Below are 52199 nucleotides of genomic sequence, written 5' to 3'. Positions count from 1 at the left end.
CCCCCATGCGGCCAACTAGCTGCCCGCCTCGAATGTCGTGTCCCTGGGGCCGCGAGGCCCCAAAAAACTTTGAATGAACTTCATGAGCGTGCACATCTGTTGTCGGCTGGAGTCGTTCGGTTGTTCGGAAGAGCAGGCGAAACCGAAAAGCACACGGAGTCCTCGCATAACGTCCTTGGCTCGCAGCACTATTACGGAGACCGAAGCGTTCCCGGCCAATCAGGGCTGCTGAGAGGGCCTACATCACCGACACTCCCGGCCTTCTCCGCACCCTGGAGCGCCAAGGTACTTTCGGCCGGCCAGGCGCTCGGGCAGCCAGATGAGCAAGGGTGCCGCCCCCAGTGCCAGCAATAGCCACAGTCTGGAGAACTGCTCGCCATGCGGGTCGAAGCCATAAGCCAGCAGCCCGCCGAGCGCGAGCAACAGGAAGTACGGCGCCGTGAGGTAGCAGTGAAGTCGGCGGCAGCGTGCGGCATTGACCAGGCAGGCGCCACCCATCACCGCCAGCGCGGCGCTTGCGGCCAGGAATAGCGTGGGGTGTCGATCTGCCAGAAGAATGGTTAGCGTCGCGACAACGGCAGGCAGCCCCCAGAAGCTGATCACCTGCCATGTCTGGCGCAGGCTGTCACCCCTGCCGAGTTCATTAGTCTTAATGTTCATGTTTGCACCTCGCATTCTTTACCCGGCGCAGCAGGACAATTGCTTCACGTCCTTACTGAAGGTTTGCGCCGCGAGCTTCAGGCCCTCGACCATGGTCAGGTAGGGGAACAATTGGTCGGCTAGTTCCTGCACCGTCATCCGGGCGCGGATGGCGAGGGCGGCCGTCTGAATCAGCTCGCCCGCTTCCGGGGTCACTGCCTGCACGCCCAGCAGTCGGCCCGAGCCCGTTTCGGCGACCAGCTTGATGAACCCCCGTGTGTCAAAGTTCGCCAGAGCGCGCGGCACGTTGTCCAGGGTCAAGGTGCGGCTGTCGGTTTCGAGGCCGGCTTGGTGCGCTTCCGCTTCGCTGAAGCCGACGGTGGCCACCTGCGGATCGGTGAACACCACGGCCGGCATGGTGTCGAGATTGAGCATTGCCTCGCCGCCGGTCATGTTGATCGCCGCGCGATTGCCGGCCGCCGCCGCGACATAGACGAACTGCGGCTGGTTGGTGCAGTCGCCGGCCGCATAAATATCCGCTTTGCTGCTGCGCATGCCCTGGTCGATCTGGATGGCACCGCGTTCATCCAGCTGCACGCCGGCCGCTTCCAGGTTCAGGCCGTGGGTGTTGGGCGTGCGTCCGGTGGCGACGAGCAGTTGGTCGACCCGCACTTCACCGTGCTTGGTGGTCAGCACGAACTCGCCGTTGGCATGGGCCACCTGGCTGGCTTGCGTCTGTTCCAGCACTTCGATGCCCTCCAGGCGGAAGGCCGCCGTCAGCGCTGCGCCGATGGCCGGATCTTCACGGAAGAACAGCGAGTTGCGCGCCAGGATGGTGACGCGGCTACCCAGCCGGGCAAAGGCTTGCGCCAGCTCCAAGGCCACCACGGATGAGCCGATCACGGCGAGCCGTTGCGGAATACTGCTGCTTGCCAGCGCCTTTTCCGAGTTCCAAAAGGGGGTATCTTGCAGTCCGGGAATCGGCGGCACGGCCGCACTGGCGCCGGTGGCAATCAGGCAGCGGTCGAAGGTCACGATGCGCTCGCCCCCCTCGACCAGTTCCACACTGAGCGTGTGGCTGTCCTGGAAGCGGGCGGAGCCACGCAGCACGGTGATGGCTGGGGTGCTTTCCAGAATGCCTTCGTACTTGGCGTGGCGCAGTTCGTCGACACGACCCTGTTGCTGGGCGAGCAACCGTTCGCGCAAGACAAGCGGCGGCGTGGCGGGCAGTCCGCCATCAAACGGACTTTCGCGGCGCAGATGGGCCACGTGCGCGGCGCGAATCATGATCTTGGAGGGCACGCAGCCGACGTTGACGCAGGTGCCGCCGATGATGCCGCGCTCGATCAGGGTGACGCGGGCCCCCCTTTCTACCGCCTTGAGCGCGGCCGCCATGGCGGCGCCACCACTGCCGATAACCGCCACGTGAAGCCTGTCACCCTCTTTCCCGGCGTCAGTGCCACCGCTCAGCCAGCCCCGTGCCTTATCGAGCAGGCCGGGACGGGTAGGTAGCGTGATGTCTTCGAACGCCGCTCGATACCCCAGGGCCTCGACGGCGGCCTGCATTTGTTCACGGCTTACGGCCTCGTCGACCTTCAATTCGGCCCTCCCACTGGCGTAGGAAACATCCGCCCGATGCACGCCCGGAATCTTCTCCAAGGCCTCTTTCACATGCACGACACAGGATGCGCAGGTCATGCCAATGATTTTCAGTTCGGTCATAACGTTACTCATTGAATCGTCTCTTGTCAGGTTCACTGGTTTGGCGGCGTCGGACAGGACGCCGGGGAGCAACGGCGGTGCGCGGGCGACACGAAGTCCCAGATGGACACCCCAAACATGACGGCCAGGCCGATATAGAGCAGCCAGCCGCTCCGCCAGCCGTGAGCCAGCATCAAAAACACCGCTACCAGCACCAGGGCCGGGCCGATCAGGCCAGGCGCAGCGCGTCGCCACTGCCGGTGACTGAACCAGCCGAGGGCATTGACGAGCAGAGCCACGCCGGCAAACAACGGCAACAGCGTGGTGATGAACAGGCCTTCCCATTGGCTCAAAAAGCCCAGTCCGATCGTGGCGCCCAGGCTGGCAAGGGCGGGAAAGCACGAGGCGCAACCTATGGCGGAAACCAGCACGCCGACGGAACCGGCTTTGTCACCGATCCGTGTGAACAGATTGAAAGAATTTGCCATCGGAATGCCCGCCTATTGCTTGACGCTGGACGGGTAGCCGGCGTCCTCTGTCGCCTTGGTCAGCGCCTGCGCACTGGTCTTGGCATCGTCGAAGGTGACGATGGCTTCGCGCTTCTCATAACTCACCTCGGCCTTGGTCACGCCCTCGACCTTGGTCAGCGCTTTCTTCACCGTGATTGGGCAAGCGGCGCAGGTCATGCCCGGCACCGACAGGGTGATGATTTGGGAGGCGGCCCACACTGGGGAAACCACGGCAATGAGGGCGAGAGCGGCAAGCAGCTTTTTCATGACCAACTCCTGATTAGTAGAACAAGGGGAGGATGTAGGGGAAAGCGAGCGCGACCAGCACCAAGGCCGTCACGACCCAAAAAACGAGCTTGTAGATGGTGCTTACCTGGGGATCAGCGCAGACCTCACCGGGTATGCAGACTTGAGCCGGGCGGAAAATGCGCCGGTAAGCGAAGAACAGCGCAACCAGTGCCGCGCCAATGAAGAACGGGCGGTAAGGTTCCAGAACGGTGAGGCTGCCGATCCAGGCACCGCTGAAGCCCAAGGCGATCAGCACCAGCGGCCCCAGGCAGCACGTGGACGCGAGGATTGCCGCCAGACCTCCAGTGAGGAGTGCACCGCGCCCATTTCGCGATTCAGACATACGTTCATCCTTCCGAGTGGTTGATCGATGGGTTAAGGTTATTTCCGTAGTTAGGTACGGGGTCAAGCGGCATGCACAACGCGGTGGAAAGCCTGACCATCGGCGCCTTTGCCAAGGCAGCCGGGGTTAACGTGGAAACCATTCGGTTCTATCAACGCAAGGGGCTGTTACCCGAACCGGACAAGCCCTACGGCAGCATTCGCCGCTATGGCGAGGCGGATGTCGCACGGGTGAGATTCGTGAAGTCCGCGCAACGGCTGGGCTTTAGCCTTGATGAAGTGGCCGGACTGTTGCGACTGGACGACGGCGCGCACTGCGACGAAGCGCGTGTGCTCGCCGAGCAGAAGCTTGAGGATGTGCGTGAGAAACTCGCGGATCTTCAGCGGATCGAGTCGGTCTTGGCGCAGCTGGTTGATGACTGTTGCGCGAGCCAAGGGACAGTGAGCTGTCCGCTGATCGTTTCGCTGCAAGCGAGCAAGTGACCGCCCGCACTTCGCGCGTTAGCCCACGATTTCCCGTTTGTCAGGGCTCTCTGTTTGTCGGTCTGAAGGTGGAAAGAGCGGCGCTCATTGAGCGCCGCTGACTGGGCAAAGGAGCACTTGCAAAGGCCCTAGGTTGGTACTGCTATTTGCCCTTGTGCATCAGTGGGGCGGGCCCACGTTGCATCTGGTCGAGTAGCACATATCTACCTTGCAGGCGGACAGCCGGGCTGCGCTTCGCTTCGCCACGGCCTGCCGCCGTGGCGCCCAGTTGTTCAATCTTCTTGACGGTTTCCGCCACTAGGATTGCGTCAGCCTTGTCGCGCATGGAGACAATCTGCTCGGTCGCTCTCGTGACATCGTGATCGCCGCCGTACAGCCCGTCGCCTCTGAGAAGGTCATGCAGGTGATGGATCGGATCAATTCCAAGTGGGGTCGAGGCACGCTCCGCCTGGGCGGGGTGCCGGTGACTCCTGACTGGGGATGTGTCGGGAAATGCTCGGCCCAAGCTATACCACACGGTTAGATCAGCTCTGGACAGTGAGGTGAGGCACACCCCAGCGCTGCTAGGAAGCCGGCTTACTGCTCAGAAGAACCACCTTACCAGTGGCTACGCCCTTCAGTTGAGCTAGTTCGAGAATCAGGGTCTGATTCACTGAGGCCAGTCGAGCCAGATCCTGGCTTAGCTGTGCGTTCTCCGCGCGCAATGCTCTGTTCAGCTCCCTCTCCTTCAACAATGCTTGGTGCTTCGAATCGCGCTGTGCTCGGACTGATTTCCCCATCAGACCACGAATGCGTTCAGCCACGGCTGGGTAGGTGTTGTGGATGAGACCTGGAGTGACCCCTGCCGCTTTCGCTACGCCAGAAATGGACAGCTTTCCGTTTGTTGAAAGGATGCCGTCGATGACCTTATCGAGCATCTCCGAGGTCTTCTGTCTGGAGCGTCCGGAGGATCGTTGCGCAGTTGGCTTATTGGTCAAAGTCGGCACCTTCAAGTTCGCGTTGGGTCACTGTCGCGAGCGTCCAAAGGAGACAGGCCAAGGCTGCTGATTACGTCGAATGCGACCTGCATATCACGTTTTGCCCGTTGCCTTACAGCCGGCCCGGCATCGTCGATTTCCATCAGCTCCAGCTGATGCGAGTAGATCCCCTGCCACGTGGTGGCAAAGGTCTCGTCAATCACAGAGTGCTTGCAGCCAGGACAACGGGTTGCCTCATACAAACCAGCCCCACCACAGCCCCGTTCTGTCGCGATGCACCAGCCATGACCAGTCGCTCGAATGTTTGCATGGGGGGCTGTCTGGGCCAGCAAGGCACTCCGATCTTTGATCGGAATGGCACGTAGCTCCATGATCCTCTCACCCGCCCCTCCAGCAAGTGGCTGATCATCCAACCACGACTCGATGAGATCGATCTTGAATTCCGTCATCTGTTGGAGGATTTCATCGAACAGGGTGAGATCCTGTAGGGGGTTGGAGGCATAGAGCTGAGTCATGCTCATACTGCTGTGTTTGAACTGCCACTTGAGGAAGACGAGCGAGGTACGCCCCATGCGAGACTCAACGAAGCACCGGGCATAGGTGCGACGGCACTGGTGAGTCCGCAATGGCCAATCACTTCCAGCCGCTTTTGCGACGCGCTTGAAGGCTTCATTGGAACCTGCGGCGCTGAGCACTTCGATGTGTCCAACACGTTCGGCTTTGTTGCCGTACCCATTCAAGCAGAGGAACAGTCTCTTCGAGTCCTTTCTGGCTTTCTCCAATCGAAGCAAAAGATCAGCGGAGTCAACTGAATTGCATGACAGTTCAAGGTCACTCAACTCCGCCTCGAGCTCCCTTCTCATGGGGGTTGAGCACATGGCGAAGAGATTCAACGCATCCAGCGTAAGCTCAGGGACAAGATAGTCGACTCGTCCCTTTCCCGTTTTATGCTCGGTCGTGGTTACCCAGCAGTAAGTAACGCCATCCACTACCTCTTTTCGCCACGCACCGACTTCAATCCCGATGACCTCTTCGTTACGCATGCCACTGGTAATGGATGCAATGTACAAAACAGCATCGCGGCAACGAATCATTTTGGGGCTGCGGCGAGTGAAAGTGTCAATTCCGGTGGCTTTCAGATCTTCTTTCGTCTTATGAACGATCTGCTCGCAATAGTTGAAGATCTTCGCCTGATCATCTGGCGGAATTATATCCGTTCTACCCGTATTCTTATTGGCAGCCGAAGTACCCCTTGCTTCTCCAATTCCGCTGACTCGCCACAGGGACGAGTCCCCCCACGGAAAACACTGAAGAGGGGAAAGGGTTTCGGCAGAGAATATCCATAAAAAGTCAATTATCCGCAGCCTGGAATAAAGAGGCATTGGTCTTAACGACTCTGACTTGCAATGGTGAATATAATTACTAATGTGTATGGGCCGAACATCGGAAAATCGTTCAAGCTCTAAATCGCTAAGCCAACGAATAAATGGAATGACACTGGCACTGACGAGAGTTGTAATACCCCGTGCGACAGGTGGCTTTGACCCTGGAAGCCCTCTCTTGAACCATGCATACGCAACTGCTTTGCAGTCATCAATCATCTCAGGTGGGAGATTAAAATCCCAACTGACGTACTTGTGCCCCTCGTTTACGTTAGATTGATCAAAGAAAGGTCGAAGATCCCAGCGAGCATCGCCAAAGCGGCTTAATACAAGAGTTTCGCCACGATCATTAACAATGGCACTAATAACTATCGCATCACGCTCAGCCTTGCTGAGGCCCGAGGCAGTTACAGGTTGCGCGAATAGCACATCATAGGCCTTAAGGGCGGCCCTAGAGTTCCGATTAGCCGACAAGAGCGTCACCTCGAACTTTCCTCATAAACTCAATCTTGCATCCCCAGAACGGATGAGGGGACGCTTTCGCTTTGGCTTTAGCCGCTTCGATCAGTTCAATCTTGAATTTTCGAGACGTAAACTCGTCAATAAGCCTGATGAAATCGCCCTGGCGTTTCCGCCATGCCGCCCACTCATCTGTTAAAAAATACTCCATCTCAGCGTGCAAAAACTGCTGATAGCTGAACAGTCGATACAAGTCTCCGAGAGTCCCTACAATTGCGTAACTAGGACATGTCAAGCAATGAATGAACTCGGAACAATGGGTAACGCCATCTTTGGGTGCCAGGCTTCCATAGAGGCTATCTTTGCAACCTCCTGGGGGTGTCGGTGTGACGTTGATGCCACGCAGCTGATCGGTGAATGCTTCCCCTACGAAGGTGGCACCCTCAACCTTGATCTCGTCATTTATCTTCAAATAGTGGTTATCAGCAACGCTAGGGGAATGGCCCATCACAGCGGACACCTCCAGTAGGTCGCCGCCGCTGAGCTTCCAAAGCCTACTTTCCATAGTCTTTCGAAGACGACTGAGATTAACGATCAGCGGTTGGCCCTGATCGTCCTTCAAAGCATGCCGCGCACAGATACTCTTTGTTGATTGAAATAGCGTACTGGAAGCCAGCGCGACTACCCTATGACCATGCCCATTCTGTCCGGCGCGGTAAAGCCAAACATGCGACTTAAGCTTTTCAGGCGCAAACCCAACCAGTGGCTCAGAAATTGCCAAAGCCTTATTTACAACAGCCACCCCATCTAAAGGAATTGGGTTATATCCGTCATGCAGTTCAGTTTGTCGAATGGTTTTGCTCTGAGCACCCTTGCCGCGTCTTTTTACGGTGTTCAAGAGCCGAAGATTGGGGATGAATGGATGCGGCTGGAGTGCATCTCTAGACATTTCCAGAAGCGGCGTAGTGTTAATTCCAGATCTGGCCGCAGTAATCAGCAATAAGACCGTCATTGCTTCGGCGTCATTTCCAGAGAATAAGCCCTTATGAATGGCTACTAAATCTGACTTTAGCGCAGTGATGAGCCCCTGCATTTCCGAGAGACTGAGCGGCTTCGCGTCATTGGTCGATTTCGCGGTATGGGGGAAAGGAACGGCTGGAAGTAGATCATCTTTATCCGCCTCAACGAATCCGTATTCAATTAGGCTGATGATCAATGACTTCAGCGACGTGTAATAGTTCTTCGCAGTTGACCCGTTTGGATACTTGAGCTTAAGCCACGAAACATATCGCTCAAGATGCCGCTTGGTCAGGCTGTTCGGGGTTGACGGCGGAGAATCAATCGTTCCGCTTTTCAGGAAGGCCATGAAATATCGAAGGCCATTGCTGGAGTACCCTACAAGAGTGGCCAGGGAGAAATTCCCTCCATTGACCAGTGCTCTGATTACATGAATACTCTGAATAGCCCATGCGTCAAAGCCAAACCCAATGTACTGAGAGTGATCAATCTTAGTTACATTCCGGGGATTTTTCGGAAGATCGATTCTAAGCTCATTCTCTACGGTCTCGAATCCTTTAGTGACCGATTGCATTTCAGCTTTATAGTTTTTCTTTCGGGCCAACAGTAGTACCTCAGATGCTTGGAGTAGAGACGGCCATAAACATCATGTCTATCTCGTCTTCATGAGCAAGGACAGACTGAGCCTCTAGCTGATTAATGAGATGCAGGTACACCATCGTTGTTTGAACGTCGGAGTGTCCCATCCTGTCTCGGACATAGAGCAATGGCTCTCCTTTAAAGTCTCGGCTTTTCCTCAGGGCAAGAAGGGTATAAGTCCCATAGGTATGACGAAGCATGTGGGCCCTAACATAAAATCCGCACTTGCGCTCATACGCCTTCATCACGTCGACGATGGAGTCTTTCGTGTACTGCCGCCCCTCCCTTGTCAGCACCAAGGCCGTGGCGCGCCCGTTGCCGGCCGCTTTCCGTACTTCGCGCTCATGAAGCGTGTACGACCACATTTCCTCCATCAGCGACCAAGGCACGTCAATTGTTCGAGGGCGGCCGTACTTGAGATGCATGTCCGATGGCTCGAGAGCCACGCTGATCATTTGCCCAGGGCGGAGGCCCTTCTTCAGCCGAGGATTAAAGACGTACTTGAAAGGGAAAGTGCGCGCCTCGCAGGAGCGAAGACCAGTGCGAACCATCAGATGGAACAAGATCCGGTGACTTGGATCGGCATCGAGGGCGAGGCAAACCTTAGCCTGATCTTTGGTCAGGAATTTGGTCAATCGCTTACGCTCTCGCACCATCACTGAGGGCTTCGTACTCTCGGCGTTAGGACGAGCTACGTGACTGAGGAAGCCGGAATGCGGAGTCGCTCTGACCCTTCGCTCGCCAAAGGGCAGCGCTGCGATCAGATCACGCTGCTTGGCCCATTGGTAGAACCTCACAATTAGGTTCAGTCGCTTGTTCAGAGTGCTGGGATCTAGTTCCAACTCACCGCTCGACCAGTCTCTATACCGCGACAGGACGCTCAGGCCATCTGCCTGACTCTCCTCATTCCAGGCCAGACCATTGGCCTCGAGGAAGGCGAAGTAGTCGAACAGACGGCGTCCATAGGCCTCCCACGTCAGAGCACTGAGTGCCTCACCTGACTCGACTAGCGTGTGCCAAAGGAAAGATTGCGCCGGCTCCACTGGCCAACCGTCGGCGCCAACCAACAGAGGGAAACCTTCGAATGATCGACCCGCTACAGCAAGGTCTTTTGTTGCGAACACCAGCCTCATTTCACAGCCTTAAACACCATCCAGATGACTCCCCTTCAGAGGCTGGAATGTAATTTCTCAGGCTTCTATCAAGGTGGTGCGGACTGTAATTCATTTACTAACGGAAGCAATCCCTCAGATCGTTGTTGCTCAGCACCACCACCGGCCGGCCGCGCAGGTCGGGGCGGAACAGCCTCTCGCAAGAGACATAGAAATTGTTGCAGTCGACCAGAGCGAAGACCTGGCGCGTCATGCCGCAACCAGACCACGGCGAACTATGCTGGTTACCACCCCGAACACTTCGAGGTCTTCCTCCGGCTGGAAGCGGATATCGGGGTAGTCCGCGTTCGCGGCGCGCAGCACCGGTATGCCGCCTTCGAACATCAGCACCTTGGCGGTGAACTCACCGCGCACCACCGCGACGACCACCTGGCCCTGCCGGGCTTCAATCGAGCGATCGACTACGGCGATATCCCCATCCAGGATGCCCAGATCGCGCAGACTGTCACCTCGAATACGCACCAGGTACGTCGCTGCAGGATGGGTGATGCACAGCTCATCGAGCGACAGCGTCGCCTCGATGTGGTCCTCACAAGGGCTTGGGAAGCCGGCACGCACGCAGGACAGGTACAGCGGCAGCTCGTGGCGCGACTCCGAGAGCGCGCCCAGCAGAGTGGCGTTCATGGGGAATTCTCCGATACTGTATTAATATACAGTATCGGCTGTCAGGCTATTCTGACAACGAGCGCGCGACGGAGGGCTTCGGAATGTGTGGACGGTTCGCCCAGTACCGGGCGATTTCTGACTATTACGCTGAGCTGATGAGCGAGCAGCACGTCATCAGCGGCTGGGACGAAACCCCGCTCGGCCGCTACAACGTCATGCCTCAGTCCCGAGCGCAGCTGCTACATGCTGAACCAGGCGGCCTGGTCTTCCAAGCGGTGCGATGGTGGTGGGAGCCATCCTGGGCAGGTAGCGGCGGGCCGCGGAACAAATTCAACGCGCGTCTCGATAAGGTGGCCACCAGCCCGTTCTACAGGGCAATCTGGCCACACAGAGCGATCATCTGCGCAGACGGCTGGTACGAGTGGGTGGCAAACCCGAGCGACGCCAAGGACAAGCAGCCGTACTTCTTGCGACGCGGTGATGGAGCGGTGCTTTTCATCCCGGCAGTCGGCCAGTTTCCTCATCCTGGGGATGAGCCACGCGACACCGATGGCTTCCGCATGATTACCGACGACGCCGCCGGCGGCATGCGCGATGTCCATGATCGCAGGCCCGTTGTGCTGTCGGCGCCCCAGGCCCGCGAATGGCTCGACCTGCAGACCAGCTCGCAACGAGCTGAACAGCTCCTGCATCAGGGGCTGCCGGCGGACATGTTCTGCTTCTATCGCGTCAGCAAAGCGGTCAGCCATCGAGAGAACGGCCCATCGCTAATACTTCCGATAAAGCACAATGATCTAGATCAGTAAAACCAACATCAAAGCAAGCAACAGTGTGTTGCAAACACTGCAACAAAAACACCTTGTCGATTCCGGGAATCACTTCTAGTTTCTTTTCGCCATCCATGAAATGGCGCTTCTTGATCAATTTGCAAAAAGGAATTAGCAGAACATGAAACTCGTACTGAACTTCGACGGCTCCGCCCTCACTGCCAACAACCTCCAGCAAGCAATGACTGCAGCAGGGGCAAACACCACAATTAACATCGACACGGCGCAAGCCGTCAATATCACCACACTACTGCAAGTGATCGGCATCGCGGGGAATACCAAGCACCTCAACGCAACATTCAATGGGGCGCAACTGACCTCGAACAACTTGCAACAGGCTGTAAATGCATCCGGCAGTAATACTAGCATCGCCGTCAACACTGCACAGGCGGTCAACATCAACACACTTCTTTCGATAATCGCCTCCGTTGGCACCACCAAACACTTCAGCGCCGACTTCAATGGTGCTCAACTCACTGCCAACAACCTCCAGCAAGCAGTAACCGCCGCTCAGTCCGGTACTAGCATCAGCGTAAACACTGCTCAAGCGGCGAACATCACCGCACTCCTCGAAGCGATTAATGACGCGGGCAATAGCAAGGTCTTTAGCGCCAACTTCAACGGCGCCCAACTCTCCGGGACAAACCTGCAACAGGCACTGACCGCTGCCGGCACCAACACGTCCATTGGCGTGAACACCGCCCAAGCCGTCAACATCACTACCTTACTGCAATTGCTGAGCATCGCAGGTAACACTAAGAAGTTCAGCGCTGATTTCAATGGCGCACAGCTAACCTCGAACAACCTTCAGCAGGCCGTCAGCGCAGCAGGCACCAATGTCAGCATCAGCCTCAACACCGCCCAGGCAGCGAACATCACGGCCCTGCTTCAGGCGATCCAAAACGCTGGCAACACAAAGAACTTCAGCGCCGATTTCAACGGTGCACAGTTGACAGCTAACAACTTGCAACAAGCGCTAACTGCCGCAGGAAGCAAGACCAAGATCAGTGTCAACACTGCCCAAGCGGTAAATATTAGCACCATGCTACAACTGCTCTCTATTGCCGGAGCTAGCAAGCTCTTCAGCGCCACATTTAACGGCGCACAGCTAACAGCCAACAACTTGCAGCAAGCAGTTAGCAATGCGGGGGCGAATACTACGATCATTGTCGCGAGCGCACAAAGCGCGCCCATCGCGACCATACTGGATATCATCGGCACGGCCGGCTAACGAATATACGCAGGTACTCACTGAGTACCTGCATTCATAGCTCAATTCATTCTGGTACGAATCTCTACAAGTCTTCCATCGACAAAGCGAAGATATTGATACGCACCATTACTAGGTCCATAAACCCAATTCTCAATAGTCGCCGCACCTTTTGCAACGTAACCATTGGCATCAACAGCCGGCCCAACTACCTGGCGCTGCGCCGGCTCACCACACTTCCTAATAACATCAACTATCAGCTCACCTTCACTTATCAGATTACTTCCGCAACGCATTGTGGCAGCCTGAGCAGACGATGCCGCAAGAGCGAGCACACCCAATAGCGAGACGATGCAAACTTCCCTAAACCTCATAACGGACTCCTTGAGACTAAATTCATCAGATATCCGAGCACCACACTACCATATCCCTGTGCCGGATAGTCATCATGAGACTTTCAATATTAGCGCATATTCTCAGTGAGAGCTTAGAAGTCGGCACTTAAAAACAGCTGCCATTATTCAACGCTTAGCGGGGTAGACCAACCAGGTGATTGAGTTCTACCACATAGAGCTCGCACAAACGCTGCGTGATAAGCCATTTGCCGTGCTTGCTTGCACGCCGCCCGTCAGAACAACCGTAGCATTGCCAAGGATCGACTAGCATTTTCGGTGACCTAGCACCTACCAATGCCGCCCAGGCCTCCCCCGCCCAGGGCGGCATCTTTTTAGTCAGTGGAATGGAAGCCATGGACATTCGAATTGAATGCGTGGCTGGGGATCCCCCCACATGGAAGGTCTTCCTGGGGGAGTTTTTCTGGTCATGCGATACACAGGAAGAGGCTGAGAACTGGGCAGCCAAAGCACAGGCACATGAACTGATGAACCCTGCATATCGGCTGCCGTCGCCGTTCCCCGCCCGCCATCCCAGAAATGATGATCATCCGCGGATCAATGAGAAGCGGTCTTGCAAGGAGCTGATCGCTAAAAAATCCCAGCAGGTTCAGTAAGCATTTATTGCTGCCTCAGCAACCCACTTACGCGAGGGTGTCCCCAGCTTCGAGAGGACACCCATGAACCTGCGCCTTACCCGATCATCGCTGCTCATCACGATAGGATTTCTTACCCTGGGGGGCCTTGCGGCTTACCAGCAGTACCAGCTGGTCAATATGCGAGGCTCCTTGGAAGGTGCTGCCGAAAAAACGTCGATCAACGCTCTTCTCGGCCGATTGGGCAAGCTCGACGAGCGAGTCGACACCTTCGCCGGCCAGCACATGGTCAGCGACGAGGATTTCCGAGCTGCCCAGCAAGCGCTATCCAACCGGATAGACGCGGCTCAGGCATATGCCAAGCAAGCAGCCGACAACGTGAACCAGCTCGCGCAGACGGCAGCCTCTGCAGGGGACATCGTGGTACTGAAGGCCGACTTGGAGACGCTCAGCAACTCCGTTCAGGAACTGAAGAAGCCCCAAGCCCAACCGGCCTCAACGCCGGCCCCAACCAAGAAATCCAATGTAGCGAAAGCCAAGCCCTCCCCTCCTAAAGCGAAACCTTCTCCGCCGGAACCTCCGCCGTTCCACATCGTGGGCATCGAGTACCGAGGAGGCGAACGCTTCCTCTCGGTCGCCCCACCGGGCAGCACGCGGTTGAGCCAGATCTACCTGATTCGCCCCGGCGACGCAGTCGCCGGCACTACCTGGCGACTCAACTCTCTCGACGACCGAGCCGCTCGGTTCGACGCCGCCGGCACAACCAAGACCATCAGCCTGCAGCCATAGGTCCGACCATGCATAAACGAGCTCTCAATCACTTCGCAATAGCAGCTGCCTCGGCGTGCTTGATGCTGGCAAGCATCTGCACGTCGGGCGCCGAGCAAAGCTCCCAGTCCGCCGCCTCGCAGTGGCAACACACAGCAGAACAGAACCTCGGTCAGCAGGCCCAGCAAGACCAGTTGGCCCGTGAATGGGGGCTCACTGAGCAGGAATACGAGCGATATCAGCTGCTGATGCAAGGTCCCCGCGGAATCTACTCCCCAGGCCTTGACCCGCTGACAGCGCTGGGCATCGAGGCGCAATCGGACGCGGAGCGGCAACGGTATGCCCAACTGCAGGTGCAAGCAGAACGACAGCGTGTCGAAAAAGAGCTTGCGTACCAGCGTGCCTACGACGAAGCCAACACCCGCATGTACCCGGGTGAAAAGGTCATCCAGATCTCCCCGAGCTCCAGCCGCAACGGCGCGGCCGGCAAGGCAACCCTGGAGAGCAGCGGGCGCCTGGCAGTCTTTGTGAAGGACGATTGCGCTCCGTGCATCGACCAGGTGCGCGCGCTGCAGACCGCCAAACGCTCCTTCGACCTGTATTTCGTAGGTAGCCAGGGCGATGACGATCGAATCCGGCGCTGGGCGATCCTCGCCGGCATCGAGCCGGCAAATGTGAAGAGCCGGCAGATCACGCTCAACCATGACCAGGGCCGCTGGCTTGGCCTGAGCCTGGGAGGTGAGCTGCCCGCTGCCGTCATGAAGGTCAACGGACAATGGCAACGCCAGTGACCCGCTTCCTTGCCCTCGTCACTGCGCTGCAGCTCTGCGTATCAGCCCGCGCCGCCGAAGAGCCACCACCGGCCTATCAGACGATAGCGATCGCGCATGGCGTACCGTCGGTAGTCCTCTACTCCGTCGCGCTGCAGGAGAGTGGCGCGCGGATCCGCGACCAACTGGTGCCATGGCCCTGGACGCTGAACGTCGCCGGCGCCGGCTATCGGTTCGCCACGCGGAAAGATGCCTGCCAGGCGCTGATGATCGCTCTCGTCACAGCCGGCCCCGCTCGTGTCGACGTCGGACTCGGGCAAACCAACATTGGCGCGAATGGCCATCGCTACAGCTCCCCCTGCGAAGGCCTCGACCCCTACAAGAACCTGGCTGTTACTGCCGAAATTCTCAGCGAGCAAAAAGCGAAGGGAGGCAGTTGGATCGACGCTGCCGGTCGCTACCACCGGCCTGCCGGTGGCGCACCAGCTGCGCGCTATCGCGAGTCGTTCGCCCGCCACCTCAGCCGAGTAACCGGCATCAACCTCCTGGTGACCAACCCATGAAGCTTCCGCTCGCGCGCTGCCTGGTCGCGCTCAGCCTAACCTTCCCTTACACCCTGGCATCCGCTGGCCAACTGGTTGTCGTCGAGGATCATGGTGGTGTTTCCGCCCTCCCCTACTACCAGGACCTCGTACCTGATCCGGCTGACGCCCAGCGCCCTCCACTACAGGGCGTCCAAATGGGCGGAGCCTTTCCCGTTGTAACGCCGGAGATGACTCCCGGCCTAGTTCAGGGCCGGGTGATCAACGCTCCAGGGCTCCAGCCCCTGTTCCTGGTTGGGGACGATGAGCGTTCCAGGACCTGGCTGCAGCAGCACCTGCAGCAGCTCCAACAACTGCAGGCGGTAGGGCTGGTAGTAAACGTCAGCGGGCCGAGCCGTCTGGCCGAAGTGAGGAAGTGGGGACCGGGCCTACAACTGCTCCCCACGCTGGGATCGGACATCGCCGGTCGACTCGGCCTACGCCACTACCCCGTCCTCATCACATCGACCACCGTCCAGCAGTAGGAGGCGCTCTTGTCGTCGCTCAACTCTCCACGCATGACCCTGATGATCGAATTGCCGAAGGACGTGCGGCGCCAGGACCTCATGCTCGACCAGATGCAACACGTCATCACCCTTTTCGGCGGCCGCGTTGCCTGGAGAACCGAGGACGACCTCCTAGCCATGCTCCAGCGTCTGCGCGAACGGCTCGCAACAGGAAACCAGCAGGATCCTCAACAAAGCATCACGTCTCCGGGGAGCTAATTGCCATGGCCGCCACGTATACGCTGGATGCGCTACTGCGCCCTCCTGTGGAGCTATACACCACCACCATCAGCTACATGGCCGCGGCGCTCTGTGTCCTAGCGCCCTGGGCACTAGCCCTTACGCCGCTCTTCGGCTTGATCGCTGCGCTGATGTTCGCCTACCTGGGAACGATCCGGCTGATGCAAGCGCTTCGAGTTCTTCGCTACCAGAAGAACATCCGTCGACTACCGCACTACACGATGACCAGCGCCGAGATGCCCATCAGCAACGAGCGTTTGTTTATCGGCAAGGGATTCCGTTGGACTCAAAAGCATACGCAACGCCTGGCTGATACCTACCTCCCTCAGTTCGCCCCCTATGTAGAGCCATCGCCCTTGTACCAGCGCGCGCGGCGCCTCGAGGAGCGACTGGAGTTCGCACCATTCCCGCTGAGCGTTCTGGCCAAGGCCACATCGTGGGACTCATCCTGGAACCCAGCGCGGCCTCTACCACCCGTTGGAGGCCTGCCACGGCTACATGGTATCGAGCCAGAGGAGCACGACGTCAGCTTGGCGCTGGGGGAGCGGCCGGGCCACACGCTTGTTCTGGGCACAACTCGGGTGGGCAAGACCCGACTCGCCGAGTTGTTCATCACCCAAGATATCCGTCGAACCCATCGCCGGCGCCGGCGCGTCCAGATGGGGCGGCGTACCCAGACCGTTCACCATGGCCACCGACGTCGGCGCGAAAGCGAGCAGCCCGATCACGAGGTCGTAATCGTCTTCGATCCGAAGGGCGATGCCGATCTACTCAAGCGCATGTACGTCGAGTGCGCCCGTGCGGGAAGACTGGATGAGTTCTACGTCTTCCATCTGGGCTGGCCCGACATCTCCGCCCGCTACAATGCTGTCGGGCGGTTTGGCCGCATTAGCGAAGTGGCGACTCGCATCGCCGGGCAACTGTCTGGCGAGGGGAACAGCGCGGCATTCCGAGAATTTGCCTGGCGATTCGTCAACATCATCGCCCAGTCCTTGGTCGCCCTGGGCAGGCGTCCGGACTACGAGCAGATCCGCCGGCACGTCATCAACATCGACGAACTGTTTGTGGAGTACGCGCAGAAATACTTCGCCGATCACGATCTCAAGGCCTGGGAAGCCATCGTGGCCATCGAGGGCAAGATCGACCGGAAGACTCTCAGCTTCGCAATGAAAGACCGGCCGCTGCGGGTGGTGGCCATCGATGCCTACCTTACGCAGAAGCGCATCTCGGACTCCGTCATGGATGGCTTGCGCAGCGCAGTGCGCTACGACAAAACCTACTTCGACAAGATCGTCGCGTCGCTCTTGCCGCTCCTGGAGAAACTCACGACCGGCCGGATCGCAGAGCTGCTCTCACCCGACTACCTGGACCTCAACGACTCGCGGCCAATCTTCGACTGGATGCAGGTCATCCGGAAGCGCGCTGTCGTCTACATCGGGCTCGACGCCCTGTCGGATACCGAGGTGTCCTCGGCCGTCGGCAACTCGATGTTCAGCGACCTGGTCTCGGTTGCCGGCCACATCTACAAACATGGTCTCGACGATGGCCTTCCCGGCGGCCAGGCCGCAGGCAAGGTGCGTATCAACCTTCACGCCGACGAGTTCAACGAGCTGATCGGCGACGAGTTCATCCCCATGGTCAACAAGGCAGGCGGAGCCGGCATCCAGGTGACCGCGTATACGCAGACCCTGAGCGACATCGAGGCCAAGATCGGCTCCCGGGCAAAAGCTGGCCAGGTCGTGGGTAACTTCAACAACCTGTTCATGCTACGGGTTCGTGAGACAGCTACGGCCGAGCTGCTGACCAATCAGTTGCCCAAGGTGCAGATCTACAACAGCACGCCGGCGAGCAGTGCGAACGACTCGGTCAACGGCAAGACGGCGTTCACCTCGAATACCCACGACCAGGTGCAGATGACCAGCGTGCCAATGATTGAGCCGGCACACGTGGTAGGCCTGCCAAAGGGACAGTGCTTTGCGCTCATCGAAGGCGGAAACCTGTGGAAGATCCGCATGCCACTACCTGCCAACGATCCCGACGAGGTCTTACCGAAGAACCTGCAGGAAATGGCAGCAGGCATGCGCAAAGGAGCGACATCCAACTCCGGGGAATGGTGGGAGGCCCCCGGCTACCAGAACATCAACGATGGGCTCCCTGCCGACCTGGTCGACGATTTCCGTCACCTGGGCGGCAGCGACGAGGCGGCTTGAGAGATGAACCATGGCTGAAATCGCTGAACGAGCCCAGACCCAGCAGGAGCGCCCAGAGTCCCTCCTGCGTACGATCATTGGCCTCCCCTTCCAGCTCGCCGGCGTGCTCTTCGGCTCGTTGCTGGCAGCGGTGGTAGTGGAGTGGCTCTGCCTCTACTTCTTCTGGCCAGAGGCTGGCTGGCAGCATGCCCAGGAAATGCTCAATTACGAGCTGGGATGGCTGTCCCAGGGACTTCTGCACAGCGTTCTGGTCCAGGAACCCGGCCACACGGCGAAATGGATCGTGGGCCTGATCTACGAGTGGCTGATCGTGAAAACCGGCCTCTTTGACTGGATGCAAGGGATGTCCTCGGTGGCGCAGGCAGGCCCCAGATCGGAATTCGACGTCCGCTACCTCGCCGCCCAGGGAGTGTCCACCGTGCAGACCTATGCCCTGGCCGCACTCTTCACAATTCTGACCTTCTGCGTCAGGACAGTGGTCCTGGTGCTGACGATCCCGCTCTTCGCCATGGCGGCCTTCACCGGTCTAGTCGACGGACTGGTCCGGCGCGACCTGCGTAAGTTCGGCGCCGGCCGGGAGTCCAGCTACCTGTACCACAAGGCCAGAAGCACGATGCTTCCCTTGGCGATCCTGCCCTGGACGCTGTATCTCGCCATACCGATTAGCATCAGCCCTCTCCTGGTCCTGCTGCCCTGTGCATCGCTGCTGGGTGTTTCGGTCAGCATCACAGCTGCCAGCTTCAAGAAGTACCTCTAAGGAGCACAATATGCAGTGGACACCAGATCAACAGCCCATCATTGGATCGCGAGCCAACAAGCACAATAGATTGGCATTCGCCGGCACTGGCAAACGACCACGCTAGCAGGCTGCGAAATAGCACCTCACATGACCAGCGATTGCATCCGATTTGATCAGCCAACCGCATTCGTGTTGACAGCCTCGCGAAGAGGCGACCGGCAGAGCAAGCCTGTGGGTTCAATCCGTGAAAGCAACACGCCTAGCCCAGTTTAAACGGAGAGGGCTTGGCAGCATCTGCCTCATGCCCGCTGCGTGTTAAGTCTGTGACTATACTCTGCGCCGGCCTAGCGACCTGCGTCGCTCAGCTTCCGTAAGCCTTTACTCTGGTAGCCAAGGACATTGGAGATCAACGTGAGTGAACGCCCCGCCACCAAGCTCTCTCTGCTTGCGCTTTTCGCGATGGTTGTCGGCTCCATGGTCGGTGCTGGCATCTTCAACCTGCCGGGACGCTTCGCCACCGCGACCGGTCCTTTCGGCGCCATCATCGCCTGGGCGATCGCCGGCACCGGAATGTACATGCTGGCTCGGGTGTTCCAGACCCTGGCCGCGAAGCGCCCGGACATCGACTCCGGCGTCTTCGCCTACGCCAAGGCCGGGTTCGGCGACTACGTAGGCTTTCTGTCGGCATTCGGCTACTGGCTGGGCAGTTGCCTGGGCAATGTCTTCTACTGGGTGCTGATCGGCTCGACGCTCGGGCGCTTTTTTCCCGAAGTCTTCGGCGATGGCAGCAGCGCCCCGGCCATCGCCGTCTCGCTGGTCGGCATCTGGCTGTTTCACTTCCTCATCCTGCGTGGGGTCGAGCAGGCCGCCTACATCAACACCGTGGTGACCATCGCGAAGATCGTGCCCATCTTAGTGGCCATCCTTTCGTTCATCTTCTTCTTTCACTACGATCAATTCGCCGAGAACTTCTTCGGTGGCACCGGCATGCCGGAGAAGCCCCTCCTGCAGCAAGTGCGGGACACGATGCTGATCACCGTCTTTGTGTTCATCGGCATCGAAGGGGCCAGCGTCTACTCGCGCTATGCGCGGACTCGCTCGGACGTTGGTCGCGCCACCATCCTGGGGTTCGTCGCCGTTACCGGCCTGATGGTGGCGGTAACCCTCCTGCCATACGCCGTAGCGCCACGGGCGGTCATCGCAGGGGTCTCCAACCCTTCGTTGGCGGGGGCCCTGGAGCTGGTCGTCGGCCACTGGGGGGCGGTGTTCATCTCGATCAGCGTCCTGGTTTCGGTCCTCGGCGCCTACCTCGCCTGGTCGCTTATCTGTGCTGAAGTGCTGTTCGCCGCCGCAGGTTCAAAAGACATGCCCAGGGTCTTCGGGACGCAGAACGCCAACGCGGTTCCGGCCAACGCCCTCTGGCTCACCAACGGGGTGGTTTCCTGCTTCGTCATTTCGACATTCTGGTCGCGCGATGCCTTCAACCTCATGCTGGACATGACCAGTGTCACTGCACTGCTGCCGTACCTGCTGGTTGCCATCTACGGCGTACAGGTGGCGCGCGGCGGCGAAGGCTACGAGCACGCTTCCGGCGAGCGAGGCCGCGACCTGGTGATCGGTGCGCTCGCCGTTATCTACACCCTGTTCATGTTCGTGGCTGCCGGGCTCGAATATGTTCTGCTGATGGCAGTGCTCTGCCTGGCCGGTACGGTGCTTTATTTCTGGGCCAGGAAGGAGCAGAACGCTCGGCTGTTCTCCGGTGTCGAGTTGATGATATTCGTAGTGACGATTGCTGCCGCTCTCGGCGGGATCTATGGCTTGGTGACCGGCACCATCAAGATCTAGGACCCGCAGACGCCCCATGCATCTCTTTCAAACCCGTTTCCGAGGCAATACGTAGTCGCTTGAGTCGCTCTGGCGCATTGTGTCGCATCGGCAGTTGCAGGCACCTACTCGGATGGTAGGTCGCTTTCATGCGTCCATTTCAGAATCCGGCGGCGCTCAAGAGAAATCTCGGTTGAAGAATCACAGTTCCGTCCTCGCGGATGAAACACCGCTACGAAAAAGCTTGCGGGCTAAACTTTCGCCGTCCGCTTCTGGCCCAGGCCGTGTAAAAAACGTGGCTGGTGCTCTTGCTGTCCTGCCGTCGGCAGTCATAGCGGGGCAGTCCAAGAAGCGTTTCATCCACGGCGAGCATCGAGGTCAATGCACACTGCTGCCCGAGAGCCTGGATGATTACGTCGCGGCCCCCAATCCGGTGCGAATAGTCGATGTGTTCGTCGATGAACTCGATCTTGGGCGGATGGGCTTCGGCCACGTGATTCCCGCCAAAACTGGCCGCCCTGCGTATCACCCGGCCGTCCTGCTGAAGATCTACATCTACGGTTACCTCAACCGCATCCAGTCGAGTCGCCGCCTCGAGCGTGAAGCACAAAGCAACGTCGAGTTGATGTGGCTGACCGGACGCCTGATGCCGGACGTCAAGACCATCGCCAACTTCCGCAAGGACAACGGCAAAGCCATTCGTGTTGTCTGCCGGCAGTTGAGAAAGGCCTGAAGCTGCACCGTTCCTAGAGTTCGAATCGCCAAGGCTGTGCGTTGAAAGATCAGTGCACACCGAGTGCGCTGCGGCGAGTGAGTCGCTGGGAACACGAGTCGGTGATCGACGCGATTCAGTCCCGCCTGGATCAGTTACCGGAGATGATGCGCATCCGCCGCCAGACAGTGGAGCATCCTTTCGGCACATTGAAGGCCTGGATGGACGCCACCCATTTCCTCACCAAGACGCTCAACCGCGTGAGCACGGAAATGAGCCTGCATGTGCTCGCCTACAACTTCAAACGGGTGCTGAACCTGCTGGGCAATAGTGCGCTGATAGCGGCAATGAAGGCCTGAAACCCCATTGGCAGCCTTCCGAACGCGTCGCACAGAATCGTGGAAGCAGCACTTGCCAAATCAACTGAATGCCCATGATGGACACACCAGGCCTCCAAGAGGCCGCTGGATATCGTTAAAATCAATCCATGTCCGGCCTATCCAGTGCTCGCTGTGTTTTTACACAGCTTGGTCCACGAAGGGACGTTTATTTAGGCCCGCTTTCAGGCTCCTATTCTGACTATCCCTGCTTCGCCGATCCCGTAGCTCGGTGGTAAACCCTACCAAACTTTTTAAGCACGGGATCGACCACCAAAATGGTACGTATCAAGGGGCACCCGGCAGCATCGGGATGCCTGTCGGTTTAGACACCGTTACATACGTATGGCAACTTTCTTTGGCTGCATCGCCGTAGAGCTTATCCTCACGACCCCATCGGCACATGGACGCATTTGCCCATCAGTGCTCGACGGGCGTGAGGAAGCAGCGAGACAACGAAGTGCCTAGCACTTGCTGTGTTCATTTCCCTTTAAATCGGACTCTGCTACGGGAGAAGATGCCTTCTGCTCTTTATTAACTAGAGAGTTTTCAACGAAGGATTGGCGGATTTTTTCCATCTTGGCAAACGTGCGATCCCCACCACTCTCGGCCATGGCTAGAGAAGAAGCAGCAAAAACAACAATTGCCACAAGAGTTTTGAATGAGTTCATATATTGGTCCTTGCTAATATTCATCCGTCATTTGACGGCTTGAGCATTATGCTCAAGGACATAGTAGCCAGGGCATACTGTTGGGAAGCTGAGGCCAAAATTACATTTTGGCAATTTTCAACCCACTCAGACGATCAGTGCGAGTCTCGCGGAATTGCTGAGTCACGCTTGCAGAAAGTAAATTCAATATCATTCGATAGCCATGTCCATTTCAGGGCTCAGTGTTCCGAACCAAGCTACGAGACTGACAATGACAATCGCCACTGCGAACTCAAGAATGATACTGCGCTGTAGCGCATTAATTGCAGGAGCATAACTACCAGTCTGCAACGACCGATCTAGCAAAGGACTGAGGTGATAGCGGTTTGCTGCAGCAAGCACTAACATCGCAACAAAGAGCGCGACCTTGATTGTCAGCAATAAACCGTACGTGCTCTTTACCAATCCACCAATTTCCGGACCAATTATTAGCACATAATTAGCGATGCCAGTAACTGTCAAGCTAATAACGATCAGAGCTCCTGCCTTCTCGAAACCTGTGAGCGTCCGCGACAACAAGCGGAGATGTTGCTCACCTTCAAGCTTCTTGGAGCGGAGTAGCAATACGAAGGCTACCAAGGCGCCCAGCCATCCCCCTGCACCGAGAAGGTGGGCAATGTCGCTGGTAAAATGCACATAGCGCAAGATACCCTCATCCATAGCGCCGTGCCCTGTCCAGGCCAAGCTAGCAAGGGCGATAGCACCTAGTGCGGATACTGCCAGCAGACTCAATGTTGGCGCGCGCCTGTTGAACAGGGCAGCGATCGCTGCCAATACCAAGGCCGCGACCCTGACTATCCAAGTCAACCCGACATCGGTGCCCGCTAAGATCATCTCTAAAATATGGCGATGTATTTCGAAGAAACTGGAAACACCGCTCATCACCTTAGCCATCTGAAGCATTGCAGCTACAGATAGCAAGATACCGATCAAGGCGGCCCACACCAATATCGACTCGAAGTTGAATACCGCCCCGCTGACCCGCTCTTGTCCCTTAAGGCTGTACAGGCCGAACAACGCCAAACCGAAAAGCATAATCAGATCAACATACAGGGCGAAGCGTAGAGCGATAGTGACGGGGTCGCCCATGACTTACTTCACCTTGAAGGTAACAGCGCCAGTAATCGGGTGCGTATCAGAAGAAACGGCCCGCCATTGGACCTTATAAGTACCGGTGGTGAGAGGAGCTGCCGGCGTGATGAGCATCACTTTCGGATCGGTGCCGCCCGAGACAGCTGCTTTCACGCCCATGGGGGAGGAGTGAGACATGCCTGGCATTTCAGTCATGACAAGCTTGGCGCCAGAGAGTTGAGTCAGCAGCGTTTCTGAGAAGTGCAATTCGATCTTGCCCGGAGCCTCGACGACACTTCCCTCAGCGGGCGAGGAGGAGAGCAGCTTGGGGTGTGCCTGGGCTGCCGTACTCAGCAGCACTCCCGCCCCGAGCGCAGCCATGACGGCGAACGTTTTGAGATTTTGCATGCAAGACTCCTCGCGGCTAAAACCGCTATGTTTATTTAGGAAGAAACACGGAAGGGGTGAAATAGCCAGTTAGAACCACATACGTACACCGAGGACCAGGCGTGCCTCGCTGGCGTCCTCCCCCTCTTCGCGGGCGTAGTCCGCTGTTTTTCCGTAGAGGTGGTTCCAAGTAACGCCTATGTAGGGCGCGAACTCCCGGACGACCTCGTAACGAAGCCGCAGCCCGATTTCTGAGTTAGAGATACCTGACCCGTTACCACGTTGCGGGTCATTCCGGCCGTAGAGGTTCAATTCGGCGGTCGGCTGAAGGATCAAGCGATTGGTCAAGAGGATGTCGTAATCTCCTTCGAGCCTCAGAGCGCTTTGGCCACCTTCCCCCAGGAAGGCAGTTGCCTGGGTTTCGAAGTCATACAGGGCCATCCCCTGGACGCCAACGGCTGCCCAGGTTTGTGGCGAGCCAGGTTTGAAGTCCTGCCGCACGCCGCCAACTACGTCCCACCACGGACCGATGGAGTGCCCCCACAGGGCCTGCAGCTCAGCGTTCTCGGTAACCCCATTGAGTCGCTCCCCTTCGGAGCGCAACCACAGGCGATCAATATTGCCACCGACCCAGCCGTTGGCCTCCCAACTGAGGGCACTACCTTGATCGGCGTCCTGCCACTCCAACTTATCAATGACGAATAGGGAATTGAGTGCTTGTCCCATATGGTGGTCCATGCTGCCCTTGTACACAGCGGCACGATCAGCATCGGTCAATACAGGAATTGGCGTGCGGCTTTCCGTTGGTGCAGCCGGTTGCATTCCTTGCATATCGGAGTAGTCCGCATCCTGCATCTGGGAATGATCCATGCCCTGCATCTGGGAGTGGTCCATACCCTGCATCTGGGAATGATCCATGCCCTGCATCTGGGAATGATCCATACCCTGCATCTGGGAGTGATCCATGCCCTGCATCTGGGAGCCATCCATGCCTTGCATCGGCTCTTCAGCGTGGGCACCCGCCAAAGGGAGCAAACTCACCCCAAGGACTGCGATGCTGGCTAAAACGGAGTGACGGGTCTGTTCGAGGTCCATGCTGTTCTCCTATTCCTGCACTCGCACTTCACGGAACATGCCCAGTTCCATGTGATACATCAGGTGGCAGTGATAGGCCCATCGACCAAGCGCATCAGCCGTCACGCGATAGCTGCGCTTCGAGCCCGGCGGCATGTCGATGGTGTGCTTTCTCACCATGAAGTTGCCCTGTTCATCCTCCAAATCACTCCACATGCCATGCAAATGGATGGGGTGCGTCATCATGGTGTCGTTAACCAGGGTGATACGAACACGCTCGCCATACTTGAGGAGTAGCGGCTTGGCATCAGCGAACTCAATGCCATCGAACGACCAGGAGAACTTCTCCATGTGGCCGGTCAGGTGTAGCTCGATGGTTCGGGATGGGACTCGTCCGTCAGGATCTTCGAATGTGCTCTTGAGATCGGCGTAGGTCAGCACACGCCGGCCATTGTTACGCAAGCCAATACCCGGATCGTTGAGCTTCGCCGTAGGGGTCATGGTCTGCATGTCGACCAAGGGATTATCGGCCTCGGACGCAGGGTGGGATTGCATCTGTGCGCCCATCCCCTGCATCTGGCTGTGATCCATGCCACCCATGTCGCCGTGGTCCATGCTGGACATATCCATACCCGCCATGCCGCCGTGGTCCATCCCGGACATATCCATGCCCGCCATGCTTCCATGGTCCATGCCTCCCATCCCCATATCGTCCATGGTGATTTGTGGGCGGGGATCTAGCGCCGGAACTGTCGCACTGATTCCTTCCTTTACCGCAAGCGTGCCTCGGGCGTAGCCGGTACGGTCCATCGATTGAGCAAAGATGGTGTATGCGGCCTGGTCTGTCGGCTCGACAATGACGTCATAGGTTTCAGCAACGGCAATGCGGAACTCATCAACACTTACCGGCTGGACTGGCTGCCCATCTGCAGCCACTACTGTCATCTTCAGTCCGGGAATCCGAACATCGAAGTAGGTCATTGCAGAGGCGTTGATGAAGCGCAGTCGGACCTTTTCTCCGGGCTTGAAAATGCCGGTCCAATTGGTATCAGGTGCGTGACCGTTGACGAGATAGGTGTAGGTATAACCACTTACGTCGGCGAGATCGGTTGGGCTCATCTTCATTTCAGCCCACATTTTTCGGTCGGCGACAGTTTTCGACCAACCCTTCTCGCTTACATCATCAATGAAATCCCCGACAGTGCGTTTATGAAAGTTGTAATAACCAGAGTCTTTCTTCAGCTTGGCAAGGACACGACTGGGATTCTCATCCGACCAATCGCTCAGCATGACGACATAATCACGGTCGCAAGAAATTTTCTCTGGCTCTTTGGGGTCGATAATTAACGGCCCGAAAACGCCAAGCTGCTCCTGGAAGCCAGAGTGGCTATGGTACCAGTAGGTACCATGCTGATTGACCTTGAATTTATATTCGTACATGCCATCGGGAGCAATTCCCTGGAAACTTAAACCCGGCACACCATCCATGTTGGCTGGGAGAATTATTCCATGCCAATGAATGGAGGTATCTTCCTTCAGGCGATTACGAACGCGGAGTGTAATCGTGTCACCTTCGCGCCAACGCAAAGTTGGCCCAGGAAGCGATCCATTGATGGTCATTGCTGTACGAACTGCGCCAGTCAGATTGACTGAAGTCTCACCAATGAACAGGTCGAACTCGGTACCGGCAAGCACGGCCGGTTGAGTCGGGCTGGTAAGGGCCCAGACGGGGGTGCGCCACAAACCGAGACCACCGAGAATGCCTGTCGCCGCAAGGCCCTTAACGAAAGTCCGTCTTGACGTTTTGTTCTGCATTCCACTACGACCCTGCTTGAAGAGAGCTCTTAGGAACCAATTTCTGGGGCCATTTTCGAGCCATTATGAAGTGGACTTCATTTCGAGCCTGACGATCAGAGGCTCAGATGTCCTTGAAAAATTTGCCATATTTAGGCAGTCGCGATGATTACATTTCTGTAAGGATCAGCCTTGCCGCTACCTGCCGGGGCTCGCAGGGCGTAGCCGCACGCGGCCAGCATCGCTGTTAGCCGCCGGCGGGAGCTCTACTCCCTACCCACAAGCCTGCAGCGCAACCTCGCCATCCACTAGTTTATGGCAATCTGCCCTACCATCCCTTTCTGGTAATGCCCTGGAACGTTGCACGCAAATTGCAGCCCCGATGTTTTACTAAATGTCCAAACCAGTTCCTTGGTTTGACCTGGTTCAATTAAAACGCTGTTGGCGTCATTGTGGTTCATGCTGGGCATGCTCATGCCATGCATGTCACCTTCCATACCCGCCATATCGTGCTCGGCGTCGTTAACTTTCATTGCCGTTAAATAGCCACTCTTGAACATCTCCACCATTTCCTTCTGGTGCTGCACGTGCGCCGCTGCCTTGCCCAGATTGAACTCATGAAGAACCAGCCCTTCGTTTTTCAATACAAATCGAATGGTCTCGCCATTTTTTACATCTATACGAGAAGGCTCGAAGTAGAGATCCCCAATCTTAATCTCAACTGTCCGATCTGCTTTCTCCGGCGCGCTGCGACTTCCAAAATCGAAATTCACTGCCTTTTCACTGGCCATCGAAACTGCAGAGAGAAAGAGTAAAATCCCCGCAACTAGGAAATTCCAAAATTTAGTACTCATAGAACACCTCTCAATAGAAGTTTAATTCCAGGCCAGCTCAGTTAAAAAATTATGCTCTTGGCATCAGCTCTTGAGCGCGTACTGATTGCTAAAAAATCGGCGCCAAGGCGGCGCCGATTGGCCAAAGGAGCATTGGTAAGGCCTTAAGGGGATCGTGCCAATCGTCACACCTCGCGTGTTCAGATCGTCCAAACGAAGTACTCGCTCTAGAAGTCGTCTCAACCATAGCGCTACCTGCCTGACCGTCGGCTTATGCCAAGATTACATTTTTGTAAGGATCTGGTTGGTGGCAACCAGTAGCGGCACACTCACAGCATTGTTCGGCTATGGGGCAGAAAAATGAGACTTCTTGTCGCTGAAGACGAACCCAAGATCGGCTTGTACTTGAAGCAAGGACTGAGCGAGGCCAGCTTCAATGTCGACCTGGTCAATTCGGGTACTGAAGCGCTCCAGCATGCACTCAGCGAGTCGTATGACCTGCTCATACTGGACGTGATGATGCCTGGTCTGAGCGGGTGGGAAGTACTGCGCATGGTGCGGGCCGCCGGCAAGGATGTTCCGGTGTTGTTCCTGACCGCACGCGACGGCGTGGATGATCGCGTTAAGGGACTTGAGTTGGGAGCAGATGATTACCTGGTCAAGCCTTTCGCATTTGCCGAGCTCTTGGCGCGCGTACGCACGCTACTACGGCGCGCGACAACAGCTCCAACCCTGATGACCCTAAAAATTGCGAATCTCGAAGTGGACCTGCTCAAGCGCCGGGCAGTGCGAGGCGGGGTGCGCATTGACCTGACGGCAAAGGAATTCTCGCTGCTTGAGCTGTTGATGCGGAGACGCGGGGAGGTTCTACCGAAATCACTGATTGCCTCTCAGGTATGGGACATGAACTTTGATAGCGATACGAACGTTATCGAGGTGGCAGTACGGCGGCTGAGGGCCAAGATCGACGATGACTTCGAGCCCAAGCTGATCCATACGATTAGGGGAATGGGGTACATGCTCGAAGAGCCCGAGCAGAAATGAAGCGACTATCGCTAACTGCTCGCATGAGCCTGATGTTCATGCTTGCTGTGGTGTCCGTCCTGACCGTTGCTGGAGTGAGCTTCAGTGAGTTGAGTCGTCGGCACTTCTGGATGCAGGATCAGCAGACGATCACCGAAAAGCTCAACTCCATTCAGCAAATCCTTATGTCCTCGAATGCCAATCTGGAGAGCAGTCACATTCGCTTGGAGCTGAATGCCTTACTTGGCGCGCACCATGAACTCGAATCGATCATTACCACGACGGAGGGCAATGTACTTTTCTCGAATTCAACCATTGCTAATTTGCCGTCTCAATTTTCGCAGGAAAGTGCCGGCATGTGGGAGTGGGAGAACCATGGGCGGCTGTATAGGGGTATGACTGCTCGGGTTGGCCCACAGTCGGGGCCTAGCTCGGCAACGGCCGTCCTGATATTGGATGTCACCAGCCACTCTCACTTTTTCGTGACGCTAGAACGTTGGTTTTGGATAGGCTTGGCGATCAGCGCCATTGCAAGCGGCGCCTTGGGCGTCGTGGTTGTCAGAAGTGGCTTGCGACCGATACGACAAGTTACCGCAGTGGCAGCATCGATATCAGCAAAGTCCTTGAAAGACCGTATCCCACTGGACTCCATCCCTTCTGAACTTCAAGAATTAGTAAGCTCCTTTAATGAGATGCTGGCCAGGCTAGACGATTCGTTTATACGCCTTTCCAACTTTTCGGCGGATATTGCCCATGAGCTCCGCACGCCTATTACAACACTACTCACGCACACCGAGGTGATCCTCGGAAAAAAGCGCAGCATTGATGTTTATGAGGAAAACCTCTACTCCAATCTTGATAGTTTGCATCATATGTCGAGAATGATTGACGATATGCTCTTCTTGGCAAAATCTGATAATGGCCTTATCACTCCTGGCTCGACCAAGATCAATCTTGAGGAGATTGTGCAGAGGCTCTTCGAATACTACAGCCTGCTTGCAGAGGAACGCAGCATTGAGCTTCGCCTCAGTGGTTCGTCTTCTATTCAGGGCGATAGCCTGATGCTGCATCGAGCCGTTTCCAACCTGCTATCGAATGCTGTCCGTTACACCCCTGCGGGCGCAACAATCGATGTGCTCATTGAGAGTAACGCCAATACCGTGACTCTCTCGGTCGTCAATCCTGGAGAGACAATTCCTTCCGAGCACCTCAAGAAGCTCTTCGATCGCTTCTATCGTGCCGACCCTGCACGTCGAGAGGGGGAATCGCATAACGCAGGCCTTGGCCTCGCGATCTCACGTTCAATTGTCGAGGCGCACCATGGCCGCATCTGGTGCACCTCATCAGACGGAGTGACAGCATTCCATCTGGAATTTCCACATCGCCCTTGAAGGTGCGATGTCCGGGCTAGCGGCGCGTCTTGTTGAGCTCAAGACACGCTAATTGAAAGCCCCCGGCGGGAAAGTCCACACGGTTATTGGGTTGACGGATAGTCGGCGACAACCTCGTCGGTGCCGTCACGGGTAAGCCCAATGATTTTGTAAGCCTGCTTGGTCTGCCCCATTTCCATGCCAGGCGAACCGACGGGCATGCCTGGAGCCGCGATCCCAAGCAGTTCCGGACGCTTCTCCAGCTCGTGGATCTGTGCCACCGGAACATGCCCTTCGACGAATTTTCCACCGATCACTGCGGTGTGGCAGGAGGACAGACGCGGAGCAACGCCTACGCGCTGCTTGACCGCACTCATATTCGGCTCGACGTGGTCGTTCACGCTGAAGCCATTGGCCTCCAGGTACTTGATCCAGCTCTTGCAGCAACCGCAGTTGGGGTCGCGGTATACGTCGATGGTTGTGGCGGCCTGGGCGATGGAGGCCATGAACAGTCCGGCCAGCGCCGTCAAGCGAAGTGCCTTGCGCATGATGCTCCCCCTCTTAGTGACAGCAGCAGGAACTGCCGCCGCAGCCGCGCGCCTTGCCACCCTCCGGGGCCTGGTGCGGAGCATCGAGCTTGGCCGGATAACCGGCATCCTGCAGCGCGGCCATCAGCGCCTGGACATCGGCGTCCCCATTGACGCGCACCCGTCCCGCCGCGAGGTCGACCGAAACCTCGGCAACACCAGTGACCGGCGCCAATGCAGCATTCACGTGGCGGACGCACGAAGCGCAGCTCATGCCTTCAACGTGCAGATCAAAATTTTTCATCGTGGTGACTCCTCAATAATCAGCCTTATCGCCCGGAACACTGGCTGAACCTGTCCGGAACGTGGAGCTATCCTCGACCTTGCCATGGGGGCAAGGTCAAGCTTTCCGAAACTAGCCATCGAGCGATGCCTTACGCAGGCGCACGGCGTTGAAGACGACCGATGCCGAACTTACGCTCATGGCCAATGCAGCAATAATTGGGGACAGCAGATGCCCCGTCAGGGGGTAGAACAATCCGGCGGCGAGGGGTATGCCCATGGCGTTGTAAGCGAAGGCGAAGGCCAGGTTCTGGTGCATGTTGCGCACCGTCGCCATGGATAGGTTGCGGGCGCGGAGAATACCAAGCAGGTCACCTTTGACCAGGGTGACCTGGGCACTGTTCATCGCGACGTCGGTACCGGTCCCCATCGCAATACCAACATCGGCACGCGCCAGGGCAGGCGCATCGTTGATGCCGTCTCCGGCCATCGCCACACGATGCCCAGCCGCCTGGAGGCTAGCGGTGAGGTGCTCCTTGTCCTGTGGCTTGACCTCGCCGTGCACTTCTTCAATACCCAATTGGCGGGCCACTGCACGCGCCGTGGTCGGACCGTCGCCAGTGGCCATGATGACCCTGACGCCGGCGTCCTGGAGGTATTGCACGGCCTGCCGGGAGGTCGGCTTGATAGGGTCAGCTACCGCCAACAGGCCGGCCAAGGTACCGTCCACCGCCAGGTACATGATACTTGCGCCTTCGCTACGCAGTTTTTCGGCACGTGCTTGCAGGGCCTCGCTGGACACGCCCGCATCGGCCAGCAAGGCAGTGTTGCCCAACAGCAGGCGCCGCCCATCGACCTGGCCGCGCACTCCAATCCCCGAGGCGCTCTCGAACTCATCCGTTTCGCTCAACGCCAGCCCCTGCACCCTGGCCTGATCGACAATAGCATGCGCCAGTGGATGCTCACTGCCTTGGTCAAGGCTGGCGGCCAGCCGCAGAACCTCTTCAGCACTAAAGCCGGATGCTGCTTCGACGCTCTGGAATACCGGGCGCCCTTCAGTGAGGGTGCCGGTTTTATCGACGATCAGCGTATCAATCTTGCGCAGGTTCTCGATGGCCGCCGCATCGCGGAACAGTACCCCACTGCCAGCAGCCTTGCCCGTAGCGACCATTACAGACATCGGGGTCGCCAGGCCGAGGGCGCAGGGGCAGGCGATGATCAGCACCGCCACAGCGTTGATCAGACCAAACACCCAACTGGGCTGTGGCCCCCAGACTCCCCAACCAATCAGGGTCAGGGCCGCGATGGCGATGACGACCATCACGAAGTAGCCGGCAATGACGTCAGCCAGGCGCTGCATCGGCGCCTTCGAGCGTTGCGCCTGCACAACCATCTGCACGATCTGCGCAAGCATGGTTTCCGATCCGACCTTTTGCGCCTGCATCACCAGGCTGCCGTGGGTGTTCAAGGTTGCCCCGATGAGCGTGTCGCCCACTTGCTTCAGCACCGGCAGAGGTTCGCCAGTCAGCATGGATTCATCGACGGCGCTTTCGCCCTGTACGACCAGGCCATCGACCGGGACCTTCTCTCCGGGGCGGACGCGCAACCTATCGCCCGGGTGCACATGGCTCTGCGGGATGTCCTCTTCGCTGCCATCGGCATTGATCCGCCGGGCTGTCTTCGGTGCTAGGCCAAGTAACGACTTGATGGCCGCCGAGGTCTGCGAGCGGGCCTTGAGTTCGAGTATCTGCCCCAGCAGGGTGAGCGAGATGATGACGGCCGCCGCCTCGAAGTAGACGCCAATGCGGCCCTCCATCATGAAGTTCGCAGGGAAGACCGTCGGCGCCAGGGTGGCTACGAGGCTGTAGAGATAGGCGGCGGAAGTCCCCAGGCCGATCAACGTCCACATGTTGGGGCTGCGCTGTAGCACCGAGCGCACTCCGCGCACGTAGAACGGCCAGCCCGCCCAGAGCACCACCGGGCTGGCGATCACCAGCTCGACCCAGTTCTGCGTGGCGCCGTGGAACAGGTTCAAGGCATGCCCCCCCATGGCCAGAATGGTGACCACGATGGTCAGGGGTAAGGTCCACCAGAAGCGCCGGGAGAAGTCCCGGAGCTCAGGGTTCTCTTCCTGCTCCAGTTCCGGCAGCACCGGCTCCAGGGTCATGCCGCACTTTGGGCAGGAGCCTGGACCGAGCTGACGTATCTCGGGATGCATTGGGCAGGTGTACCAGGTGTCACTTGCTCCCGTCGGGAGGTCGGTCGTCTCTTCCCGCACAGCGGCACTATAGTTTTCCGGTGCCGCCTTGAACTTTGACAGGCACTTTTCGCTGCAGAACCGGTAGACCTTCCCGGCGTACTGCAGTTGATGGGGACTGTCTGTTTTAACCATCATCCCGCAGACAGGGTCCTTCACTTCAGCGGAGGAGGTTTCGTTTCCGGGTAATGGATGCGTGTGTTCATGACTGTGCATGAGTCAGCCTCTATCGTCGTCCTTGGGGGCATTGTCCGTTCCGCCATGATGGCCGTGGCCGCCGTGGTGATGGCCGAACAGGTGCATCAGCGGGCACAGCAACAGGATTGCGTACGGCAACAGCAGCGAGATATGACCGTAGTGCTCTCGCGCCAGGTAGAACAAGGCAATCACCAGCAACATACCCAGGGCAATACCGGGCTTACTGCGCCAAAAGGACGGCGGAGGCTGATGGGATGAAGGCGAAGCGTTCATAAGTATTCTCCAGGGCGAAAGTGGGGGGCTCCGTCTTGGCCTGGGGATGCTTCCGCACTACAGACCAAGACTGGAGCTGCGCCATGTGATTACTGGGCTGGCTTCTGGGCCGGCTGGTCCATGGAGTGCTGCATGGGCATGCCCTTCATGTCCGACTGCGAGCCCATCATGCCGGCCTGCTGATCCATCATTTGCATCATCATTCCCATCATCTTCGAATCCATCATCTTCATGTGCTGGCCCATGCCCTTGCCGGCACAGCCGCTCTGCATCATGCCCAGGCCTTCCTTCATCGCTTGCATGCCATCATGCATAGCCGCCTGACGCTCCTCCGGGGTCTTGGCGGCAGCGAGCCTGTCGTGAATGGCCTGCATCTTTTGCATCTGTGCGGCCATGGCCTTTTCCTGGCCCTGAGCCGGCGCAGCTTTGCTCTCGGCTTTCGCCGGAGCCTGATCGGGGTGATGTTCATCGACAGCCACGGCAAGCAGCGGGCTGCCAATCAGTAGTGCGGCGACAAGCGTTTTGAGGGTGATGTGCATGGCGATCTCCAAGTGTTTCAACGGGTGAAATGAAGCGCAACCACGCCTGGTAGTGCAGGCGCAGCAAGACTGTGCGCCCGGTGGTCCGGGTGCACGAAAGTCGAGTTAATCGTTGAAGCGGACGAAGCTCAGGCGTGCCGGCGGCCGAGGCGGCGCAGGCAGGTGCAAGGCGAGTGCGCCAAAGCGCGGAGGGATAACGGAAGACAGGAAAAGGACGGGGAGTGTGAGCAGGAGCACCCAGAGAGTCTGGTCGAAGTGAATATACCACGATGCCAGATGGAGCGCTGATGCGCTGTCGTTACAGAACTCCAGGCAGGCACTTGAGTGCAGTTGATACGTCTTGCCTTGCATACCTACAGTGACATCCGAAGGGGATGGCACAGCATGGTTCTCAGAAAAAGACAAACAGCCATGACTTGCCGCAACCCCGAACGCCAGCACCCACAGCATTACTGCTATGCGTAACAGAGAATCTTGATGGTCACGGAACCAAGTCATTTGCTCAGTCCTTAGGGATACATTTCAGAGAATACCGCTGACCATTCCGTCACAGTTGACCCTGATCAATCAAACCTGCCAGTTTCATGACAGTCTAGATGACAGCTTGAGTCTCGGCGAGGGGTCGGAACGAATGGTTGTTAGTGCTCGCCATCAGCCTTAAGCCGCCTTTCAATGCAAACGCAACAAAAAGCCTCAATGCTTAGGATTAGATTGCTGCCTGTAAAAGAGCCCCATAGACTGTCCGCTATGATCCGCCGCCTTCGATTGCTCATAATTTTGTTCCTCAGTTGTACGCTTCCTCTTACTGGAATAGCGGGCATTGAGGCGCCGACTGCTCCTTGCCCGATGAAAAGTGCGGGCCATGGGCAGATGGCGAGGGTCAACAATGATTGTTGCCAAGAAATGAGCAAGCTAACCCAGCACGGTAAGAAGGAATGCAAAAGCGGTCAAGAATGCAAGAGCGGGGCTATACTCCAGATTGACGTCTTGAAGGCTCCCATAGCTCCTGCTGCGATGCAGCCCCCCTTCCCTTATATTGATTCCATCTTTGGACGAGTTCCGTCCGACCTCTGGCGACCTCCCTGCGCCTAATTCCTCTTCTAACCTAAATCTCGCCCGGGCTCTTGCTGCGTCCGGGTGGTTCACGCCTATGCGTTGGTTTTCCAGAGGAATCCACGTTATGAAATCCATCCGACTTCATATGAGCTGGATATTGCTCGCCTTGCTGTCCAGCTTTTCCGCCCAAGGGGCGTCGCTCTCGCTGGACGACGCTTTAATGCTAGCCGAACGTAATGCCCCATCACTCCTAGCGCAGAGCGAAAAAATTTCGGCTGCGAAAAACGCAGCCATCCCCGCAGGGGAGTTACCCGACCCTAAGTTGAACTTGGGCCTCCAGAACATTCCGATTGAAGGGGATGATCGCTGGACCACTCAGCGCGATGGTATGTCTATGCAGATGGTTGGCCTGATGCAAGAAGTCCCAAACCGCGACAAGCGTGAGGCTCGCATTGAGACCGCTCAGGCCGCCGTAGAACGCGCGAATGCCGAAGCCGACGTCGAACGATTAAAGGTTCGCAATGCTTCCGCACAAGCTTGGATTGCGGCATACACGCTGCAACGCAAGCTGGCCTTGTTTGACGAGTTCTATCGCGAGAACCGTCTGCTGGACAAAACTGTCCGCGCACGCTTGGCAGGTGGAAGCGCAAACACAGTCGATACGGTTGCCCCTCGCCAAGAAGCTGCTGTGCTGGATGAGCAAAAAGACGACCTACTGCGACAGGCAGTCCAAGCACGAGCAGCGCTCAAACGCTGGATCGGTCAAGAGGCGCCAGCAACACTGACGGGAGATTTCCCGAGGTGGTCTATAGACGCCTCGCATTCGCTTCAGGCGTTGCACCAGCATCCGGAACTAGCCGCGTATGGTCCTGCAACTCGCGAGGCGGAAGCCTTGGTTCGAGAAGCAGTCTCCGAAAAGCAGCCGGACTGGAGCTGGGAGGTGGACTACCAGCGCCGCGGTCGCGACTTCGGCGACATGATGACGCTACAGGTGAGCTTCGACCTACCGCTATTCACGGCATCTCGCCAGGATCCGAAGATTGCGGCGCGACGCGCGCAAGTGAGGCAATTGGAGGCGGAACGCGAGGCACTGACCCGCGAATACCAGCAAGCGCTCGAAGATGACCTCGCGGAATACCGGAGGCTGCAGCGCGCGGTTGAGCGTAGCAACAGCAACTTAGTCCCTCTAGCCATAGAGAAAGTGCAACTAGCTACGGCTAGTTACCGCGCCGGAAAGCTCCAGCTTGACGACGTGATAGGCGCTCGCCAGCAACTGGTCGAGGCCCGACTCCGGCTACTTGACCTCCAAGGCTCCTTAGCTTTGATAGCGGCGCGTCTGTATTTCACTTATGAGGAGGCGCCGAAATGATTCGGTTCTCTTGGAAGATTCTAGTCTTGCTTGCTTTCGTTCTATCCGCCGGCGGCGCAGGTGGCTACTGGCTCGCACTAAAGCGGCAAAGCCATACCCCACCAGCACCACCTGCATCTACAGAACGTAAACCGCTTTATTGGTACGACCCAATGTCACCGCAGCAGCATTTCGATGCTCCAGGCAAATCACCGTTCATGGATATGCAACTAATACCTAAATACGCTGACGAAGGGGCTGAGGGAGAGAATGTCGAGGCAGTGCGCATTGAATCGGGAATCCAGCAGAACCTAGGCATGCGTCTGGCTACGGTCAGCCGCGGCAGGCTCGACCGCGCGTTAAAGGTCACCGGCCTGCTCACCTTTAATGACCGCGATGTCGCCCTGCTGCAGTCGCGTGCCAGCGGCTTCGTCGAACGAACCTACAATTTAGCTCCAGGCGATCTAGTGAAAGCAGGCGCACCAATCGCTGATGTTCTAGTACCGGAATGGGCCGGCCTGCAGGAGGAATATATCGCTGTTCGGAACTCCGCAGAGCCGACATTAATTTCGGCTGCACGGCAACGCCTGCTGTTGGCTGGCATGCCAGAGAGACTCGTGGCGCAGATTGCACGAAGCGGACAGACACGCCCGGTAATTACATTGAGTTCGCCGATAGCAGGAGTCATCCGAGAACTTAACGTGCGCACTGGGATGTCCCTTCCTGCCGGCGCTCCCCTAGCGAGAATCAATGGCCTGCGCCAGGTTTGGCTCGAAGCTGCGGTCCCCGAAACCCAGGCCGGCGGGCTAAAGGTCGGCCAGACAGTTGATGCTCGCCTGCCTGCGCTTCCAGATCGCCCTGTAACTGGCACCTTAGCTAGCATCCTTCCAGAAAACGATCAGCAGAGTCGCACCCTACGCCTACGCATCGAACTGCCCAATCCTGACGGACAATTGCGTCCTGGGATGACTGTAGAGGTCAGTCTTGACCTCGCCGGGCAGTCCGACGTTCTACAGATCCCCAGCGAAGCGGTAGTACGTACCGGCAAGCGCAATTTGGTAATGCTCGCCGAGAGTGAAGGTAAGTTCCGCCCTGTTGAGGTTAGTCTTGGCCAGGAGAGCGACGGTCTCATTGCGGTTCTGCATGGTTTGGAGGAAGGACAAAGGGTAGTCGCCTCCGGACAGTTCCTCATTGACTCGGAAGCCAGTCTAAAAGGTATCGAGGCGCGGACGGCCCAGCACAGCTCACTGGCCAAGGCTGTTCCCGCCCGCCATAAAGCGGAGGGCCGAGTAGTGGCGGTTAGCGAACAAGGACTCACGATCAGCCACGGTCCAATTAGCACCCTGGGTATGCCAGCAATGAGCATGCTTTACGCCCTCGCCCGACCCGAGCTGGCTGATGGAGTTAAGGTGGGGGACCGCCTCAGCTTCGAAATCAGTGAGAGTGATGCCGGCTTGGTGATCGAGCAGGTTAGCAAGCTGGGGGCGCAGCCATGATCGCGAAATTAATCCGCTGGTCGGTGGCTAATCGCTTCCTGGTACTGCTAGCCACTCTCTTCATCGTCGCTTGGGGCATCTGGTCTCTACGCAGTACGCCGATCGATGCACTTCCTGATCTTTCCGACGTGCAGGTAATCATCCGCACCAGCTATCCGGGACAGGCACCACAAATCGTCGAAAACCAGGTTACCTACCCACTGGCTACCACGATGTTGTCAGTGCCCGGCGCAAAGACCGTACGCGGTTTTTCCTCCTTTGGCGACAGCTTCGTCTATGTGTTATTCGAAGATGGCACAGACCTCTATTGGGCGCGCTCACGAGTGCTGGAGTACTTGAATCAAGTGCAATCGCGGCTGCCGCAAACCGCGAAGACTGCTCTGGGCCCAGATGCGACCGGTGTGGGCTGGATTTATCAGTACGCCTTAGTGGACCGGACCGGCCAGCATGACTTAGCCCAGTTGAGAAGCCTGCAAGACTGGTTCCTCAAATACGAACTGAAAACGGTGCCGGATGTTGCCGAAGTAGCGACCGTAGGAGGAATGGTCCGTCAGTATCAAGTAGTACTGGACCCGGTGCGACTGGCTAGCCTGGGTATAACTCAGAACGAAGTAATTGAAGCGGTGGGCAAGGCCAACCAGGAAACCGGTGGTGGCGTGTTGGAACTCGGCGAGGCCGAGTTCATGGTGCGCGCCTCGGGCTATCTAAAAAGTCTTGCTGACTTCCGCGCAATCCCACTGCGCCTAGCTGCCAACGGCAGTCCGGTAACCCTCGGTGACGTCGCCACTATCCAGCTTGGCCCGGAAATGCGCCGCGGGATCGGAGAGTTGGATGGCGAAGGCGAGGCCGTGGGAGGAGTGATCGTTTTGCGCAGCGGTAAGAACGCACGCGAAGCCATCGCGCGAGTGAAGGAAAAACTCGACTCGTTGAAAGAAAGCTTGCCCAAAGGCGTGGAAATCGTAACGACTTACGATCGCAGTAATTTGATCGACCGAGCAGTGATCCACCTCAGTAGCAAACTCATTGAGGAATTCATAGTGGTCGCGGTGGTCTGTGCAGCGTTCCTATGGCATTTGCGCTCATCGCTGGTGGCCATTGTTTCGCTACCCGTTGGGGTACTTATTGCGTTGATCGTCATGCGCCACCAGGGGATCAATGCCAACATTATGTCCCTGGGTGGCATCGCGATTGCCATTGGCGCCATGGTCGACGCGGCGGTAGTCATGATTGAGAACGCGCATAAGCGCGTCGAGGCTTGGCACGAGAAGCATCCAGGTACGCCGCTAGTGGGCGAGCAACACTGGCGCGTTATGACCGAGGCGGCAGTCGAGGTGGGACCGGCTCTGTTCTTCAGTTTACTGATCATCACTTTGTCCTTCATACCCGTGTTCACTCTGGAGGCACAGGAGGGGCGCCTATTTGGTCCGTTGGCATTCACCAAAACCTATGCGATGGCAGGTGCCGCCGGGCTCTCAGTAACTTTGGTACCGGTGCTGATGGGGTATTGGATTCGCGGCCATCTGCCATCAGAACAGCGCAATCCACTGAATCGATGGTTAATCCGCATCTACCAGCCTGCACTGGATGCAGTACTGCGACGCCCGCGCGCAACGCTAGCAGCTGCGGTTGTGATTTTCCTCACCGGGATTTGGCCTCTGTCCCATTTGGGTGGCGAGTTCTTGCCGCCGCTGGATGAGGGCGATCTGCTGTATATGCCTTCAGCTCTGCCTGGCCTGTCCGCCCAGAAAGCCTCGGAGCTGCTGCAAAGCACAGATCGCCTGATAATGAGTGTTCCAGAAGTGGCAACTGTTTTCGGTAAAGCGGGACGCGCCGAATCAGCCACGGATCCAGCTCCCCTGGAAATGTTTGAAACCACCATCCGTTTTAAACCCAAAGAAGAATGGCGACCGGGAGTTACTAGCGAGAAACTTGTGGAGGAGCTGGACCGCGCAGTAAAGGTACCTGGCCTGACCAATATCTGGATTCCGCCCATCCGTAACCGTATCGATATGCTCGCCACTGGCATCAAGAGCCCTATAGGGGTGAAGGTCGCCGGCACAGACTTGGCCGAAATCGACCGCGCCACACAGGCGGTGGAGCGAGTGGCCAAGGGAGTACCTGGGGTAAGCTCCGCACTCGCCGAGCGCTTGACAGGCGGCCGATACATTGATGTCGACATCGACCGACAAGCTGCAGCCCGCTACGGTATGAACATCGCCGATGTGCAGGCTATTGTCAGTAGCGCAATAGGCGGCCAGAACATCGGTGAAACGGTGGAGGGATTAGCACGTTATCCGATCAATGTGAGATACCCGCGTGAATGGCGAGACTCATTAAGTGCGCTGCAGCAACTACCGATCTATACCTCTCAAGGCGGCCAGATCACGTTGGGCAGTGTGGCGCGAGTGAGCATTATCGACGGGCCGCCGATGCTCAAGAGCGAGAATGCCCGACTCTCCGGCTGGGTCTACGTGGATGTTCGTGGTCGTGACTTGGCGTCGGTAGTGGGGGATTTACGTCAGGCAGTGGAGCGCAACGTACAGCTCGCGCCTGGAATGAGCTTAAGCTATTCGGGTCAGTTCGAATATCTCGAGCGCGCTAATGCTCGGCTCAAACTGGTGGTGCCCGCGACTCTTGCCATCATTTTTGTGCTGCTCTATCTGACTTTCGGACGCTTCGATGAAGCGATTCTGATAATGGCCACGTTGCCTTTCGCTCTTACAGGCGGAGTGTGGTTGCTCTATCTAATGGGCTTCAATCTGTCAGTGGCAACGGGTGTTGGCTTCATCGCGCTTGCGGGAGTCGCGGCCGAGTTCGGAGTGATTATGCTGATCTACCTGAAGAATGCCTGGGCGGAACGCCAAGGCCCCGGAGACTCCGCTGCACTGCTTACCGCCATCCGGGAGGGTGCAGTACAGCGAGTTCGTCCTAAGGCAATGACCGTTGCTGTAATCGTCGCCGGCCTGCTGCCGATTCTCTGGAGCAGCGGAACTGGTAGCGAAGTAATGAGCCGAATTGCTGTTCCCATGGTTGGCGGCATGGTCACAGCTCCACTCCTCTCATTGTTCGTCATCCCCGCAGCCTATTGGCTAATGCGACGTCGCCAAACAGCATCACTTTCGCAACACCGTTCCGGAGAAACCCAATGAAAGCCACCTTAAATTACCGCAGGTGCCTTGCTGCTCATCCTTTCCTATCCGGCCTTGGCCGCGGATATGTCCGGAATGACGGTAGCTCAGAATAAACATGCTTCTCCCGCAGCAAGGGCGGAGGGCACAATCAAAACGATCAACGCCGACCATTTCACCATCACTCTCGCTCACGGTTATCGTTGATGCTCTGAAGTGGGCGCCAATGACGATGGGCTCCAAGGTGACCGAGGAACAAACGAAAGGGCTGCAGATCAGCGACTAGGTGGATTTCGACTTCCGCTATGAAGGGAGTCCCCGAAAATTGTGAGTATTCGGAAGAAACAACTCTGAAAATCAGCCCAGACGGCAGGCGTGCCGACTGGGCTGTTTTAATGGGGAAAACGTCTGCTAGGGGTCGATTGCAGCTGGTCGTTAATTCGGTGTGGCTGGTCAAGTCGGGCAAAACGGTGGTCAGCACAAATGCAAATGTTTGGTCAGGATGAGTGAAGTTGGGGGCAAGTCAGTGCAATCACGCAGTTGGCTATGCGCACCATCACCCTGCGCTCCGCATTCTTTACCTTCGCTACAACAGCTCCTTGGAATTGGCGGCGCGACAACGAGCACAACCTGCTCTATGTGCTGGCGACCCGCGTCACGCGGCTCCTCGCCATCATCAGCTTAGTCCTGGCGATTATGGAGCAAGACGTCGAAGCTTTGCTCCAGAAGCCCATCAACAGAGGGCCTGAGCTCCGGCCCGAAAATCCATGCAGGTGCTGCTGAGTATTTCTGATTGTGCTTCCGGCCACCGGAGCCCGATATCTGGAGCCTTTATTCCAGCTGGAGCACATCATGAATTCTAAGCGCTTTGAGCACCGCATCGAGCAGGTCTCCATTCCTTTCAAGACCCAAACAAGCGGAGTGCTGTTCAAATCGACCGAGGTCACGCTCGAGCCCGACCTTGTCCAGCTATTGCAGCACGACACATTCCAGGCGCTCCTCGGGCCGCAGGGGACTGACGGCTGGGAATTGGTGAGCGTGCAGTCTATTTGCCGCGGCGAGACAAGAATCGGTAACCAGAACGCCCAGGGGTGGGCATATGGCTTCGCTATGCCGGTGGGCTACCTGCTGTTTTTCAAACGCGAAACGCAGTCGTGACGGGCTCGAGAAAATCCGCGCGAACCCAGTAACTATTTCTTGCGGCGAGCAAGGGGTTGGTGCCGGCAAGCTGGCATCAACCGACTTGTCAGAGCGTAGCCGTGAACCTTCGCCGCCCTTCCTCCGCATCTCTCAGCCGAATCGCCCAGTACGGGCTCATCGCCATCATCGGGTGGATCTGCTTCCCGCAGCTGGCGGACGCCGCCAGTGCGTCCGAGCAGGCAAACATCGAGGTCATGATACGCCAGCTGAATGCCCTCGAGGACTCGTCCAGGCGCAGCGCGCATGTCGCCGATGAGCCTGGGCAGCGCTACTACTTCGACTACGAGCGCCTGGCAAGCGATATCCAGCGTATTCGCCAGGGCCTGCAGGACTACCTCACCCCCAGTCGCGCCCAGCCCCGAGATCCGGCCGAACTCACCGGCAACTACACCCTGACGGAAGGCCGTATGCCATGAGCATGAGCGCCTCGCAGTCCGCGGCATTTAAAGCCGCCAGCGGCTTCACACCCCAGGCAACAACAACCCTGTTCGTCGGAGCACTGGTCGCACTGGCGATGCTGTGGGGCGCTTGGGCGGCCTACAGCATCTGGCGCGGCTGGGCGACCAAGAACCTCGACCGCTCAATAGCCGGATCATCGGCCATCCGCCTGATCTTGCTTCTCATGATTCTCACCTTCTTTGTCCTCAGCTAACTCACGGAGTACACCAATGTCCAAGCTGCCCTATTCCCGTGCACTCACCCTCAGCATGATCCTGCTGAGTTTGCCCGGGCTCGCCAACGCGGCCCTTCCGCAGGCCCAAGCCCCCAGTCGGGGGGAAGGTTCGAACTGGCTGCAGACCATCCAGAACTATGGCTACGACGGGTTCATGCTGCTGGGCCTGATCATTCTCGGTGCGATGATCCTAGGCGTCTCCTGGCACGCCTATGGCGTCTACCACGACATTCACGACGGTAAGAAAAAGTGGCGGGATCTGGGCGCTACCGCCGTTGTGGGCATCGGCATCATCTGTGTCGGCATCTTCATGGTCACAAAAGCGACCGGCATCCTCTGAGGAAGGTTTGCAACCATGGCCGACGACCAACACCTTGACGACGGGACCCTCAAGTTCCTTCCCACCAATCTCAACAGACAGCCCGTGATCATGGGCGGTCTGACTGCCGATGAGATGTGGGGCACCGTCTTCCTCAGCGGTGCGGTCGGCTTTGCCTTGGGAATCCCTGTCGCGATTCTGTCCGGCAACTTGGCACTGATCATCGCTGGTGCCCTAGCAGGCGGGGTGTTGGGGCTGACCGTCGCAAGCCGCATCCTGCGGAAGATGAAGCGCAACCGACCCGACACCTGGTTCTACCGCCAGGTGCAACTCTACATTGCCCAATACGCCCCATTCTGGGGTGACAGCGGGCTGATCACGCGCTCCGGCGCGTGGACCTGTCACCGCACGGAGTAACCATGAGTTTTCGCAAGAAGGTGGACGCCCAGCAGGCGCACATCCTGAGCCTGCGCCTGGCCCTGGGATTCATGACCATCGTGTGCCTGGCACTCGCATACGGGTGGTGGAAAGCACCGAAGGACCTGACCGTGCACGTCCCTCCGGATCTGCGCTCGGGTAGCACTCGTAAGTGGTGGGATGTACCGCCGGAGAGCGTCTACAGCTTTGCCTTGTACATCTTCCAGCAGATGAACCGCTGGCCGAGTGATGGCGAAGTGGACTACCAGGCCAACATCGACCGACTGGATGCCTACCTTACTCCCGGTTGTAAGACCTACCTGCAGAAAGACTTCGAGCTACGTCGCAACGCGGGCGAACTTCGCAAGCGCGAGCGCGGTGTCTTTGAAATCCCTGGTCGCGGTGTAGATGACAAAAATGAGCAGCACACCATCGTCCAGACCATTAACGATTGGACCGTGAACCTCGACATTGCAGCCGATGAGCACTACGGGGGAGAGCGCGTAAAGCGCGCGCTATCGCGCTATCCCCTCCATATCGTTCGTGCGGACCTTGACCCCGAACGCAACCCCTTCGGCCTGCAGTGGGACTGCTACACCAGCAATCCGGTGCGGATCGAGGTTGACAACGACATTACCGGACCAGGTGGCCAGCAATGAAGATCATGCTTCGCTGGGGCGGTGCCCTGTCCTTCTTAATTGCTGCCAATGCGCAGGCGGTCGAGATACTGCAATGGGAGCGCATCCCCCTCGCGGTGCCCCTGCGTGTCGGCCAGGAGCGGATCGTGTTCGTCGACCAAAACGTGCGGGTGGGTATGAAACCTGAGCTGGTCGGGAAGCTTCGAGTGCAGAGTACGGGCGGCGCCATCTACCTGCTCGCCAACGAGACCATCGCTCCCTCTCGCCTGCAGCTGCAGAACGTCGCCAACGGCGAAATCGTGCTGGTGGACATCGCGGCCACCGCGGCACAGGACGGTCAACCTGCACTGGAGCCTGTGAAGATTGTCGCTGGAGATACGACGCCAACCCGTTATGGCCAATCGCCCAACACCAAACCCCAAAGCACAGCAGCGACCACTACTACTGGGCAGCCAGAAGAGGATGCGCCCCCGGCGCCGCAGCATGAAACCCCCTCCCCAGTAGTGCTCACCCGGTACGCGGCCCAAATGCTGTATGCCCCGCTGCGTACTGTTGAACCTGTTGCGGGTATTGCCCAGGTGCGCATCGATCGGCGAATTGACCTGAGCACACTGCTGCCGGTACAGCCGCTGGAAGCAAGTGCGCTGGGCGCCTGGAAGCTGGATGGCTTCTACGTGACCGCAGTCAAGCTGCGCAACACCAGCTCGCAACAGCTCAAGCTGGATCCTCGCGACCTGATGGGCAACTTCGTTGCGGCCACCTTCCAACACCCCTACCTCGGTGCGCGGGGCAACGCGACGGACACCACAACCGTCTACCTGGTCACCCAGGGCAAGGGGCTCCGCGAGTCGTTGTTGCCTGCATCCATCAGCCAGGTAGATCCGAAAGGAGGCCAGCGTGGCAGCAACTCTGAAAGGTAATCCCCTCCTGAAGTGGCTGGCCGTCCCCTTCGGCATATTCGTCATCGTGATACTCACGAGCCTTACCAAACACAAAGGCGATGACGCCACGCCCGAGGAAAAGCCCAAGATCGGCTCTGGCCAGGCCAAGGCGCTGGGTGTCGACGGCGACACGCCCAGTGACACCCTTCGTACAGTTGTCGCGGAAAGTCGGCAGCTGAAGGACCAGATGACACAAGCCCTGAAGGATAACGGCGAGCTCAAACGACAGAACGAGGAGCTGCAGGCCCGCCTGGGCAACATCAACCAGACCGTGGATCAACGCCTCAACGCCGCCCAACAGCAACTGCAACAGCACTCCCAGGAACAGAGCCAAGGCATCCTCGACAAGCTGCAGAAGCAGATGGATACCCTTTCCAAGCGCGAGTCTGGAATGGAAAGTGCCAACTCTACAGGCAGCGACCTGCCGATCGGCTTCGGCGTCCAGCCAGGCGATGGCCAAGCATTCCAGCACAACGCCAGCTCCAAACAGGACATGGTTTGGATTGAACCCCAGGATGCTACGGCTTTGGATGCCAGCGGCAAGCCGCTCACCACTGGCTCAGGACAATCCGCCAGTAGCTTCAGCTTCCCGTCGAGCTTCGGCCAGGCTGCCGACCGAGGACAGAACATCCTCAACAACAGCGCTCACAGCGTTGGTGGCGAAATATCGCCGCAAGACGCCCGTAAGCAGGTCCGGAAGACGTACACGCTGCCTCAAAACTCAACGCTGATGGGATCGGTGGCCATGTCTGCGCTGATCGGCAGGGTTCCGATCGACGGTACCGTGAACGATCCATACCCGTTCAAGGTACTGATCGGCCCGGACAACCTGACCGCCAATGGCATCGAGCTGCCCGACGTCGCCGGCGCGGTGGCCACCGGTACTGCTTCCGGCGATTGGACGCTGTCTTGCGTGCGCGGTCAGATCCGCAGCCTCACCTTCGTATTCAACGATGGGACAGTGCGGACCTTCCCCGCTCCGGCCGAGGAGGCGAACGGCACCCAGAACAACAACCAGGCCAGCAGTGGAAATGGTCAGCAGTCCATCCAGGGCGGCCTTGGCTGGATCAGCGACCCTTATGGCATCCCCTGCATCTCCGGCGATCGCCGCTCCAACGCCAAGGAATACCTGACCAACCAATCGCTGGTCACTGCCGCCGGCGCCGGCGTCGCCAAACTGCTGAAAGCGGACGACAGCAGCAGTTCCGCGGTGTTCAGCAGCAACGGCACATCGTTCGGTACCACCGGCACCTCAGGGAACTCCGCCATCGGCAGCATCCTGTCGGGGGGGGGTGAGCGATATCCGGTCCTGGATGAACAAGCTGTACGGGGAGGCGTTCGCCGCTGTCTACGTTCCGCCCGGGGCGAAGGTGTCCGTCCATCTCGATCAGCAACTGGCGATCGACTACGAGATCAAGGGCCGCAAGGTCGACTACACCGCTGGAGCTTCGCATGTTTCCGCAAATCTTGACTGAGCGCCGGGCAGCCGTTACCGCCTGGCTTGCGCTGGCCATGCTCTGCAGTGGCTGCTCAACCAACAAGGACGAGCTGCTCCCCCATGGTGATACCAGCATGATGGATGTATGGCAGCAGGGGACAACCGGGAGCAGCGGCAGCTCCAGCAGCAGATTGCTGCTGGATGCGCGGCAGGAGCTCCGCCGCCCAATCGACGTAAGGCAGGCAGCAGCCACGAACGACAATGACGAGTTCACCCGCACTGCGCAGAACGAGATCTACAGCCAGTTCAAACGTCTGCCGAACCCTGACCTGGTCATGTACGTGTTCCCACACCTCGCAGGATCTGATCCAGCACCGGTCCCCGGTTACACCACGGTCTTCCCGCTTTACCAAAGGGTGCAGTACGCGATGCCTGGCGAAAGAACGGAGGAATATTGATGGGCCTTTTTGAACGTCTCCGTGGACGAGCCCGGGCAGAGACGGTCGAGCCCGTTGTCGAACTCGACAATCACTCCGACGAGTATCTCTCGACCCAAGAGCAAGACCCGCAGCCAGCACCTGCTGACCCAGGTGAAATTGAAGCAGCGACCGAACGCCATCTGGAGCGCCTTGCCAACCTCGGCATTCCGCTCCCAAACGACTGGCGCAATCCGAAGGAAAAACCAGCCACCGATGCTGACGTAGCCCGCATGTACGATGTGGCTCCATCCTTTGTGGACCTGCTGCCGTGGGTGGAGTTTCTGTCGGCCGAGAAAGCGATGCTCCTCGAGGACGGCCGCTCACAGGCAGCCTTCTTCGAGCTAACCCCGATCGGCACCGAGGGCCGCGACTCTGCGTGGCTGCGCTCGGCGCGTGATGCTCTGGAAAACGCCCTGCAGGACTGTTTCGAAGAGCTGGAAAGCTCGCCTTGGGTACTGCAGCTATACGCCCAGGACGAAACGAGCTGGGACGAGTACCAGGAAACCCTGCGGTCCTACATCAAGCCCAGTGCAGCTGGCAGCGAATTCACCGAGCTGTATAGGTCGCTGTTCAAACGGCACCTGGAATCGATCTCCAAGCCCGGAGGACTGTTCGAGGATACGGCCGTCAGCAAACTGCCTTGGCGCGGCCAAAATCGTAGGGTTCGCCTGGTCGTGTATCGGCGGGTCGCCAAACAGGATAGCGTCGTGCGCGGCCAGGCTCCCGGCCCCTACCTGGCTGTTATCTGCGACCGCCTGGAGGGAGCCCTGGCCAACGCCGGCGTGATCGCTAAACGTATGGATGGCCATGCCATCCGCCAATGGCTGATCCACTGGTTCAACCCTCATCCCGATCATCTCGGTACCAGCGACACAGACATCAGGCGCTTCTATGAGCTGGTCTGCCAGCGTCCAGATGATCTTCCCGAGGACGAGTTGCCACTGGCCAGCGGGACCGACTTCGCCCAGAACCTGTTCTTCAGGGAACCCTTGTCCCAAATTGAAGCCGGGCTCTGGTCATTCGACGGCATGCCGCATCGAGTGGTCATGCTCGATCGCCTGCGCGATGCCCCGAAAACCGGACACCTGACCGGCGAGACGAAGAAGGCTGACGCACTCAACTCCCTTTTCGACCGGCTGCCCGAGGACACGATCCTCTGCATCACCATGGTGGCCACGCCACAGGACTTGCTGGAAGGGCACCTGGAACAGCTGTCGAAGAAGGCCGTAGGCGACACCCAAGCCTCCGCCCACACTCGCGCCGACGTTGAAGAGGCCCGAAAACTCCTTGGGCGTAAGCACAAGATGTATCGAGCCAGCGTCGCCTTTTACCTGCGCGGCGCCGACAGGGCTCAACTGGAGACCCGGACCACCCAGTTGAACAACGCCCTTCTGGGCGCCGGCATGCTACCGGTCCAGCCTCAGGACGAAGTCGCACCGCTCAACAGCTACCTGCGCTGGCTACCCTGCAATTTCGACCCGAACGAGTCGCGAGCCATGGACTGGTACGTGCAGATGATGTTCGTCCAGCACATCGCGAACCTCGCCCCTATCTGGGGGCGTTCCACTGGTACTGGGCGTCCCGGCATCACGCTGTTCAACCGAGGCGGCGCGCCCCTCACCTTCGACCCCTTGAACCGCCTCGACCGGCAGATGAACGCTCACTTGTTCCTGTTCGGCCCGACTGGTGCCGGTAAATCAGCCACAGCCACCAACATCCTCTGCCAGATCACGGCAGTCTACCGGCCGCGCCTGTTTGTCGTGGAAGCGGGCAATAGCTTCGGCCTGCTGGGCGAGTTTGCGAAGCGACTGGGCTTGACCGTCAACCGCGTCCGCCTCGCTCCAGGTTCTGGCGTCAGCCTGGCCCCATTTGCCGATGCCATCCAACTGGTGGAACGCCCCGACAAGGCGAAGGTGTTAAACCCGGAGGACCTCGAAGCATCCGACGCGCACCTGGCCAGCGCTCTGGACGGTACAGAAGATGAACAGCGCGACATCCTCGGTGAACTGGAAATCACGGCCCGCCTGATGATCACCGGCGGCGAGCCTAACGAGGACGCCAGGATGACGCGTGCGGACCGCAGCGCGATCCGCCAGTGCATCCTGGACGCCGCGGCGACATGCTCGACGGCGAACCGGGTTGTCTTGACCGAAGATGTGCGCGATGCCCTGAAAGCCATGGCTGCGGATGAATCCATCCCGGAGAGCCGTCGAAACCGCTTCATGGAAATGGCCGAGGCCATGCAGATCTTCTGCATGGGCACGGAAGGTGAAATGTTCAACCGCGAGGGAACGCCCTGGCCCGAGGCCGACATCACCATCGTCGACCTGGCAACCTACGCTCGGGAGGGTTACCAGGCGCAGATGGCCATCTCCTACATCTCCCTCCTCAACACGGTGAACAACATCGCTGAGCGCGACCAATTCAAGGGCCGCCCACTGATCTTCTTCACCGACGAAGGCCACATCCAGTTGAAGGTCCCGCTACTGTCGCCCTACGCAGTGAAAATTACGAAGATGTGGAGGAAACTCGGGGCGTGGTTCTGGATGGCCACCCAGAACGTCGACGACGTCCCCCCCGAGGCCTCAGCCCTGCTCAACATGATCGAGTGGTGGATCTGCCTGAACATGCCGCCGGATGAAGTCGAGAAGATCGCTCGGTTCCGCGAGCTGACGCCAGCCCAGAAGACGATGATGCTGTCGGCCCGGAAAGAGAACGGCAAGTTCACCGAAGGTGTCGTTCTGGCCAAGCGCATCGAACTGCTCTTCCGTGTGGTTCCTCCGAGCCTGTACCTCGCGCTTGCCATGACCGAGCCGGAAGAAAAGAAGCAGCGCTACGACATCATGAAGGCTATCGGGTGCGATGAGCTCGGTGCGGCCCTGGAGGTATCTGCCGACCTTGATCGAAAGCGCGGCATCACCCCCTACCCCATTTCATTTTCTGTAACAGCGAAGGCCGTGGAGCGCCAGGCATGAGAGTTCTCAATTCCCTGACCCAGAACCTGATCGAAAACCTGACCCAGTTGCTCAAACATCCTGGGCAAGAAGCCCTGCAGACGCTTGAGGTGTGTGCTCCCGTACTCATCGATGAGCTGCAGCAGATCAAAGAGCGCGCAGTCGATCGTCGCGACATCGGCCCCCAGATCCAGGCCGCCCTAGACGAGTGGCTGCAGCAGCACCCCTTACCGGAAAAAGCCCAGGAGGCGTTGATCGAGGCTCTTCGCCGGCAGTCCTTGATTCCATCAGTGCCCCCTTCGGGGCCAGAGCAATGAACGGCATCATCAGCTCTTGGCGAGCCGCAGCGATGCCTACGCGAGTCAGCATTCAGTTGGTACTTCTTGTGATCGCCGGCATCGGCGTTTGGTGGCCTTGGTCATCACCTGCAGCAAACGGCCCCTGGCTGTATGGATCTCCAACAGCTAGGTGGACGATCACCGAATATGCGGATCTAGAGTGCCCCTACTGCAGGTCCTATACACCCCAGCTGAAACGCTGGGTGAGCCAGCAGCCTGACGTGAACCTCAAATGGCATCACTTTCCTCTGCAGATACATGGTGTTGCAGCAGTACACGAAGCTCGCCTCGTGCATTGCGCAGGCACACTCGGCGGTACGGCCTCCTTCTGGAACGCTGTGGATCAGGTACTTGCGCGCACCGGCAGCAACGGACAGGGGATTCCCAGTGACTTCGCGATACTGGGACTCGACAGCGCGAATTCGAAGGCCAAATTGAAGCTCTGTGCGAACAGCAGCGAAACCGCCCTGCATATAGAGCAGGAGTTTTTCGATGCTCAACAGAAAGGAATCCAAGCTACCCCCACCTTGGAGATCACCGACAACAGAACCGGACGATCCGTTAGGCTCGAAGGCCCGGCAGACAGCACAACACTGCTTTCCGCGGTCGATAGCCTTACCAGGTAGCACAGCAGCGTCCTTGTAGATCAGCAGCCGCCACTACTAGCTCTTTGATAGTATTGAGATTGCAATACCTGGCCTAGATGGAACTTGGATGAAAACGCTCAATTTCAGCAACGCGACAGTCAACCTGGAAACCCGTACTGGTGTCGTTCTCTCTACTGACAAGAGATCTGAGACTCAGATCAGCTCTCATGGGGGTGGCGGATACGTTGGCTCCAACGGCGGCTATGTAGCACCTCCACGAATCAGCTCAAGGACCGTCGAGATTCATGAGTTCTGGATCAAGGATGAAGCAGGTAATGAAGTACCTGTCCAACTTGCCGGAGCGAATCTGCCACTTCGTATCGGTCAGACAGTCAGCGTAATTGGCGCTTGCCGCCCGAACGCCGAGCAACTGTTTGTGGCAGCAGTAGTCAATCACAGTTCAGGTACCACCACACGGGTCCTTAGCAATGAAGACCTGGCTGCAAGCCTGGGGCTTACTCCCGACACCTACGCCAAACCGCTCGCATTCTTCGGTGCTGTAGTCGCCGCCATAGGATGGTGGGTGGTACTCAACTTTTTAGTTGTTGGCGCGGGGGCCGGGTTAATCGGGTTCGCAGCCTATAGAGCGTTTCAAGCCTCGCAGAAGTATCCTGGCTACGTCGGGAGCCTAGACCACGCCGTTCGGGAGCTGGCTATAACCGCAACGACCAAACAAAAGAGCGCTGCTTAACCTCGCCAGCACGAGCGAGCTCAGCTACTACTGGGAGTCCGAGGGCGACGGATTAAATTCCCGCCCTCGCGATATTCATTTCCTGCTGCATAGTCACCCTCTGTTCCGTTCTCCTGCACCTGAACAACTACC

At 58.0% G+C, this 52199-nt stretch carries 54 protein-coding genes and 4 pseudogenes; 33 read left to right on the top strand and 25 right to left on the bottom strand.

Annotation, left to right across the window (positions count from 1 at the left end):
- Positions 1-243: 243 nt before the first annotated feature.
- Genes L6D89_RS25355 through merT form a run of 5 tightly spaced genes read right to left on the bottom strand, consistent with a single transcriptional unit; the run spans position 244 to position 3480 of the window.
- Complete coding sequence (locus L6D89_RS25355; RefSeq protein WP_008567175.1) at positions 244-660, bottom strand: hypothetical protein; 417 nt, start codon at positions 658-660, stop codon at positions 244-246.
- Between the two features lie 18 nt (positions 661-678).
- The gene (gene merA / locus L6D89_RS25350; RefSeq protein ID WP_008567178.1) at positions 679-2361 is read right to left on the bottom strand and encodes a mercury(II) reductase; all 1683 of its coding nucleotides are present in this window, start codon (positions 2359-2361) and stop codon (positions 679-681) included.
- 32 nt (positions 2362-2393) lie between these two features.
- Complete coding sequence (gene merC, locus L6D89_RS25345; RefSeq protein ID WP_008567179.1) at positions 2394-2828, bottom strand: organomercurial transporter MerC; 435 nt, start codon at positions 2826-2828, stop codon at positions 2394-2396.
- 12 nt (positions 2829-2840) lie between these two features.
- Positions 2841-3116 carry a mercury resistance system periplasmic binding protein MerP gene (gene merP, locus L6D89_RS25340; protein WP_008567180.1) on the bottom strand — a complete coding sequence of 92 codons (276 nt, stop codon included), beginning with the start codon at positions 3114-3116 and terminating at the stop codon, positions 2841-2843.
- Between the two features lie 13 nt (positions 3117-3129).
- Positions 3130-3480 carry a mercuric ion transporter MerT gene (gene merT, locus L6D89_RS25335; RefSeq protein WP_008567181.1) on the bottom strand — a complete coding sequence of 117 codons (351 nt, stop codon included), beginning with the start codon at positions 3478-3480 and terminating at the stop codon, positions 3130-3132.
- Positions 3481-3551: 71 nt separating this feature from the next.
- Here merT and merR point away from each other — a divergent pair, with 71 nt between their 5' ends.
- Positions 3552-3962, top strand: a complete 411-nt coding sequence (merR, locus tag L6D89_RS25330; protein ID WP_008567182.1) for an Hg(II)-responsive transcriptional regulator — start codon at positions 3552-3554, stop codon at positions 3960-3962.
- A 142-nt stretch (positions 3963-4104) separates the two neighbouring features.
- Here the strand turns inward: merR and L6D89_RS25325 are convergent, their stop codons facing one another.
- On the bottom strand, positions 4105-4287 hold the full coding sequence (locus L6D89_RS25325; RefSeq protein WP_008567184.1) for a hypothetical protein: 183 nt from the start codon (positions 4285-4287) through the stop codon (positions 4105-4107).
- A gap of 33 nt (positions 4288-4320) precedes the next feature.
- Here L6D89_RS25325 and L6D89_RS25320 point away from each other — a divergent pair.
- Positions 4321-4508 (top strand): annotated as a pseudogene (locus tag L6D89_RS25320) (DUF4113 domain-containing protein); the annotation flags it as partial.
- A 17-nt stretch (positions 4509-4525) separates the two neighbouring features.
- Here the strand turns inward: L6D89_RS25320 and L6D89_RS25315 are convergent.
- The 6 genes and pseudogenes from L6D89_RS25315 to L6D89_RS25290 form a co-directional block, all read right to left on the bottom strand.
- A complete protein-coding gene (locus L6D89_RS25315) occupies positions 4526-4879 on the bottom strand; it encodes a hypothetical protein (protein WP_008567186.1) in 354 nt (117 codons plus the stop codon).
- A gap of 71 nt (positions 4880-4950) precedes the next feature.
- On the bottom strand, positions 4951-6804 hold the full coding sequence (locus tag L6D89_RS25310) for a site-specific integrase (protein ID WP_010794483.1): 1854 nt from the start codon (positions 6802-6804) through the stop codon (positions 4951-4953).
- Positions 6785-8401, bottom strand: a complete 1617-nt coding sequence (locus tag L6D89_RS25305) for a hypothetical protein (protein ID WP_010794484.1) — start codon at positions 8399-8401, stop codon at positions 6785-6787. The genes L6D89_RS25310 and L6D89_RS25305 overlap by 20 nt, the downstream gene beginning before the upstream one ends.
- Before the next feature lie 10 nt (positions 8402-8411).
- Positions 8412-9569 carry a tyrosine-type recombinase/integrase gene (locus L6D89_RS25300; RefSeq protein ID WP_010794485.1) on the bottom strand — a complete coding sequence of 386 codons (1158 nt, stop codon included), beginning with the start codon at positions 9567-9569 and terminating at the stop codon, positions 8412-8414.
- Positions 9570-9687: 118 nt separating this feature from the next.
- Positions 9688-9801, bottom strand: a pseudogene (locus L6D89_RS25295) (Y-family DNA polymerase); the annotation flags it as partial.
- Positions 9798-10232, bottom strand: coding sequence for a LexA family protein (locus L6D89_RS25290; protein ID WP_070878172.1), 435 nt, complete (start codon positions 10230-10232; stop codon positions 9798-9800). The pseudogene L6D89_RS25295 and the gene L6D89_RS25290, both read right to left, overlap by 4 nt.
- Before the next feature lie 83 nt (positions 10233-10315).
- Between L6D89_RS25290 and L6D89_RS25285 the strand changes: the two genes are divergently transcribed.
- A complete protein-coding gene (locus tag L6D89_RS25285) occupies positions 10316-11020 on the top strand; it encodes an SOS response-associated peptidase (RefSeq protein WP_070878174.1) in 705 nt (234 codons plus the stop codon).
- 142 nt (positions 11021-11162) lie between these two features.
- A complete protein-coding gene (locus L6D89_RS25280; RefSeq protein ID WP_070878176.1) occupies positions 11163-12272 on the top strand; it encodes a hypothetical protein in 1110 nt (369 codons plus the stop codon).
- 41 nt (positions 12273-12313) lie between these two features.
- Here the strand turns inward: L6D89_RS25280 and L6D89_RS25275 are convergent, their stop codons facing one another.
- On the bottom strand, positions 12314-12547 hold the full coding sequence (locus L6D89_RS25275) for a DUF2845 domain-containing protein (RefSeq protein WP_236201529.1): 234 nt from the start codon (positions 12545-12547) through the stop codon (positions 12314-12316).
- Between the two features lie 452 nt (positions 12548-12999).
- Between L6D89_RS25275 and L6D89_RS25270 the strand changes: the two genes are divergently transcribed.
- The 10 genes and pseudogenes from L6D89_RS25270 to L6D89_RS25225 all read left to right on the top strand — a co-directional run bounded on the left by L6D89_RS25270 (position 13000) and on the right by L6D89_RS25225 (position 21948).
- On the top strand, positions 13000-13260 hold the full coding sequence (locus L6D89_RS25270) for a hypothetical protein (protein ID WP_141766083.1): 261 nt from the start codon (positions 13000-13002) through the stop codon (positions 13258-13260).
- A gap of 63 nt (positions 13261-13323) precedes the next feature.
- Entirely contained in the window at positions 13324-14028 is a 705-nt protein-coding gene (locus L6D89_RS25265) for a methyl-accepting chemotaxis protein (RefSeq protein WP_070878178.1), read from the top strand.
- A gap of 62 nt (positions 14029-14090) precedes the next feature.
- Entirely contained in the window at positions 14091-14798 is a 708-nt protein-coding gene (locus tag L6D89_RS25260; RefSeq protein ID WP_081884769.1) for a TIGR03759 family integrating conjugative element protein, read from the top strand.
- Positions 14783-15340 (top strand): lysozyme family protein, encoded by a 558-nt coding sequence (locus L6D89_RS25255; protein ID WP_043273916.1) that lies wholly within the window; start codon positions 14783-14785, stop codon positions 15338-15340. Before L6D89_RS25260 ends, L6D89_RS25255 begins: the two co-directional genes overlap by 16 nt.
- A complete protein-coding gene (locus L6D89_RS25250; RefSeq protein WP_070878180.1) occupies positions 15337-15843 on the top strand; it encodes an integrating conjugative element protein in 507 nt (168 codons plus the stop codon). Before L6D89_RS25255 ends, L6D89_RS25250 begins: the two co-directional genes overlap by 4 nt.
- Before the next feature lie 9 nt (positions 15844-15852).
- Positions 15853-16083, top strand: a complete 231-nt coding sequence (locus tag L6D89_RS25245) for a hypothetical protein (RefSeq protein WP_141678572.1) — start codon at positions 15853-15855, stop codon at positions 16081-16083.
- A gap of 5 nt (positions 16084-16088) precedes the next feature.
- Positions 16089-18314 (top strand): type IV conjugative transfer system coupling protein TraD, encoded by a 2226-nt coding sequence (traD, locus tag L6D89_RS25240; RefSeq protein WP_043273912.1) that lies wholly within the window; start codon positions 16089-16091, stop codon positions 18312-18314.
- 10 nt (positions 18315-18324) lie between these two features.
- On the top strand, positions 18325-19071 hold the full coding sequence (locus L6D89_RS25235) for a TIGR03747 family integrating conjugative element membrane protein (RefSeq protein WP_043273911.1): 747 nt from the start codon (positions 18325-18327) through the stop codon (positions 19069-19071).
- A 393-nt stretch (positions 19072-19464) separates the two neighbouring features.
- Positions 19465-20898, top strand: coding sequence for a basic amino acid/polyamine antiporter (locus tag L6D89_RS25230; RefSeq protein WP_043274007.1), 1434 nt, complete (start codon positions 19465-19467; stop codon positions 20896-20898).
- Between the two features lie 310 nt (positions 20899-21208).
- Positions 21209-21948: pseudogene (locus L6D89_RS25225) on the top strand (transposase).
- Positions 21949-22430: 482 nt separating this feature from the next.
- Here L6D89_RS25225 and L6D89_RS25220 read toward each other — a convergent pair.
- The 6 genes from L6D89_RS25220 to L6D89_RS25195 all read right to left on the bottom strand — a co-directional run bounded on the left by L6D89_RS25220 (position 22431) and on the right by L6D89_RS25195 (position 27856).
- Positions 22431-22637: a co-regulatory protein PtrA N-terminal domain-containing protein gene (locus tag L6D89_RS25220; protein WP_081884768.1), complete on the bottom strand. Its 207-nt coding sequence runs from the start codon at positions 22635-22637 to the stop codon at positions 22431-22433.
- 189 nt (positions 22638-22826) lie between these two features.
- Positions 22827-23765: a copper homeostasis membrane protein CopD gene (gene copD / locus L6D89_RS25215; RefSeq protein WP_043273910.1), complete on the bottom strand. Its 939-nt coding sequence runs from the start codon at positions 23763-23765 to the stop codon at positions 22827-22829.
- Positions 23766-23768: 3 nt separating this feature from the next.
- Complete coding sequence (copC, locus tag L6D89_RS25210; protein ID WP_043273908.1) at positions 23769-24155, bottom strand: copper homeostasis periplasmic binding protein CopC; 387 nt, start codon at positions 24153-24155, stop codon at positions 23769-23771.
- 69 nt (positions 24156-24224) lie between these two features.
- Entirely contained in the window at positions 24225-25109 is an 885-nt protein-coding gene (locus L6D89_RS25205; RefSeq protein ID WP_442962597.1) for a copper resistance protein B, read from the bottom strand.
- 129 nt (positions 25110-25238) lie between these two features.
- Positions 25239-27023, bottom strand: a complete 1785-nt coding sequence (locus L6D89_RS25200) for a copper resistance system multicopper oxidase (RefSeq protein WP_043273905.1) — start codon at positions 27021-27023, stop codon at positions 25239-25241.
- Between the two features lie 287 nt (positions 27024-27310).
- Positions 27311-27856 (bottom strand): cupredoxin domain-containing protein, encoded by a 546-nt coding sequence (locus L6D89_RS25195; protein WP_070878182.1) that lies wholly within the window; start codon positions 27854-27856, stop codon positions 27311-27313.
- A 339-nt stretch (positions 27857-28195) separates the two neighbouring features.
- Between L6D89_RS25195 and L6D89_RS25190 the strand changes: the two genes are divergently transcribed.
- Both L6D89_RS25190 and L6D89_RS25185 read left to right on the top strand, forming a co-directional pair.
- Complete coding sequence (locus tag L6D89_RS25190) at positions 28196-28879, top strand: heavy metal response regulator transcription factor (RefSeq protein WP_043273903.1); 684 nt, start codon at positions 28196-28198, stop codon at positions 28877-28879.
- Complete coding sequence (locus tag L6D89_RS25185; RefSeq protein ID WP_043273902.1) at positions 28876-30249, top strand: heavy metal sensor histidine kinase; 1374 nt, start codon at positions 28876-28878, stop codon at positions 30247-30249. The genes L6D89_RS25190 and L6D89_RS25185 overlap by 4 nt, the downstream gene beginning before the upstream one ends.
- Positions 30250-30332: 83 nt before the next feature.
- Here L6D89_RS25185 and L6D89_RS25180 read toward each other — a convergent pair whose 3' ends face one another.
- The 6 genes from L6D89_RS25180 to L6D89_RS25155 form a co-directional block, all read right to left on the bottom strand.
- A complete protein-coding gene (locus tag L6D89_RS25180; protein ID WP_043273901.1) occupies positions 30333-30776 on the bottom strand; it encodes a DUF411 domain-containing protein in 444 nt (147 codons plus the stop codon).
- Between the two features lie 13 nt (positions 30777-30789).
- Complete coding sequence (locus L6D89_RS25175; protein ID WP_065084501.1) at positions 30790-31059, bottom strand: heavy-metal-associated domain-containing protein; 270 nt, start codon at positions 31057-31059, stop codon at positions 30790-30792.
- 111 nt (positions 31060-31170) lie between these two features.
- Entirely contained in the window at positions 31171-33510 is a 2340-nt protein-coding gene (locus L6D89_RS25170) for a heavy metal translocating P-type ATPase (RefSeq protein ID WP_141678362.1), read from the bottom strand.
- Between the two features lie 3 nt (positions 33511-33513).
- A complete protein-coding gene (locus L6D89_RS25165; protein WP_043273897.1) occupies positions 33514-33765 on the bottom strand; it encodes a DUF2933 domain-containing protein in 252 nt (83 codons plus the stop codon).
- Positions 33766-33854: 89 nt separating this feature from the next.
- Entirely contained in the window at positions 33855-34304 is a 450-nt protein-coding gene (locus tag L6D89_RS25160) for a hypothetical protein (protein WP_043273896.1), read from the bottom strand.
- 105 nt (positions 34305-34409) lie between these two features.
- A complete protein-coding gene (locus tag L6D89_RS25155; protein WP_141678361.1) occupies positions 34410-34802 on the bottom strand; it encodes a hypothetical protein in 393 nt (130 codons plus the stop codon).
- A gap of 682 nt (positions 34803-35484) precedes the next feature.
- Here L6D89_RS25155 and L6D89_RS25150 point away from each other — a divergent pair.
- The 17 genes and pseudogenes from L6D89_RS25150 (at position 35485) to L6D89_RS25070 (ending at position 52067) form a co-directional block, all read left to right on the top strand.
- Positions 35485-36729: a TolC family protein gene (locus L6D89_RS25150; RefSeq protein ID WP_043273895.1), complete on the top strand. Its 1245-nt coding sequence runs from the start codon at positions 35485-35487 to the stop codon at positions 36727-36729.
- Positions 36726-38204 carry an efflux RND transporter periplasmic adaptor subunit gene (locus L6D89_RS25145; RefSeq protein ID WP_043273893.1) on the top strand — a complete coding sequence of 493 codons (1479 nt, stop codon included), beginning with the start codon at positions 36726-36728 and terminating at the stop codon, positions 38202-38204. The genes L6D89_RS25150 and L6D89_RS25145 overlap by 4 nt, the downstream gene beginning before the upstream one ends.
- Positions 38201-41353, top strand: coding sequence for an efflux RND transporter permease subunit (locus L6D89_RS25140; protein ID WP_043273891.1), 3153 nt, complete (start codon positions 38201-38203; stop codon positions 41351-41353). The genes L6D89_RS25145 and L6D89_RS25140 overlap by 4 nt, the downstream gene beginning before the upstream one ends.
- A 525-nt stretch (positions 41354-41878) precedes the next feature.
- On the top strand, positions 41879-42115 hold the full coding sequence (locus L6D89_RS25135; RefSeq protein WP_043273889.1) for a hypothetical protein: 237 nt from the start codon (positions 41879-41881) through the stop codon (positions 42113-42115).
- 69 nt (positions 42116-42184) lie between these two features.
- A complete protein-coding gene (locus L6D89_RS25130; protein ID WP_043273888.1) occupies positions 42185-42490 on the top strand; it encodes a hypothetical protein in 306 nt (101 codons plus the stop codon).
- Positions 42491-42591: 101 nt separating this feature from the next.
- Positions 42592-42948: an integrative conjugative element protein, RAQPRD family gene (locus tag L6D89_RS25125; RefSeq protein WP_043273887.1), complete on the top strand. Its 357-nt coding sequence runs from the start codon at positions 42592-42594 to the stop codon at positions 42946-42948.
- Positions 42945-43184, top strand: coding sequence for a TIGR03758 family integrating conjugative element protein (locus tag L6D89_RS25120; RefSeq protein ID WP_043273886.1), 240 nt, complete (start codon positions 42945-42947; stop codon positions 43182-43184). The genes L6D89_RS25125 and L6D89_RS25120 overlap by 4 nt, the downstream gene beginning before the upstream one ends.
- 16 nt (positions 43185-43200) lie before the next feature.
- Positions 43201-43545, top strand: coding sequence for a TIGR03745 family integrating conjugative element membrane protein (locus L6D89_RS25115; RefSeq protein WP_051879421.1), 345 nt, complete (start codon positions 43201-43203; stop codon positions 43543-43545).
- Positions 43546-43560: 15 nt separating this feature from the next.
- On the top strand, positions 43561-43941 hold the full coding sequence (locus tag L6D89_RS25110) for a TIGR03750 family conjugal transfer protein (protein WP_043273885.1): 381 nt from the start codon (positions 43561-43563) through the stop codon (positions 43939-43941).
- A gap of 2 nt (positions 43942-43943) precedes the next feature.
- Positions 43944-44600, top strand: coding sequence for a PFL_4703 family integrating conjugative element protein (locus tag L6D89_RS25105; protein WP_043273884.1), 657 nt, complete (start codon positions 43944-43946; stop codon positions 44598-44600).
- A 5-nt stretch (positions 44601-44605) separates the two neighbouring features.
- Positions 44606-45499: a TIGR03749 family integrating conjugative element protein gene (locus L6D89_RS25100; protein WP_371263893.1), complete on the top strand. Its 894-nt coding sequence runs from the start codon at positions 44606-44608 to the stop codon at positions 45497-45499.
- Positions 45489-46995, top strand: a pseudogene (locus L6D89_RS25095) (TIGR03752 family integrating conjugative element protein). Before L6D89_RS25100 ends, L6D89_RS25095 begins: the two are co-directional and overlap by 11 nt.
- A gap of 37 nt (positions 46996-47032) precedes the next feature.
- A complete protein-coding gene (locus L6D89_RS25090; protein ID WP_371263892.1) occupies positions 47033-47416 on the top strand; it encodes a TIGR03751 family conjugal transfer lipoprotein in 384 nt (127 codons plus the stop codon).
- Positions 47416-50412, top strand: a complete 2997-nt coding sequence (locus L6D89_RS25085; protein WP_043273881.1) for a conjugative transfer ATPase — start codon at positions 47416-47418, stop codon at positions 50410-50412. The genes L6D89_RS25090 and L6D89_RS25085 overlap by 1 nt, the downstream gene beginning before the upstream one ends.
- Complete coding sequence (locus tag L6D89_RS25080; protein ID WP_043273880.1) at positions 50409-50708, top strand: hypothetical protein; 300 nt, start codon at positions 50409-50411, stop codon at positions 50706-50708. The genes L6D89_RS25085 and L6D89_RS25080 overlap by 4 nt, the downstream gene beginning before the upstream one ends.
- Positions 50705-51355, top strand: a complete 651-nt coding sequence (locus L6D89_RS25075) for a DsbA family protein (RefSeq protein ID WP_043273879.1) — start codon at positions 50705-50707, stop codon at positions 51353-51355. The genes L6D89_RS25080 and L6D89_RS25075 overlap by 4 nt, the downstream gene beginning before the upstream one ends.
- Positions 51356-51443: 88 nt before the next feature.
- Positions 51444-52067 carry a hypothetical protein gene (locus tag L6D89_RS25070; protein WP_141678359.1) on the top strand — a complete coding sequence of 208 codons (624 nt, stop codon included), beginning with the start codon at positions 51444-51446 and terminating at the stop codon, positions 52065-52067.
- Positions 52068-52199: the final 132 nt, after the last annotated feature.

The organism is Pseudomonas pseudonitroreducens (assembly GCF_021603645.1).
GTDB classification, from domain to species: Bacteria; Pseudomonadota; Gammaproteobacteria; order Pseudomonadales; family Pseudomonadaceae; genus Pseudomonas; species Pseudomonas pseudonitroreducens.
The sequence above is the reverse complement of the archived record's forward strand: the minus strand, read 5'-3'. Positions and strand labels throughout refer to the sequence as shown.

Excerpts from the sequence above, each read along its gene's own strand:
- L6D89_RS25355 (WP_008567175.1), bottom strand. The coding sequence starts at position 660 with ATGAACATTAAGACTAATGAACTCGGCAGGGGTGACAGCCTGCGCCAG.
- merA (WP_008567178.1), bottom strand. The coding sequence starts at position 2,361 with ATGACCGAACTGAAAATCATTGGCATGACCTGCGCATCCTGTGTCGTG.
- merC (WP_008567179.1), bottom strand. The coding sequence starts at position 2,828 with ATGGCAAATTCTTTCAATCTGTTCACACGGATCGGTGACAAAGCCGGT.
- merP (WP_008567180.1), bottom strand. The coding sequence starts at position 3,116 with ATGAAAAAGCTGCTTGCCGCTCTCGCCCTCATTGCCGTGGTTTCCCCA.
- merT (WP_008567181.1), bottom strand. The coding sequence starts at position 3,480 with ATGTCTGAATCGCGAAATGGGCGCGGTGCACTCCTCACTGGAGGTCTG.
- merR (WP_008567182.1), top strand. The coding sequence starts at position 3,552 with ATGCACAACGCGGTGGAAAGCCTGACCATCGGCGCCTTTGCCAAGGCA.
- L6D89_RS25325 (WP_008567184.1), bottom strand. The coding sequence starts at position 4,287 with ATGCGCGACAAGGCTGACGCAATCCTAGTGGCGGAAACCGTCAAGAAG.
- L6D89_RS25315 (WP_008567186.1), bottom strand. The coding sequence starts at position 4,879 with ATGCTCGATAAGGTCATCGACGGCATCCTTTCAACAAACGGAAAGCTG.
- L6D89_RS25300 (WP_010794485.1), bottom strand. The coding sequence starts at position 9,569 with ATGAGGCTGGTGTTCGCAACAAAAGACCTTGCTGTAGCGGGTCGATCA.
- L6D89_RS25290 (WP_070878172.1), bottom strand. The coding sequence starts at position 10,232 with ATGAACGCCACTCTGCTGGGCGCGCTCTCGGAGTCGCGCCACGAGCTG.
- L6D89_RS25285 (WP_070878174.1), top strand. The coding sequence starts at position 10,316 with ATGTGTGGACGGTTCGCCCAGTACCGGGCGATTTCTGACTATTACGCT.
- L6D89_RS25280 (WP_070878176.1), top strand. The coding sequence starts at position 11,163 with ATGAAACTCGTACTGAACTTCGACGGCTCCGCCCTCACTGCCAACAAC.
- L6D89_RS25275 (WP_236201529.1), bottom strand. The coding sequence starts at position 12,547 with ATGCGTTGCGGAAGTAATCTGATAAGTGAAGGTGAGCTGATAGTTGAT.
- L6D89_RS25270 (WP_141766083.1), top strand. The coding sequence starts at position 13,000 with ATGGACATTCGAATTGAATGCGTGGCTGGGGATCCCCCCACATGGAAG.
- L6D89_RS25265 (WP_070878178.1), top strand. The coding sequence starts at position 13,324 with ATGAACCTGCGCCTTACCCGATCATCGCTGCTCATCACGATAGGATTT.
- L6D89_RS25260 (WP_081884769.1), top strand. The coding sequence starts at position 14,091 with ATGCTGGCAAGCATCTGCACGTCGGGCGCCGAGCAAAGCTCCCAGTCC.
- L6D89_RS25255 (WP_043273916.1), top strand. The coding sequence starts at position 14,783 with ATGGCAACGCCAGTGACCCGCTTCCTTGCCCTCGTCACTGCGCTGCAG.
- L6D89_RS25250 (WP_070878180.1), top strand. The coding sequence starts at position 15,337 with ATGAAGCTTCCGCTCGCGCGCTGCCTGGTCGCGCTCAGCCTAACCTTC.
- traD (WP_043273912.1), top strand. The coding sequence starts at position 16,089 with ATGGCCGCCACGTATACGCTGGATGCGCTACTGCGCCCTCCTGTGGAG.
- L6D89_RS25235 (WP_043273911.1), top strand. The coding sequence starts at position 18,325 with ATGGCTGAAATCGCTGAACGAGCCCAGACCCAGCAGGAGCGCCCAGAG.
- L6D89_RS25220 (WP_081884768.1), bottom strand. The coding sequence starts at position 22,637 with ATGAACTCATTCAAAACTCTTGTGGCAATTGTTGTTTTTGCTGCTTCT.
- copD (WP_043273910.1), bottom strand. The coding sequence starts at position 23,765 with ATGGGCGACCCCGTCACTATCGCTCTACGCTTCGCCCTGTATGTTGAT.
- copC (WP_043273908.1), bottom strand. The coding sequence starts at position 24,155 with ATGCAAAATCTCAAAACGTTCGCCGTCATGGCTGCGCTCGGGGCGGGA.
- L6D89_RS25205 (WP_442962597.1), bottom strand. The coding sequence starts at position 25,109 with ATGCAGGGCATGGATCACTCCCAGATGCAGGGTATGGATCATTCCCAG.
- L6D89_RS25200 (WP_043273905.1), bottom strand. The coding sequence starts at position 27,023 with ATGCAGAACAAAACGTCAAGACGGACTTTCGTTAAGGGCCTTGCGGCG.
- L6D89_RS25195 (WP_070878182.1), bottom strand. The coding sequence starts at position 27,856 with ATGAGTACTAAATTTTGGAATTTCCTAGTTGCGGGGATTTTACTCTTT.
- L6D89_RS25190 (WP_043273903.1), top strand. The coding sequence starts at position 28,196 with ATGAGACTTCTTGTCGCTGAAGACGAACCCAAGATCGGCTTGTACTTG.
- L6D89_RS25185 (WP_043273902.1), top strand. The coding sequence starts at position 28,876 with ATGAAGCGACTATCGCTAACTGCTCGCATGAGCCTGATGTTCATGCTT.
- L6D89_RS25180 (WP_043273901.1), bottom strand. The coding sequence starts at position 30,776 with ATGCGCAAGGCACTTCGCTTGACGGCGCTGGCCGGACTGTTCATGGCC.
- L6D89_RS25175 (WP_065084501.1), bottom strand. The coding sequence starts at position 31,059 with ATGAAAAATTTTGATCTGCACGTTGAAGGCATGAGCTGCGCTTCGTGC.
- L6D89_RS25170 (WP_141678362.1), bottom strand. The coding sequence starts at position 33,510 with ATGCACAGTCATGAACACACGCATCCATTACCCGGAAACGAAACCTCC.
- L6D89_RS25165 (WP_043273897.1), bottom strand. The coding sequence starts at position 33,765 with ATGAACGCTTCGCCTTCATCCCATCAGCCTCCGCCGTCCTTTTGGCGC.
- L6D89_RS25160 (WP_043273896.1), bottom strand. The coding sequence starts at position 34,304 with ATGCACATCACCCTCAAAACGCTTGTCGCCGCACTACTGATTGGCAGC.
- L6D89_RS25155 (WP_141678361.1), bottom strand. The coding sequence starts at position 34,802 with ATGACTTGGTTCCGTGACCATCAAGATTCTCTGTTACGCATAGCAGTA.
- L6D89_RS25150 (WP_043273895.1), top strand. The coding sequence starts at position 35,485 with ATGAAATCCATCCGACTTCATATGAGCTGGATATTGCTCGCCTTGCTG.
- L6D89_RS25145 (WP_043273893.1), top strand. The coding sequence starts at position 36,726 with ATGATTCGGTTCTCTTGGAAGATTCTAGTCTTGCTTGCTTTCGTTCTA.
- L6D89_RS25140 (WP_043273891.1), top strand. The coding sequence starts at position 38,201 with ATGATCGCGAAATTAATCCGCTGGTCGGTGGCTAATCGCTTCCTGGTA.
- L6D89_RS25135 (WP_043273889.1), top strand. The coding sequence starts at position 41,879 with ATGCGCACCATCACCCTGCGCTCCGCATTCTTTACCTTCGCTACAACA.
- L6D89_RS25130 (WP_043273888.1), top strand. The coding sequence starts at position 42,185 with ATGAATTCTAAGCGCTTTGAGCACCGCATCGAGCAGGTCTCCATTCCT.
- L6D89_RS25120 (WP_043273886.1), top strand. The coding sequence starts at position 42,945 with ATGAGCATGAGCGCCTCGCAGTCCGCGGCATTTAAAGCCGCCAGCGGC.
- L6D89_RS25115 (WP_051879421.1), top strand. The coding sequence starts at position 43,201 with ATGTCCAAGCTGCCCTATTCCCGTGCACTCACCCTCAGCATGATCCTG.
- L6D89_RS25110 (WP_043273885.1), top strand. The coding sequence starts at position 43,561 with ATGGCCGACGACCAACACCTTGACGACGGGACCCTCAAGTTCCTTCCC.
- L6D89_RS25105 (WP_043273884.1), top strand. The coding sequence starts at position 43,944 with ATGAGTTTTCGCAAGAAGGTGGACGCCCAGCAGGCGCACATCCTGAGC.
- L6D89_RS25100 (WP_371263893.1), top strand. The coding sequence starts at position 44,606 with ATGCTTCGCTGGGGCGGTGCCCTGTCCTTCTTAATTGCTGCCAATGCG.
- L6D89_RS25090 (WP_371263892.1), top strand. The coding sequence starts at position 47,033 with ATGCTCTGCAGTGGCTGCTCAACCAACAAGGACGAGCTGCTCCCCCAT.
- L6D89_RS25085 (WP_043273881.1), top strand. The coding sequence starts at position 47,416 with ATGGGCCTTTTTGAACGTCTCCGTGGACGAGCCCGGGCAGAGACGGTC.
- L6D89_RS25080 (WP_043273880.1), top strand. The coding sequence starts at position 50,409 with ATGAGAGTTCTCAATTCCCTGACCCAGAACCTGATCGAAAACCTGACC.
- L6D89_RS25075 (WP_043273879.1), top strand. The coding sequence starts at position 50,705 with ATGAACGGCATCATCAGCTCTTGGCGAGCCGCAGCGATGCCTACGCGA.
- L6D89_RS25070 (WP_141678359.1), top strand. The coding sequence starts at position 51,444 with ATGAAAACGCTCAATTTCAGCAACGCGACAGTCAACCTGGAAACCCGT.